Source organism: Brevundimonas sp. P7753 (assembly GCF_013386595.1).
GTDB lineage: Bacteria > Pseudomonadota > Alphaproteobacteria > Caulobacterales > Caulobacteraceae > Brevundimonas > Brevundimonas bullata.
Genome location: NZ_JACARP010000006.1, coordinates 1 through 55,425 on the forward strand (window position 1 = coordinate 1; position 55,425 = coordinate 55,425).

The following is a 55,425-nucleotide window of genomic DNA, read 5'->3' on the forward strand; positions in this document are numbered from 1 at the left end:
ATAGGCGCCGTCGACGGCGCGCGTGCCCTCAAGCTGGATGCGAGGCGTCGCACCCAGAAGGGCGCCGATGATGCCAGCATTGGAGCCGCCAGCAGCGCGAATGTCGGCGACGACGTCGAACCGGCCCTTGTTGGCGGCCACGCTCACAGGACCCGAGATCCGGGTGGCGCGATAGCTGGCGATATCGGCCGCGAGCAGGCTGGCCGAGCCCTGAAGCGTCCAGGTTTCGGCGTCGCCCTTGAACACGCCGGTATAGGCCGAGGCGCCCGCCAGGGGGCTGCCGATCAGGCGGCTGAGCGAGGGGGTCGTGACCTCCAGGCTGACGCCGTCAGGGGCCGTGCGGTCGCTGAGCCGGATAAGGCCCTGGGCGCTGGACTGGATGTTGTCAGCGGTCAGGGTCCAGGCCACGCCCTGGAAGCCGTCGCGGGTCTTGTCCGGCGTGGTGGCGAAGCCGAAGCGGGCGGTGCGGCCGATCCGCTCGACGAAGGGCGCCAGCAGGTCCGAGCCTGAGAAGTCGGCATTGCCGCCGATGCGCGCCCCGTCCTTGCCGTAGCGGCCCTTGACCGACAGGGGCGTGAAGTCCCCGGTCTTGACCTCGATGTCGACCAGTTCGCCATTCACCAGGGCGACGGCGGAGAAAGGCTTGTCCGGGGAATAGCCCAGGGCCCCGGCGATCGGTCCGCCCTGGGCCTCGCCGGCGCGCAGGTTGACGCGCAGGTCCTCGGGGTTCTTGCCGATGACGGCCTTGAGCAGCAGGTGGTCGCCCTTGCGGTTCAGGCTGAAGGCGTTGACGTTGACCTTCTTGTCGCCCTTGCGCGGGATTTCGGCGTCGCCGATCAGCGACCAGCGGCCATACTCCTTGGAGAAGTCTTCCATCAGTTCGACGTTGGCGCTGAACTTGTCGATGTCGACGGAGATGGCCTGCGGGCCGCCCGGCTCGGTGCGGGGTTCCAGCAGAGGGCGGCGGATGACGCGGATCTGGTCGGCGCTGATCTCGGTCGCATGGAAGCGGCGCATCAGCAGGGGCCAATAGGACCAGTCGACGTGGACGTTGGTCGCCTCCAGCCAGACGCCGTTCGCATCCGTGACCGTGACCCGGCCCAGGGTGAAGTCGTTGAACAGGTCGCCCTTCAGGCCCTCGACATTGATGCGGCCATAGCGGCTGATCTTCTTGCCAGTGACGAAACTGGTCACAAGTTCGCGGCCCGAATCCGAGACCAGATACATCCGCCCGCCAATGGCGGCGACGATGGCCAGGGCGACCAGGGCGGCGACCACGATGCCCGAGACAAAGGCGATCAGTTGCAGGCGCGTGCGCTTGCGCTTCGCCGCTTGCGCGGGCGTGTCGGCGGGGCTTTCCGCTTCGGGTTCGTGAGGCGGAGGAGTGTCGGTCAAAACGCCTGGCCGATGCTGATGTAGAGTTGGAAGTCGGCGTCGCCCTCACGCTTGTCCAGCGGAATGGCGATGTCGGCGCGGATCGGGCCGAACGGCAGCTTGTAGCGCACGCCCACGCCCGCGCCGTAGCGCAGGTTGTTGAAGTTCGGCGTCTCCTGGAAGCCGATGGCGCCCGCGTCGATGAAGCCGACGGCTTGGAATTTCGCGCCGATGTCGCGGCGAATCTCGATTGAGGTCTCGAACAGCGACAGGCCGCCGCGCGGGGTGTTGTCGGGCAGGCGCGGGTTGATGCTCTGATAGGAATAGCCGCGCACCGAGCCGCCCCCGCCGGAATAGAAGAGGCGATCCGACGGCACGGTCAGTTCCTCGCCGCCGATGATCGAACCGATGCGGGCGCGTCCGGCCAGCACCGTCTTGGCGCCGTCCTGCAAGGGCAGATAGCCGGTCGCCTGAGCTTCGGTGCGCAGGAACAGCACCGTATCCTCGCCGGTCACGGCGGTCGGCTGGGCCGAGACATAGAGGCGGTAGCCGGTGGTCGGGTCGAGCGGATCGTTGGAGCGATCCATGAAGGCGATGGCGCGCCCGGTCAGGATGGCCAGGTCCCGATCAAAGGTGATGGGCGCCTGGGTCACGGGATCGAAGCGGTTTTCCGTATAGCGGCCCGCGTCGATCCCCAGGCCGTAGGTGAAGAAGGAGGTCTTGCCGATACGCTGCGACAGGTCGGCGTTCACGGTCAGGGCGCTGCGGTCGTAGGCGTCGGTCTGTTCGTTGACCAAGTAGGATGACAGTTTCAGCGTCCGACCGGGCTTGCGAAAGTGCGGGAAGCTGGCTTCGCCGCCTAGGCGGCTGTCGATGCTGGCGAAACGGAGCCCGTACTTCAGCGTCGCGGCGCGGCCGAAGCGGTTGTAGCGGGTGCGGAAGACGTCGACCCCCACCCCTTCGGCGGTCGAATAGGTGGCGCCGGCTTCCAGCAGGCTGCGCGGACGGTCCGACAGGCCCACGATGACCGGGCGCAGGCCCTCGGGCGTGATCCGATCCTGCGGGGCCAGGGACACGTTGACGCCGTCATAGACGCCGGTGTCCAGCAGCCGGCGCTCCAGTTCGGCCACGTCCTCGGGATCATAGCGGTCGCCGGCCCTCCACGGAGCCAGGTCGGCGACCCAGTCCGGGTTGGTCGGTCCTCGGGTGCGCACCAGGACGCCGTCCAGCCGGACCACCTCGCCCGAGGCTATGTTGAAGTTCGGCTGCACGGTGAAGGCGGCGTGATCGACGACGACGCGGCGCGGTTCGGCCTTGGCGTCCGCATAGCCTTCGCGCGTCAGACCGGCCACGATGCGGCCCTCGGCGTCGAGGATGTCGGCGGCGCGGCCCGGCTCGCCCGGCTTCAGGGGGAGGTCCTTCCTCACCACCTGTTCGGTCACGGCGTCGGGGGCGGGGGCGCTCCAGTTGATCTGGGTTTCGGCCAGCACGAAGCGACGGCCGGGCGTGACCGTGACAATGGCGACGGGTTTTTCCTCGCCTTCGACATCGTCCTCAAGCGAGGGTTGATAATAGCCCTCGGAACGCAGCAGGGCCTGGGCGGATTCCATGGCGGAACGCGCCCGGCGGCGGGCTTCGAACCGATTGGCCGGAGGCGTGTCGACCTGACCGACGGCCCGCTCCAGTTGGCGGCGCAGTTCGCTGTCGATCTCGCCGCGGATCTCCGCCTTGGGCTCGGCCGCGAGGGCCGCGTGGCCGCAACCGGCCCAGAGCGCCACGGTGGCGAGAAGCAGATGATACCTCGACGTCAAACTGGAGCCTTGGGTTCAGAAGCGCGATGAGCTGAAGCGAACGTCGTTCAGGGTGGAATCAGTAGAACAGGGTATCGCTTTCCGGCTGCACCGTCTGTTCCGAGGTGCGCTGTTCGGGCGGCAGGGTGTCGACCGGAGGCGGGGCGTCGGTCGGGATCGTCGTTTCTGCTACGGCGGGGGCGGCGGAGTCCTCAGCGGCGGGCGCGGCGGGCTCTTCCGTCTGGATTTCCACGGCCTCATAGTCGTTGTCCGAGCTCGGATCGCTACAGGCCGCCAGGGCGGCGGTGGCGGCCAGGCCGGCGGCCAACAGCAAACGTTTTACAATCAAGCGGTTCATCTGGTTTTCTTGCCCCTTTGGGGTGGCAAACGTCGTCTGCGCGGCTGGGTTCCCTCGCCTTGTTTACTGAAGGAGAATGAACCGCAACTGAACCTTTTACGTCACGCGGCGCGAGGCCGGTTCGGACCAGTCGGCGAGGGCCTGATCCAGAGATCTGGCGGGGCGGTCGGCGCTGACCGGCGCGGCCTCGGCGGCGAAGCGCGGCGCGGGCCCGGGTTGGACGACGCCGGCGTTCACAAAGGTCCCGCGCGCCTGATTATGAGGGTGATCCGTCGCCTCGCCCAGGGTCAGGACGGGGGTGACGCAGGCCTCGGTTCCAGCGAAATGCGCGGCCCAGTCGTCACGGTCGCGGGAGGCGAACAGGGCGGCGAATCGGGCTTGAAGCCTGGGCCAGTTCTCTCGGTCGAACTGCGGCGCCTCGTCCGGCGTCAGACCCAGACCGGCGATCAAGGCGGCGTAGAAGCGCGGCTCCAGGGCGCCGACGGCGACGAAGCCCCCGTCGCGACAGGCATAGCAGCGATAGAAGGGCGTGCCGCCGTCCAGCAGATTGGCCTCCCGCGCGTCGCTCCACAGGCCGCGCGCCCTCAGGGCATGGAACAGGCTTGTCAGCAGGGCCGAGCCGTCGGTCATGGCGGCGTCGACGACGCGCCCGCGTCCGGTGGTCTTCGCCTCCAGCATCGCCGCCAGCACGCCGCTGACCAGCATCATGGCCCCGCCGCCATAGTCGCCGACCAGGTTCAGAGGCGGGCAGGGGGGCTGGTCGCCCGCGCCTATCGGATAAAGGGCGCCGGACAGGGCGATGTAGTTGATGTCGTGGCCGACCTGATCCGCCATCGGCCCGGTCTGGCCCCAGCCGGTGACGCGACCATAGACCAGGCGCGGGTTGACGGCGGCGCAGGCGTCCGGTCCCAGACCCAGCCGCTCCATGACGCCGGGTCGGAAGCCTTCGATCAGGGCGTCGGCGCCTGCGATCAGGGCCAGGACCCTGTCGCGGTCTTCAGGCGACTTCAGATCGACCGGCACGGCGATGCGTCCGCGATGCAGCACCTCGCCGCCGACATCGTCGAACACGGTGGCGGGGGCGTTTCCGCCGCGCGTCAGCCGCAGGACCTCGGCCCCCATGTCGGCGAGAACCATGCCGGCGAAGGTGACAGGTCCCAGGCCGTCGATTTCGATGATGCGTAGTCCGGTGAGCGGTCCCATGGCGCAAAGCTAGACTGGAACGACGCGCGCTGAACAGGGCTGGCAAACCTGGCGTCCGTCAGAAAACAGTCGGATCGACAGCTGAGCCGCGAAGATTGCTTGCCCTGAGGGCGGCGACCCTGCACGGGGTGTGCAGGATTAACGGACGACCGGAACCATCGTGACCGAAGCTGAACGTATCGCCGCCCTGCTCGACATCGTCGACGTGGACAGAACGCAAGACCTGGGCAACAGCGCCCAGCTTGTGGTGTTGGGGCTGGCGGAGCGGTTCGGCAAGGCGGGCAAGCTGCGCCCGACCAATGCGGGCTGGAACCTGATGGGTCAGCAGGGCCGCGTGTTCCGCACCGAATACGGATAACCTTGGCGTGCGATCCGGGTCGGCACGTCCGCAGGATTTCCTCACAAAATAAGCGTCTTCTCGCCTTGTAGGCCTTGACCTGCCGCCACGAATGAACCAGAAACCGCCTCCGCAAACAGGCGCTTCGCTTGTCGGCGGGAAAGCAGTCCAAGAGGTTGTTTTCCAAGAGTGTGCGCCCCTAGCTCAGTTGGTTAGAGCATCTGACTTTTAATCAGAGGGTCCTCGGTTCGAGCCCGAGGGGGCGTACCATTTTCCCCTTATATGTCAGTCGTTTATTTAGGCCGCCGTCGGCCTGATTTTGATCGACTCCCTTTTGGGGCACATATGGGGCACAGCGAGACTTCGCTCGTGAGGCGTTTCAGGACGTTTCAGCGGGGATCGGTTTTCTGTTTTTTGAGCGTCTTTGCGTCAGGCGGCGTCAGAGAGACGACGCCCGCGCTTTCGATCTTGGCGGCAGCGCGGAAACTATGAACCGCATCTCACTCAACGCGGCGGTGGGGAAGGTCCGGATTCGGGCCTAGGCGATGGCCAGCCGCCTTTACCGCCGATAGCGGGGTCGGGAATCGTCAGGCCTGGTCAGGCGGACCTCGCCGCTGGTCTCGGTCTGCATGAGATGTGTTTGAGGCTGGGCCGCATCGCTGGCTGCGCCGAAGGCGGGCAGGGCGGTGATGGCCTGAATGACGGCGTCCGCGACGCCGGTCCATGTGGACCAATCGACTTCGGCTTCTAGCCGATCAAGCTTTACCTTAAGGCGAGGATATGGAGGCGACCGACCTCGCCTTCATAGACAGTTCGGTTCGTCTCTCGCCGAGCGGGCCGAACTGTCGCCTTGTGCCGTATGGCTGGGAGCGGCTGGTCTATGACGACCGTCGTCACCTTTCCCTTGCCTCAGTACCAGGCATGTTCGAGCGCACGCTGAAGATCGGATCCGCCGGCAAGCTGTTCGGCCTCACAGGATGGAAGGTCGGTTTCATCACGGGCGACGGGGCCTTGCTGGAGGCGGCGGCCAAGGCGCATCAGTACATCGCCTTTTCGACGCCGCCCCATCTCCAGGCGGCGGTGGCGGAAGGTCTGGCCTGGTCATCGGAACGCTTTGCAGATCAGGCGGCGGCCCTGGCGCGGTCGCGGGATTTTCTGGCTGAGGCCTTGAAGCGCGAGGGTTTCGTCGTCCTGGCGTCGGAGGCGACCTATTTCCTCTGCCTTGATCTGCCGGCTTCGGGCGTCGCCGCCGGCGCGGTCGCGTTCGCCGACCGGGCGGTCGCAGAGCATGGCGTCGCCGGAATTCCGGTCTCGGCCTTCATGTCGGGCGACGCCGGCGACGGCGTCCTGCGTCTGTGTTTCGCCAAGCCCGACGCCGTGCTGGGAGAGGCCGCGCGTCGACTGGGACGCGCGCGGCGCGCCTGGATCGAAGGCTGAGCCGCCCCCACGCCCGATGTCGGGCGCGGGAGCGGTCCCTTTTCAGCTTCAGGTGCGGCGACCGGCTTCTGCAGCGCGCAGGACACGCAGGAAGTTGCCGCTCCAGATGGCGTCGATCTGATCTTCCGTATATGGGCGGGCCTGTTCCTGCTGTTCCTCATCCTGGTGCTTCAGAAATGGGTGGCGCAGATTCCCATGGCGGCCCTGGTGGCGGTGATGATCGTGGTCTCGGTCGGCACGTTCGACTGGAAGTCGATCACCGAAATTCGGTCGATCCCGCTGCAATCATCCGTGGTCATGCTGGCGACGACCCTGACCGTGGTTTTGACCCATGACCTGTCGAAGGGGGTGGTGCTAGGCGTAGTCCTGTCGGCCGTCTTCTTCATGCGCAAGGTCGGCAAGACCATCGTCGTAACCGAGGTCGAGACGCCGCAGGAGGGCGTCCTCCGTTATCGGGTCTCGGGCCAGTTGTTCTTCGCCTCAGCCGAGCTGTTCATTGCCAGCTTCGAGCATCACGGCCATCCAATCCAGGTCGAGATCGACATGAGCGACGCCCATCTGTGGGATCTGACGGGCGTTGCGGCCGTGGACAAGGTGGTCTTCCGCTATCGGCGTCAGGGCGCCGACGTGCGCGTCATCGGCATGAACCAGGCGGCGCGCACCCTGGTCGAGCGGGTCGGTCGGTTCGAGAAGATGCATCTGCCGGCGGGGAAAGCCGCGCACTGACTTGCATCGGCGAACGCCTCAGAGGCGGTCGAGCTCGGGCTCGATGCGGGCCAGTATGTCGGCGAAGGACGGACGATCTCGATAATAGAGCGAGCGCGTGCCCTCGAAGGCTTCAGCATAGAGTTCGCGGATTTCCGCGTCGGCGAGGGTGAAGGCCGGATTGTCGCGCAGGTTGGGTTCGTCGTCTTTTCGAAAGCGCCTGGCCTTGTGCGCGAGGTAGTCCTCGGTGCCGATGAAGGCCTGGGTGGCTGGGTCGGCGAGGAGGCAATGGACGTCGTAGTAATGGCGCAGGAAATTGACGGGCAGAGCGCCGTCCGCCTGCTGTTTTCGAAACTTGGTCGAAATGGTCTGGAGTTTTTCGACGAGCGTGTAGCCCGGCTCATAGCAGGCGACGTCCCTGGCGCGGTTGTCCTCCACCTCGACGCCGCTTTCGACCGCCTTGTCGTAGGCCCAGGATGAGATGAGGCGGGGCTGGTTCGGGGAGACCTGGTCGAACCCGGCCTCGAGAAGAATGCCTTCCTTCACGCCCTCGGGAAGCGGGGCGATGGCGCGGTATCGCAACCGTACGCCGGCGCTGCGCATATAGGCGTGGTCGTCGAAGTCATGGTCCCGCTCGGCCGAAGTCACGCCGGGAATAAGCAACTGCGGCGGAAGGGCGTCGAAGAAGGCGCGGCGGGCTTCGACCTGAACCTCCTTGTTGTGGTTCTTGCCGGTCGGCGTGCCCTCGGGCGGATGAATCAGGATGTCGATGTCTTCGGAGAAGCGGTGGATCAGCTGGTAGCCCTTGGACAGGGACGTACCGCCCTTGAGCTCGAACGCCATCCCTAGCTGCTGCAGGCCCCAGAGGCAGTGCATGATCCAGTAGTCTTTTTCCACGAGGCCGGGGTCGATCGCCTGATCGCGGGCGGTGACCGCGATCAGGTCCGGGAAGTCCTTGAGGTCGTGGAGCAGGCGCGCCATCTCAGGCTGCAACGGCCTGATCGACCAGGCGTCGGGCGCGTGCCGAGGCGAAGTCATGGGCTGCCTGGCGCAGTTTGCCCGGGTCCATCGTCCTGGCGCGTCTGAGGGCCCGGGGAAGGACCTCGGCCCGATCTTCCGCCAGGCGATCCAGGTTGTGGAGGAGATCGACCATCAGAACCTCCTGGGTCAGTGCGCGCGGCACCGAGGGGCGTCGGCGGAAATCGACCATGCGACCGTCCAGCTTGAAGCGGCCATGTCGTTTCAGATTGTAGACGACCGGCTCGTTGTAGAGTTGCGTGGTCCCGACTCCCAGGCCGTTGTAGGCGCTGGGCGAGACCACCAGGAAGCGGTCGTCCTTGAGGAAGGCCTGTACGAGGGTCTCCAGCGCAGCGGGCGCCAGGCCGAATCGGGTCTCTCGCGGAACCATGTAGACGCCGCCGGCGGCCTTCTCGAGCGCGCCTTCCTTCACCAACTGCTGCAGGTGCCGATCGACCGAGTTCGACCAGCGCTGGAGATCCTGGCGACGGTAGGCGCAGCCGGGCTGCAGGTGTTTTTTCAGATCGTTCAGAGCGGTCATGGTTCGTCCTCGCGGACTAGGTGGGGCGGCAGGCGGTATTGTGCAAGTTTTTTTGTTCATAAATCATGCAGTAGGTGATCGCCGTAGCGTTGAGAGTGATCGCTCCTGGAGACAGGGGGCGCTTCACGTTTTCCCCGCTGCGATAGGCGATGACAGGATGTCGCCGAGCAGACGATCCCAGGACGTCAGGGCCGAACGTTTCTCCGGCATGAAGTCGTAGAGGGCGTAGGTCGAAAGGGTGACGGCTGCGGCGCCGCCTTTCTCGCTCGTGTGGTTGAGAATCCTGCCGATGACGAAAGGTGAGATCCGAAGGCGTTCGCTCGCCATGCTTGTCGCCGCTGTCCGTCTGAGGTCATGCGGGGTCAGGGACGGCAAGGAGAGGGCGGCGCGTACATCGCGCAGGGCGCGGGTCAGCGAGGCGGGGGTTAGCGACTTGTCGCGGTCCCAGCGCGCGGGGAAGACGAACGGCGTCGGTTCGTTGACGAGCGCCATAGCCTCCCGAATGAGCGCCACCGCGCCCGGCGACAGCGGCACCAGCGTGGCTCGGCCGTTCTTGGTTCTCGATCCGGGTATCGTCCAGACCGCCTGTTCGAGGTCAACCTCCGCTCGTGTCATGCAGGCGACCTCGTGGCGGCGCTGCAGGGTGAGCAGCAGCAGTTTGATCGCAATGCCGACGGGACGGCTGACGTAGACGCGCTGGTTCTTGCGTCGTGGGCTCTTGGCGCACGTCAGTACGGTGGGATCATCCAGGGCTCGCCAGATCGCGCCGATCTCTGCATCGCGCAGCACACGGTCACGGGGGGACTCGTCGCCCAGCGCGGGAACCCTGGCGACGGGGTTCGCCGTGACCGCTTCGGTCTCCAGGATCGCGTAGTTGAACATCTGACGAATCTGGGCGCGGACGCGATTGGAACTCGTGTCCTGGCCCTTCGCGACCAAGGTTCGCAGGAGCGCCTTGATGGCGGCTGGGGTGACGTCCTCGATCCGAAGCGCCCCCAGGGCCGGTTCGATGTGTTTCGTCCATAGCCATTTCTCGCCGGTGATCGTGGACGCCCGCTTGCGCTTTCCGCGTGGTTTCCATTCCCCGCGCTCGGTGGCGTCGAAATAGGCGACGCTGAGATCCTGGAATGTCTTGATGGTCTGCGAGCGGCGCTCGACCTTCTTGCGACGCTTTTCGCCAGCGGGATCGACGCCGTCCGTAGCCTGGAGTCGGGCTTGAGCACATCGCCTGCGAGCGTCGGCGAGCGAAACATCGGGATAGAGGCCGAGGCCGAAGCGGCGCATCTCTCCGTCTTCGGTTCGATAACGGATCGTCCAGGACTTTCGTCCGGTCTCGCTGACACGCAGCAAGAGGCCCGCGCCGAGGGGGTTCTCGTCATAGATATCAAGGCGCTTTCCGGACGGAGCGGAAATCGACGCGACGTATTTGTCTGTCAGTCGAACCTTGGCATGACGCGAGTATGCCAGATTTGGCTGTGCCCCAAAGCATTTTGGGGCACACATGGGGCACAAAAAGCTGAAACTACCTGAACAAGGTTGAAGTGTGTTGACTAAATAAGTGCTGTAAAAACAGGATATTATGAATTATCGTGAAAAGTCCTGAAACCCAATGAAACCAATATTCCGTCTGACTTTTAATCAGAGGGTCCTCGGTTCGAGCCCGAGGGGGCGTACCATCTCCCCTTTTTTCTGAAACGCTATGCACGGCTGCGGACGACCGCTGGCCGCCGCTAGGTTCTGTTCAGGCAGTTTCAGGGAGACCGGCCATGGCGCAATCTCCACACCCGCCCGAACCGCACCGAGGTCCAGAGGGGCGTGAGACTTCACCGTGGGCGCGGGGCGTGGTCTAAGGCGGGATGCGCCATATCGCCCTCTCCGTTTCCGCCGTCTCCCTTTCGCTTGTCCTCGCTGGATGCAACGCCGGCGCCTCGGCGCGCGGCGGGGTGGAGCAGGTTGGCGCGGGACTGGGTGACGCCGTCACGGCGCCGCTGGATGATCTGAACCTGCGGCGTCAGGAAATCCCGACGGTTCTGCTCCAGGCGGAAAGCAATCCCTATGATCTGCGCAATCTGAACCACTGCCGCACTATCGCCGCCGAGATCGCGCGGCTGGACGAGGCCCTGGGGCCGGATACGGATGCGCCGCCGTCGCAGGACGGTTCCTATATGAGCGAGCGGGCGGCGGACGCCGCCGCCGCGGCTGCGCTCGACGCGGTGCGGGATACGGTGACGGACTTCATCCCGGCGCGCAGCTGGGTGCGGCGCCTGACCGGCGCGGACTCCCACAGCAAGCATGTGCAGTCGGCCATTCAGGCGGGGCTGCGCCGCCGTTCCTTCCTCAAGGGCGTGGGGATGCAGCGCAACTGCGCCCCGCCGGCGGCGCCGGCAGGGTTCGTGCCGCGCAGGGGCCGCAACTAGGCCTTGATGTGACGGGCGCGGAAGTCGCGCCGGAACTGTTCAAACCGGCCCTCGCTGATGGCCTCGCGCATGGCCGCCGTCAGGGCCTGGAAGAAGGCGATGTTGTGCCAGCTCAGCAGGATCTTGCCCAGGATTTCGTCGGCGCGGATCAGGTGGTGCAGGTAGGCCTTTGAATAGTCGTTGGAGGCGGGGCAGGGCACGCCCATGTCCAGCGGGTCCTGATCCTCGGCGAAGCGGGCGTTCTTGATGTTGATCGGCCCGTCCCAGGTCCAGGCTTGGCCGTGACGCCCGGCCCGCGTCGGCAGGACGCAGTCGAACATGTCGACGCCGCGATACACCGCCTCGACCAGGTCGATCGGCTTGCCGACGCCCATCAGATAGCGGGGGCGGTCCTTGGGCAGGAACTCGGGGGCGTAGTCCAGGACTTCGCACATGGCCGCATGGCCTTCGCCGACGGCGAGACCGCCGATGGCGTAGCCGTCGAAGCCGATCTCTTGCAGCCGTTCCGAGGATTCCCGGCGCAGGTTCTCATAGGTCGAGCCCTGCTGGATGCCGAACAGGGCCTGCGCATCGCGCGTGCCGAAGGCGTTCTTGGAGCGTTGCGCCCAGCGGGCCGACAGCTCCATGCCCTGACGGGCGCGCTTTTCCTCGGCGGGCCAGGCGACGCATTCGTCCAACTGCATGACGATGTCGGAGCCGAGGCGGTCGGCCTGAATCTGGATCGAGCGTTCCGGCGTCAGGACATGCTTGGACCCGTCGATGTGGCTGGAGAAGGTCACGGCCTCCTCGGTCAGCTTGGAAATGCCCGACAGGCTCATGACCTGGAAGCCGCCCGAGTCGGTCAGAATCGGCTTGTCCCAGCGCATGAAGTTGTGCAGGCCGCCGAGGCGTTCCATCCGCTCCGGGCCGGGGCGCAGCATCAGGTGATAGGTGTTGCCCAGCAGGATGTCGGCGCCGGTCTGCTTGACCTGATCCACCGTCATCGCCTTGACCGTGGCGGCGGTGCCGACCGGCATGAAGGCGGGGGTGCGAATGTCGCCGCGCGGGGTCTTCAGAACGCCGGTGCGGGCGCGGCCTTCGGTGGCGTTGATCTGGAAGGGAAAGGGCAACAGTGAACTCCGCTCATCCCCGCGGAGGCGGGGACCCAGGCTTCAGCCACGCGCATGTGGCTGGCTTGTGGCTCTCAAGCATATGGGGCTCCGCTCTGTCACCCAAAGAACTGGGTCCCCGCCTCCGCGGGGATGAGCGGCGGGTTTGGTCTAGCGCAGGCCTTCCAGCATTTCGGCGCGCAGCAGGTCCTTGGGGCGGCCGAACAGGCGGCAGGTCTCGATCTGTTCGTTGATCGAGGGGGTGAAGACGGTGAAGTCCTCCAGTGCGATCGGCACGCGCGTCGAGAAGGTCACGGGAACCCAGTCGCCGCCGGCGCGCACGTCCATGTTGGCCATGACGTCGAGCGGCACCGGCGTGGTCAGGATCTGGCCGAAGACCTGCGAACGGAACAGGCCCTCGCCGGGGTCCGGGGTGACTTCGCCGTGCAGGGCCTCGATCAGGCGACGCGCGTCGCGCGGGCTGCACAGGACGTCGATGTCGGGCGCACGCCAGTCGCGCAGGCCCCATAGCACCATGGCCGCGCCGCCGAAGATCCACCACGGGTCCTGCATCTCGCCCGCGGCCGAGGCGAGGATGTCGAGCGAGGCGGCGAAATCATCGGGCAGATCGTCGGTCATGCGTCCTTCCTGAACAGCAGGCTCCCGTCGCCATAGGAATAGAAACGATAGCCGCTGTCGATGGCGTGAGCATAGGCGGCGCGCATGGTCTCCAGCCCGGCGAAGGCGCTGACCAGCATGAACAGGGTCGACTTCGGCAGGTGGAAGTTGGTCATCAGCACGTCGCAGGCGCGGAAGCGGTAGCCGGGCGTGATGAAGATGGCGGTGTCGCCGTGGAAGGGCTGGACCATGCCGTCCTCGGTCGTGGCGCTTTCCAGCAGGCGTAGGCTGGTGGTGCCGACGCAGACGATGCGGCCGCCGGCGGCGCGCACGGCGTTCAGGGCGGCGGCGGTCTCGGGCGAGACCTCGCCCCACTCTGAGTGCATCTTGTGGTCGGCGGTGTCATCCGCCTTGACTGGCAGGAAGGTGCCGGCGCCGACGTGCAGGGTCACGGCGTGGGTGGCGACGCCGCGCGCGCGAATGGCCTCCAGCAGGGCGGGGGTGAAGTGCAGACCCGCCGTCGGCGCGGCGACCGAGCCGTCGTAGGTCGCGAAGACGGTCTGATAGTCTGATCGGTCCCGGTCGTCCTCGGGCCGCTTGGCCGCGATATAGGGGGGCAGGGGCATGACCCCGACGTCGCGGATGGCGTCGTCCAGCGCAGGGCCGGCGAGGTCGAAGCGCAGGGTGATCAGGCCGTCCTCGTCCTTGGCCTCGACCGTGGCGTCTAGACGCCCCAGTTCGCAAGCCGCGTCGTTGGTACGGCCAAAACGGATGCGGTCGCCCGGCTTGATGCGCTTGCCCGGCTTCATGAAGGCGGACCAGACGTCGGGGGCGTCACGGTGGTGCAGGGTGGCCTCGACCTCGACGGTCAGGATTTCGCCTTCCGGCCCGCCGACCACGGGATTGGGCCGTTGACGCACGCCCGACAGGCGCGCCGGGATGACTCGTGTGTCGTTGAACACCAGGGCGTCGCCCGGTTGCAGGAAGTCCGGCAGGTCGCGGATGATCCGGTCGTCCAGCGCGCCGTCCCTGACCACCAGCAGGCGCGCGGAATCGCGCGGCTCGGCGGGGCGCAGCGCGATGCAGTCATCGGGCAGGTCGAAGTCGAAATCTGAGGTCAGCATGAGGTGGGGCAAAGGCCATGCCCGCGCCGCCGGGTCAAGGCGCACGGCGGTTGGCCACGCGGCATGAAGCGTCTATCTGAGCCGCAGTTCGCATGAGGAAGACGACATGGCCGATCGCTATCTGGACGACCTGACGGTCGGCGAAAGCTGGGAAGGCGCGCCCTTCACCATCACCGAGGCCGAGATCATCGCCTTCGCCGAGCAGTTCGACCCCCAGCCCATGCACATTGATCGCGCCGCCGCCGCCGAGGGCCGGTTCGGCGGCCTGATCGCCAGCGGCTGGCACGTCGCCTCGCGGGTGATGCGGGAATATGTCGACGCCGCCTATTTCGGCGCCACGCCGATGCTGGGCCTCAGCATCGACGATCTGCGCTGGCTACGCCCGGTGCGTCCCGGCGACACGCTGACGGCGCGACGCGAGATCCTGGCCGTCACCCCGTCGCAGAGCCGCCCCGACCGAGGTACGGTCAAGACCAAGACCTGGGTCCGCAACCAGGACGGCGACCTGGTCATGACCTTCGAGAACCTGATGCAACTCCCGAAGGACGCCTCGGCGCGGCTCTAGGCGGCGTCTGGGCGCAGGAACAGCGCCATGCCGATGGAGGCGGGCGCCGTGGGCTGGAAGCCGTACTGAGCATAGAGGCGGTGGGCCTCGCCGTCCGCGATCAGGCTGATGTAGGCTTCGGCCGGGACCGTGGCGCGCAGGTGCTCGACCAGCGCCGCCATGACGGCCTTGCCAAGACCCCGGCCCTGATGGGCGGGATCGACGGCGATATCGACGATCTGGAAGAACAGGCCCCCGTCACCGATCACCCGGCCCATGCCCACCGCTTCGCCCGCCAGATTTTCGATCACCACGGCGAAAACGGTGTTGGGCAGGCCGACCGCAGCGGCTTCGGCGCTGCGCGGGGTCAGGCCCGAGATCGCCCTCAGGCGACGATAGTCCTCGATAGCTGGCGTGCGGGCGATGATGCGGTAGTCAGGGTTCATGTCGCCTTGGTAGCCAATGGTCGGGCGGGCTGCCAGGGGCTGTAATCCGGGGATCAAAAGTTGACGTGATGCTGCGGAGCCTTCAAAGCCCGTGGATGCTTCAGAACCTTGAAACCCTGTCCCGTGAGGCCCGTTCGTGGCCGTTTGAGCAAGCGCGCAACCTGCTGGCCCACGTGCTCAAGAAACGGCTGTCGGACGCGGAGCGCGATGCGGCGAAACTGCTGATCGACGCGGGCAAGACGGATGAGGCTCTGGCGACCTTTGAAGCGCTGAACAAGCCGGTGATCCTGGAGACGGGTTACGGCCCGTCCGGCCTGCCGCACATGGGCACCTTTGGCGAGGTCGCGCGCACGACCATGGTGCGCAATGCGTTTCGCGCCCTGACCGGGGATCATTGGCGCACGCGCCTGATCGCCTTCAGTGATGACATGGACGGTCTGCGCAAGGTGCCCGAGGGCGTGCCGAACCCGGAGATGCTGCGTGAAGACCTGCATCTGCCGCTGACCAAGGTGCGCGACCCGTTCGGCACGCACGACAGCTTCGGCGCGCACAACAACGCCCGTCTGCGCGCCTTCCTGGACGGCTTCGGCTTCGACTACGAGTTCATGTCCTCGACCGAGACCTATCGTTCGGGGCGGTTCGACGCGACCCTGCTGACCCTGCTGGAACGCTTCGACAAGGTCATGGGCATCATGCTGCCGACTTTGGGCGAGGAGCGTCGCGCCACCTATTCGCCCTTCCTGCCGATCAGCCCGATCACCGGCCATGTGCTGCAGGTGCCGACGCTGGAACGCAACGTCGAGCGTGGGACCATCGTCTTTGACGACCCGGCGGGCGGCCGCACCGAGGTCCCCGTCACCGGCGGCCATGTGAAGCTGCAGTGGAAGCCCGACTGGGCCATGCGCTGGACCGCGCTGGACGTCGATTACGAGATGTCGGGCAAGGACCTGATCGAGAGCGTGCGCGAGTCGTCCAAGCTGTGCCGCGCCATCGGCGGCACGCCGCCGGAAGGCTTCAACTACGAGCTCTTCCTCGACGTTGAGGGCAAGAAGATCTCCAAGTCCAAGGGCAACGGCCTGACGATGGACGAGTGGCTGCGATACGGCACGCCCGAGAGCCTGAGCTGGTACATGTTCCAGTCGCCGAAGTCGGCCAAGAGCCTGCACTTCAACGTCATTCCGCGCGCGACGGACGACTATCTGTCCTTCATCGAGCAGTACAAGACGCAGGAACCGGCCAAGCAGATCGACAACGCCGTCTGGCACATCCATTCGGGCCAGCCGCCCGAGAGCGCTTCGCCGGTGTCCTTCGCCCTGCTGCTGAACCTTGTGGGCGTGGCGAACGCCTCGACCAAGAACCAGCTGTGGGCCTATTTCGCCAAGTATCTGCCCGACGCCACGCCCGAGAACGAGCCGGTGCTGGACCGTCTGATGGGCTATGCGCTGAACTACTACGAGGACTTCGTGAAGCCCTCGAAGACCTATCGTCTGCCTGACGACAAGGAGAAGGCGGCGCTGCTGGACCTCGCGGAACGTCTGAAGGCCCTTCCGGCCGACACGACCGACGGCGAGATCATCCAGGGCGAGGTCTATGCGGTAGGCAAGGCGCATGAGTTCGAGCCGCTGCGGGCCTGGTTCCAGGCGCTGTACGAGGTGCTGCTGGGCGCCTCGCAAGGGCCGCGCTTCGGGTCGTTTGCGGCCATCTATGGTCTGCCTCAGACCATCGCCCTGATCGAAGCGGGCGCGAACGGCGACTTGGTCGCCTAAGCAGCGTCGTTGAGGGCGGTGCTTCCTGCGGTCCCGGATAACGGCTTCGCCGTTTCCGGGATGACGGGGTTAGCGGGCCTCAAGTAGCCCGAAGGGCGGTAGGCCCAGCATCATGGCCTCAAGTAGCCCGAAGGGCGGTAGGCTCCAAGAAAGATGAACCGAATATAACGGCGAGGCTCCGGGAGCCTTCACCTTGGGCCAGGCATTGTCCTCCTCACGATAGTCGATGACAGGAGAGAGACATGTCGAAGTTCTTCAAAACGGGCCTTGCCGCCACCGCAATGTTCGCCGCTCTGGGTTCGGCCGCTGTGCCGATGACCGCCAGCGCCATGCCTCAAGCCAACGGCGTCACCAACTGCGATGCCCCCGGCGGGCGCCAGCAAGCGGGCGCCGCGATCGGCGCCCTGCTGGGCGGTCTGGCCGGCAGCCAGGTGTCCAAGAATGAGCGTGCCCTCGGCGCCGTGGTCGGCGCCGGCGCCGGCGCCGCCGCCGGCTCCTATATCGGCTGCAACCAGCAGCGCGCGCGTTCGGCCAACCAGGCCGCCGCTAACTCGTATCGCGCCACGTCGAACCTGCGCATCCGCACGGGTCCGGGCGCCAACTATCGCCAGACCGGCAGCCTGTCGGCCGGTCAGCCCTTCACCGCTGTGGGCTCGCAGGGCGAGTGGGTTCAGATCGCCGGCGGCGGCTGGGTGAACGCCCGCTACGTCGCGCAGAACTAAGGGCCTTCAAGCTTGAATCTGATGAGGGTCGCCCCGGTGGGGCGGCCCTTTTCGATGAGCGCCTTACTGGCTGACCCACAGGATTCGGGCCATCCACAGGATGTCGCGGCGGGGCAGGGCGCGTGGCGGATAGGCGGGATTGATCGAAGCCAGGGTCACTTCGCGGGCGTTCATGGCCGCGATCTCCTTGGCCAAGGTCTCGCCTCCGGTGGTGCGGACCACGACGCGGTCGCCCTTGCGCACATCGGTCGCCTCGCGGTCGACGATGACCTTGTCGCCTTCGCGATAGAGGGGCGTCATCGAATCGCCGGCGATCTGCAGACTCAACAGGCTGTCCTTCACGCGCGGCAGGTCGGTCTGCTCCCAGCCCTCGGCCAGCGGCAATCCGGCGTCGTCGAAGAAGCCGTCAGCCCCGGCCTGGGCCATGCCCAGCAGGGGAATGGCTCTGGGTTCGGGCGGCGCATCGTCAGCCAAGGCCGCAAAGGCGCCGAGGGAAACCCCGGTCGCCGCAAGAACCTGCATCAGGCTTTCGGTCGAGGGCCAGCGCGGGCGAGGCGTCTCGCCGGGGCCAAAGCGCTTTGACCGATTGAAGCTGGTCGCGTCCAGGCCCGCGCGGCGCGCCAGACCGGAGGGCGACGTGCCTTCACGCTGCGCCAGGGCGTCGAGGGCCTTCCAGAGCTTGGCGTGGGAAAGGGGCACAGGCGTTCTCGAAACGGCGACGCCGGCAGTCTAGCGCGAGGCAGTAGGAATATCTACCTAGTCTATATCGGCGCCTATGGCGCGGCGCTCCTGCCAGGCCCAGAAGGTGCCGACGGCGATGGCCAACATGATGCCGTAACCCGCCATGTTGACCACGGTGTAGAAGGCCGAGATCGGCGGGCTGAGTTTCATCATGACCATGATGTGGCTGGTCACGGTCAGAAGTTGCAGGGCGCAGGCCCAGACCGGCCAGGAACGGGGGGCTTTCCAGACCATGGCGCTGAAGATGATCAGCATCACGACGTCGAGGACGAAAACGCCCCACTGCACGCCGAAGGGGCTGCCCGAGGTCTGAAGCAACAGGGATGCGAACCAGCCTATTATATAGGCTCCGGCGCCTATGCGTTCCGGTTCGCCGCCCTTGAGCAGGGCAAAAAGGCCGACAATGACCATAAAGCCAGCGCCGACATAGGCAGGAATAGTCTCGAACAAGAAGCGCCCCCACTGTCATTTATGACAATGGGGGCGATGATAACCCAGTGTAATCCAGAACCGGATAGCCGATCCTAAAGGTTACGGGAATTTCACGCTACGCGCAGGTGGTCGCCCTTGTGCGTCATCGGGCGGTTGTCCCATTCGTTGGGCTTGTTCAGCGGGCCCACGGCATAGGTGCCGTAGCCGAGGCGGCGATGATCTTTTTGCAGTTCGGCGTGGCAGGCGACGACGGCGTCGCGGGCGGTGCTGAGCGCCATGATGGCTTCGATGGCCTTGGCCTGCGAGGCCGCGCCCGACACCGGCGAGATCGACAGGGCGGCGCGGGCGCCGATCATCGACTGAACCAGGGTGGTGGCGTGGGTGATGGCGTCATCCACCGCTTTTTCGGTGGCGTAAAGATCGCCAGCGACGCCGGCGATGACTTCTGTGCGGTCCATGACTTTACCCCTCAATAAAGAAACACGTTCATTTCTTAACGCGTATTAAGGGTGTTTGGTAGGGTTTTGTTTACCAAAAGTTATATTTCAACTTTTGGCTGTGTAGCTCGCTACCCTAGGTCTCGTCGCTTTCGTCGCCGCTGAGCAGGAAGTGGGCGGTCAATGCGGCGATGGGCTGGTCGCGTCCCTGCTGCCAGGCTTCGGCGGTCACGTGGGCGACGCGCCGACCCGCCTTGTTGATGCGGGCCTGGGCGAAGACGTCGCTTGGCCGACCCGAGCGCAGATAGGCCACGGTGACATTGATCGGTCGGGGCAGACGCAGGCGTGGATAGCTCAGCGACACCTGGGCCACCGCCGTCATCTCCAGCAGGGCGGCGGTCGATCCACCGTGCAGCGCGGGCAGCATGGGATTGCCGATCAGATGGTCGGCGAAAGGCATGACGACTGTGAGGTCGTCGCCGTTCAACTGAGTCCGCAAGCCCAGGAAGCGGGCGTAGGGCAGGCTGTCCAGCAGGGGGGCGGTCATGCGGCGTCTCCGGCATGGGTCTTGGCGCGCAGGTTGGCCCCGGCGCGGTGATCGCCCTCTGCGCTGATGACATAGGCGGACTGGGCGGCGGCGACGGGATCGGCGGGATCGTCCTCGAAGGCCCATGCGCGGACGAAGCCGATGCTGCGCGTCAGCCGATAGCAGCGCGCCTCGGCGATCAGGTCCCGGCCTGGGATGGCCGCGCGCATATAGTCGACGCGCAGGTCGAGGGTGGCGATCGGTTGGTAGGCCTTCAGACCGACCCAGACCGCAAGGCCGCCGACGTGGTCCAGAAGGGTGGTGACCAGCCCGCCCGCCAGGACGCCGGTTTCGGGGTCGCCGACCAGATCCTGGCGATAGGGAAGGCGGAGGCGGACACGGTCGCCGTCGAGGCCCTCATATTGGAAGCCCAGGGCATGGGTATGTGCCGCCCCGGAGGCGAGCTGAGGGAGTAGGGTGGTCAGGAACTGGTCCGTCATCGAGACGCCTTTGGCTGGGGCTGTCTATGGTCGTGCGGATCGCGACAGCATCTGCCTTGGTGGCCTGTGGCTCGGGGTCTTGTCCAGTGGCGCGGGGCCGATCAGGCCTTACGGTGACGGATCAGGCGGCGGGGCGCTTGCGTGCGGCAGGGGTGTCCGCGCCTTTGGACGCCTCGGACGCGAGGGCGGCGTTCATGGCCATGCGCAGGCGCTCCGGCTTGATCGGCTTTTCGACGACGGCGGCCATGCCGACAGCCAGATAGTGTCTGGCGTCTTCGGGATCGGCGTTGGCGGTCAGGGCCACGATGGGGATATTGCGGCTGTCGCCGGGCAGGGCGCGAATGGCCTGCGTCGCCTGAACCCCGTCCAGGCGCGGCATCTTGATGTCCATCAGGATCAGATCGAACGAGCGGACCTGAACAGCCTCCAGCGCTTCCTGACCGTCCTCGACGGTTTCGGAGGTGCAGCCGAACATTTCGCACAGAGCCTGGGCCACGACGCGGTTGGTGGCGTTGTCGTCCGCGATCAGGACGTGCGGGCGGGCCTGCAGGTCCAGTTCGTTCAGGGTGGAGACATTGGACGGCGCCTCCTGTTCGAGGATGGCGCGCGGCGCGGACAGATCGAAGGCGAAGGTGGCGCCGCGACCGATGTTGTTCTCGACCCAGATCCGGCCGTCCATCTGCTCGACCAGGTGGCGGCTGATCGACAGGCCCAGGCCAGCGCCGTCGGGGCCAGCCCCATGGTCGAAGACCTGGTCGATGCGGGCGGGATCGACGCCGGGGCCGTCGTCGCGAACGCGGGCCTCCAGACGGACCTGGTCGCCGATGACGACGGCCTTAAGGCTGGCTTCCACCATGCCGTTGCGGGCGAATTTCAAGGCGTGGCCGATCAGGTTGTTGAACACCTGGCTCAGTCGCGCGCTGTCCAGAACGCCGGCCAGTTCCGTGTCGCCTTCATAGCCGACCATCAGGGTGACGCCGTCCTGGGCGGCGCGCGGCGCCCACAGGGTCTGGACCTCGTCCATCACGGCGCGCAGCGGGGTCGGGGCCGGTTTCAGCTCCAGTTCGCCGGCCTGGGCGCGGGCCAGGTCGAGGGCGTCCTGCAGGGTTTCGAGCAAGGTTTCGGATGAGTCGATGATCGTCTGGACATGGGCCAGCGCGGCCTCGTTCAGTGGTTGGCGGCGCAGCAGCTCGGCCACCGCGAGCACCCCGTTCATCGGCGTGCGCAGTTCGCGGCTCATCAAGCCCATGAACTGGCTCTTGGCGTGGGCGGCGGCGGCGGCCTGGACTTCGGCGTCGCTGAGCGCGCGCACCTGTTCGGTCAGATCGCGGTTCTGCTGACGCTGGATGGCGTTGACGGCGCGCAGCAGCGACACCGCCGTCCCCACGCCGCGATAGGCGCCGTTCCGCGTGACGATGAAGCCGCGCATCAGGGCGCCGGGGCCGCTTTTCAGGATGATGTCGGAAAAGGCGTCGATGCGGACCCCGGCCTCGACCACGGCGGGCTCATTGTCCATCACGTGGGTGATTTCGCGCGCCCCGTACAGGCTCTGGCCCAGCGGTCCAGCCAGCTTCATCAGGAAGTCGCTGCGTTCGATCAGACCCAGAGGGCGTTCGCCGTCGACCACCGGGATAACCAGGGTGTCCGGCTCGCGCTCGAAGCGCGCAAAGACCTCGCTCGCCATAGTGGCGGCGGTCACCGGCTCTACGCGCTCAGTCAGCACTTCGATCGTCGGCATACGGCCGGCACTCCAATATGGATTTTTACACTTGATGAGAACGCTTTGCGAAAGGGTTAAGGACGAACGGAATTTGCTCAAACTGATGAAAAGGGTCTGCGGTCGTGTTTTGCGGCCCGGCGCGGACTGGCGTATAGGGGAGCTCTGATCCGATCTTTCCCTGTTCCTTTTGGATGCGCGCGGCCCTTGGCCGACCGCAGGTTCGTCATGAGCGTTACGTCGCAAGCCTCTGAAACCTCTGCTCTTGTTCTGTTCTCGGGCGGGCAGGACAGCGCCACCTGTCTGGCCTGGGCGCTGGAGCGGTATGACCGGGTCGAGACCATCGGCTTCGACTACGGCCAGCGTCACGCGGTGGAGATGCAGGCGCGCCAGACCGTGCGGTCGGAGATGGTGAACGTCCTGCCCCAGTGGGCCGACCGGCTGGGGCCGGATCACGTGGTCGATCTGACCGGCTTCGGGGCCATCGGCGAGACGGCCATGACCACGGATCGCGCCATCGAGGCCGACGCGCGCGGCCTGCCCAACACCTTCGTGCCGGGACGCAACCTGATCTTTCTGGTCGCGGCGGCGGCGCTGGCGGATCGCCGGGGGCTGGAGGTTCTGGTCGGCGGCATGTGCGAGACCGACTTCTCGGGCTATCCCGACTGCCGCAACGACACCATCCAGGCCATGAGCCATGCCCTGACCCTGGGCCTGGCCAAACCGTCGCCGATCGAGACGCCGCTGATGTTCCTGACCAAGGCCGAGACCTGGGGCCTGGCCGAGCGGATTGGCGGGGCGGCGCTGGTGGAGATGATCGTGGAAGCCAGCCACACCTGCTACCTCGGCGACCGGACGCATCGTCACGACTGGGGTTATGGCTGCGGCACCTGTCCGGCCTGTGAACTGCGGGCGGCGGGCTACGGCGAATGGGCGGCGCGCGCGTGACTTACTCCGCCAAGGAAGTCTTCCTGACGGTGCAGGGCGAGGGCGGTCAGGCCGGGCGGCCCGCCGTCTTCCTGCGCTTTGCCGGCTGCAACCTGTGGAGCGGGCTTGAGCGGGACCGCGCTGCCGCCGTCTGCACCTTCTGCGACACGGACTTTGTCGGCGTGAACGGCGACGGCGGCGGCAAGTTCAAGACCGCCGACCTGATGGCCGACCATGTCGCCGGCATGTGGCGGGGCCGCGAGGGCGATCCCAGGCTGGTGGTCTGCACCGGCGGTGAGCCCCTGATGCAACTGGACGCGCCCCTGATCAAGGCCCTGCACGCGCGCGGGTTCGAGGTGGCCATCGAGAGCAACGGCACCCTGGCTGCGCCCGAAGGGATCGACTGGATCTGCATCAGTCCCAAGGCCGACGCCCCCGTGGTCCAGACCTCGGGTCAGGAGCTGAAGCTGGTCTATCCGCAAGCCCTGGCCATGCCCGAGCGGTTCGAGGGCCTCGATTTCGAGCGTTTCTGGCTGCAACCCATGGACGGCCCCGACCAGGCCGCCAACACCGCCGCCGCGATAGAATACTGCCTGACCCACCCGCAATGGCGGCTGAGCGTCCAGACGCACAAGTATATCGGGGTGCGGTAGGGCGAGAAGCGGATCGCTGACCGTCCGCTAGGGTTGAAAAGGGGACCTTGGACCTGGGCGCCGTTGGCGTGGGCGCAGGCGGCGAGCCCAGACCCTGTCGCATTTCTTCAAGACGCCGCTGCTGCATGGACCGTATGCATTTCGCAGTAGGCGAGGAAATGCATGATGAAATTGCGGTACACTATATTCTATGTCGATGATGTCGCGGCCAGTGTCGACTTCTACAAAGCGGCATTCGGCCTGGACGTTCGCATGGTCCATGGGGAGGGTGACTACGCGGAACTGGACACTGGAACAACGAGCCTTTCCTTCTGTTCCAGAAAGCTCATGGATCAGCTGGGCAAGCGGACCGCAAACCCGGAGGTGGACGCGCCTGTATTCGAGATCGCCTTCGAGACCGATGACGTGGAGGGCGCTTTTCAGAGAGCGGTGACAAATGGAGCCTGTCCGGTCAGCGCACCTGAACAGATGCCTTGGGGTCAAACCGTCAGCTATGTCGCGGACATCAATGGCTACCTGGTCGAGATCTGCAGCCCTGTCAGTCCGCCCTAGGCGTAGCCGCTCTGCGACAGGGCCGCATTCAGTTGTGCATCCTGCCTGATGGTCGATGGCGAACATCCGAACCATCGACGCATCTCACGGCTCAAGTGCGCCTGATCCGAGAAGCCGTTCTCGTAGGCGACCGCCGCCATGTCTCGCGTACTGAAAAGAGCTTTTGCGGCACGTCGCGCACGCGCCAATTGTCGCCAGAAGACCGGGCTTCTGCCGGTGCTCCCCACCACAAGCCGCTGGAAAGAACGCTCCGACACGCCCGCCTGCCGCGCGCAATATCCCAGGCCTATCTCTGGCTGGGCGAGCAGGGCTAGAGCTTCCTCGACATGGCTGTCGACCCGGACGAACGCCTCCAGGCGCTTGAGAACGTCGTCGGGTGGCGATGTGCTCTGCCGCGCAAGACCAAGGAAATTCTCGGCGTCCAGGATCGCGCCAGGCCTGAGTCTGGCCCCCAACAGGGTCGTATCTGACGCGACAACCTTGCGCTCGGTGGTGTCGGCCAGAGCAAATAGAGTCCATGAGTGGGGGCCGCTCGATGGCAGACTTACGATGATGTCGCGGCAACCGTCCGGGGGTATGTCCACCCTGCAGGCCGAAACCTGATAGTGTTCCCAAAGATCGAGAACGCCTTCCACTGCCGCCACCCCTGTTGCTCCACCCGCTCTGAAGGGCGGTCGCTCAGGCCCCCTCACAATTCATAGTGGACGTTCCTTTTGACGCCTATGGGGCGAGAGCAGCCCTAAGCCGCCAGCGTATTCGCATCCGTCAGAAACGGCGTCACCGCCGACATGGCGCGCGCGACGTATTCGGCCTTTTCGCCGACGGGGGCGACATAGTGGATGGCGTCTTCGGCGTCCTGAACCGTCGCCAGGCGGGCGATCATCCAGGCGGCGAGGTATTGGGAGGCGAGGCAGCCGCCCGCCGTGGCGACATTGCCATGCGCGACGAAGGGGGCGTCCACGACATTGACGCCGGCCTCGATGACCCAGGGCTTGGTAGTCAGGTCGGTGCAGGCGGGCAGGTCGTCGATCAGGCCCAGCTTGGCCAGCAGCAGGGTGCCCGAACACTGGGCGCCGATCAGCTGGCGCGACGGGTCCAGCGTCAGGCGCGACAGGAAGGCGGGGTCGGCGGCATAGTCGCGGGTCTTGATGCCGCTGCCGATCAGGACGGCGTCGGCCTCGGCCAGGAAGTCCAGCGGCTTCTGGCGCTGGATCGTCACCCCGGCCATCGAGGTGACTTCCGGCGTGGGGCAGGTGATGTGGGCCGCCCAGCCCTGCGGCTTCATCCGGTTCAGGATGCCCGCCGCGATGAAGCTGTCCAGCTCGTTGAAGCCGTCGAGGGTCAGGATGGCGATTTGCATGGTGGGCTCGTCAGGGGAGGGGGTCGCTACCCTAAGCCGACAACGGCGCGGCGCGACAGGGCCAGTTGGCGTGTGAGCGGCCTTAGCAGTCCTTGCCTTGGCGCTGGCGTTGTTCGCAGCGGCGCTGTTCGCGTTCGTATTCGCGCTGCTCGCGCTCGCGCTTGGCCTTGGTTTCCTCGTCCGAGGTGGTGACGGCGTCGAAGCCCGCGCCGACCACGGCTCCGGTCGCCTTGACCGTGCCGCCGACAACGGCCGCGCCGGCTCCGGCGACGGCGCCGACGACGCAGGCTTGCAGCAGCAGCGAACCGCCGACGACGGCCAGAAGGGCGGTCGCCCGCGCGAAGGGTTTGGTCATGTGAAGCTCCCGAGGCGCCCATTTTGCGCGAGGGAAGTGAACAGAGGCTGACGGCGGGATCATGGCTCGCATCCTTCTGCCGTCATCCCGGGGCCGTGAAGCGGAACCCGGACCCAGGCGGTGGAGGCTTGAAGGGGCGGAAAAGCGACAGGAGCCGCCGCCTGGGTCCCGGATAACGGCTTGCGCCGTTTCCGGGATGACAGAGGGGGGGGTTACAAACTGTCGACCATGACCAGTTCGGCGTCTTCGCTGGCCGTGATGGTGATCGTCGGCTCATCGATGATGCCTGCCCCGTCGCGGGCGTTCAGCGTCGTGCCGTTGACGTCCACCCGGCCCACGGCGGGGACCAGATAGGCGCGGCGACCGGCGGCCAGGTCGTAGGTCAGGCTCTCGCCCGCCTTCAGCGTCGCGGCCAGAATCCTGGCGTCGGCGTTGATCGACAGAGCCTCGTCCGCCGGATCGCCGGAGGCGACGACGGTGAAGCGGCCGGAACGGTCGTTCTTGGGGAAGTCGCGCTGGCCCCAGGACGGCTGGGCGCCCGGCTTGTCCGTCTCGATCCAGATCTGGAACAGGGTGGTCGTCTCGTTCTCGAGGTTGAACTCGGAGTGACGCACGCCGGTCCCCGCGCTCATCACCTGAACGTCGCCCGCGCCCGTGCGGCCCTTGTTGCCCATCGAGTCCTCGTGGGTGATGGCGCCGGTGCGGACATAGGTGATGATCTCCATGTCGGCGTGGGGGTGGGGCGGAAAGCCCGACTTGGCGGCGATCTCGTCGTCGTTCCAGACGCGCAGACGGCCCCAGCCCATGCGCTTGGGATCATAGTAGTTGGCGAACGAGAAGTGGTGCCGGGCGTTCAGCCAGCCGTGGTTGGCGCCGCCGAGGGTGGTGAAAGGTCTGACGTCGATCATGGTGCGGTCTCCCTGTGGCGCAGCCTATGCCGCGCTGTTCGGGAGCTATATAGGTAACAATAACTGTTGCGAAAAGGGGTGTTGTTTCACGCCGTCATTCCGGGGCGCTCGAAGAGCGAACCCGGAACCCAGGCGGTCAGTATGGACAGCATCGAGGCCGGCTTTGGCGTCTGGGTCCCGGATCGGCCTGTCGGCCGTCCGGGATGACGGCTTTGGGGCGTTACCCCACCTGCGCCCGGTGGCGCAGCATAGCGTCGGCGAGGACGATGGCGGCCATGGCCTCGACGACGGGGACGCCACGCAGGGCGACGCAGGGGTCGTGGCGGCCCTTGGTGCGCAGGTCGACTTCGGCGCAGTCGCGGTTGATGGTCTGGCGCAGGGTCAGGATGGAGGAGGTGGGCTTGAACGCCACGCGCGCCGTGATGGGCTGGCCGGTGGAGATGCCGCCCAGAACCCCGCCCGCCTTGTTGGACAGGAAGACCGGCTGGCCGTTGTCGCCGATGCGCATCTCGTCGGCGTTGTCCTCGCCGGACAGTTCGGCTGAGCCGAAGCCCGCACCGATCTCGACGCCCTTGACGGCGTTGATGGACATGAGGCCAGCGGCCAGCTCGGCGTCCAGCTTGGCGTAGAGGGGCGCGCCCCAGCCGGCGGGAACGCCCGTGACCTCCAGCGCCACGACGGCGCCGATGGAGGAGCCGGCCTTGCGCACGCCGTCCAGATAGGCTTCCCAGGCCGGGACCACGTCCGCCGAGGCGGCGAACAGGGCGTTGTCATAGACGGCGTCGAAGTCGAGGGCCTCATCAGCGATGCGGTGTGGGCCGAGCTGGACCACCCCGGCGCGGATGCGGATGGCGTCGCCCAAAACACTGGAAAGCACCTTGCGCGCCACGGCGCCCGCCGCGACGCGGCTGGCGGTCTCGCGAGCCGAGGAGCGACCGCCGCCGCGGTGGTCGCGCACGCCGTACTTGGCCTGATAGGCGTAGTCGGCGTGGCCGGGGCGGAAGGCGCGGGCGATCTCGCCATAGTCCTTGGAGCGCTGGTCGGTGTTCTCGATCATCAGACTGATCGGCGTGCCGGTGGTGACGGGGCCGTGCCCGTCGTCGAAGACGCCGGACAGGATGCGGACCTGATCAGCCTCCTGCCGCTGGGTGACGAAGCGGCTGCCGCCAGGCTTCCTCAGGTCGAGCAGGGGCTGGATGTCGCCCTCGGTCAGGGGGATCAGCGGCGGGCAGCCGTCGACGACGCAGCCGATGGCCGGGCCGTGGCTTTCGCCCCAGGTGGTGACGCGGAAAAGATGACCGAAGGTATTGTGCGACATGAACTAAGGCTTAGGCCGCGATGCGCTGTGGCGTCCAGACCCGCGTGAAGCGAAGCAGCAGGTCTTCGGCCGCCGAGGGCAGGTCGGCCGAGGCCTCCAGCTTGACGAACAGGTCGCCGGCGGGGCGCTGGCCGCGCGCGGGCAGGCCCAGGCCTTTAAGCCGCAGTCGCACCGGCTCGACCATGTCGGGGACCAGCCAGGACGAGCGCAGACCAGCGTGGGTCATGATCTCGATGCGGCCGCCGTCGTCCATCATCCGCTGCGGCACGGCCCAGGTCATGAACAGGTCGCCGCCGAGAACCGACAGGCCGTCGGCGGGGCGGATCAGCACGGGCAGCAGGGCGTCAGCGCCGTTCGGGCCGCCGCCCTTCAGCCGGATCTTGTCGCCGGTCCGCACGCCCGGCGGGCCGTGAACCAGCAGGGTGCGGGCGCCGACGACCATGCGGACGCAGCCGCCGCTTATCGCCTGCATCGGCGTCAGGACCAGCAGGGGCGCAGGCGGGGGCGGCGGCGTGAAAGGCTTCGGTCGCGCGTGACCGGCGGGTGCGGGCAGGGCCAGGGTCTGGGCCTGCAACAGGCGATAGGCGACGATGACGCGGCGGAAGGTCTCGGCGTCGCCGCCGGGCGCATCGGGGCGGGCGGCCTTGACCGCCGCGCGAAACGCCAGCGTCAGGCCCTCGGCGCCCACCGGGCCGGTCAGGCCCAGGAGCGACCTGGCGTTTTCGAGGGTGAGAGCGTCCGCGTACATGGTCGCCAGCCTCGGACCAATATGGTCAAGACGGGGTTAACCCTGTCGATTGAAGCGGCAACTTCAGTTTATGGTGAAGCTTGGTGTCGCACCCTAGTCCACGGCTGATGACGTAGGGGAAATGCGGGTGTAGAGAATCGTCCATGACCCAGTCCGTGATCCCGCCCAGCCCGTCTGCTCAAGACTATGCCGCGCAACTGGCGGCCAATGCAGACGAGACCATGTTTGAGCGCGCCGAGCCCTTTGGCCTGTTTGTCGAGTGGCTGGAAGCGGCCAAGGCGTCCGAGCCGAACGACGCCAACGCCATGACCCTGGCGACGCTGGACGCCGAGGGGATGCCGGATGCGCGGATCGTCCTGCTGAAGGACGTGGATGCGCGCGGCTTCACCTTCTTCTCCAACCAGGAGAGCGCCAAGGGAGAGCAACTGTGGGCCCATCCGTCGGCGGCCCTGGTGTTCCATTGGAAGAGCCTGCGCCGTCAGGTGCGGGTGCGCGGCGTCGTGGAGCAGGTCAGCGCCGCCGAGGCCGACGCCTATTTCGCCAGCCGGGCGCGAGAGAGCCGCATCGGGGCCTGGGCGTCGGACCAGTCGCGCCCGCTGGACAGCCGGGCCATGCTGGAAGCGCGCGTGGCCGAGAAGACGGCGAGCTTTGAAGGGCAGGACGTACCGCGTCCCGACCGCTGGACGGGCTGGCGGGTCGTGCCGCAGCAGATCGAGTTCTGGCGTGATCGGGCCTTCCGTCTGCACGACCGGCTTCGGTTCGAGCGCGACGGCGACGCCTGGAAGCGCACCCGTCTCTGGCCGTAGTCGGCGCTAGACGGCGTAGCGGGCCAGGAAGGTCTCGACCGCGTCCTCGGCGATGGCGCGCGGCGTCCGTTCGGCCAGGACGTCGTCGCCCGTCACCAGGGGCACGAAGAAGACCGGGTGCTCAATCATGCCCATCAGCTGTCCGGCGGCCCAGGACGGCTTTTCGACCTTCAACTGCCCTGCCTCGGTCATCTCGGCCAGCATGCCCATCAGGATGGCGCCGAAGTCATTACGTCCGCGCTCAAAGAAGCGCATGGCGATGGCCTCGAAGCGCGGGCGTTCAGCCAGAACCAGCCGGAACACCGAGCGGACGAAGCTGTTGCTCATGAACTCGGCGTAGCCGCCGATGAACTCTGTCAGGCGCTCTCGCGGCGAGCCTGAGGTCGTGTGCACCGCCGCCATGTGCCGGGCGAAGTCTTCCGAGGCGTTGTCGATGACCGCTTCGAACAGGACCGCCTTGCTGTCGAAGAAGGCGTAGAGGGTGGCCGTCGATACCCCTGACTCTCGGGCGATAGGCTCCATACGGGTGCCAGCGTAGCCCTCTGAGATGAAATGCAGTCTCGCTTGTCGCACGATGGCGGCGCGTCGAGGGTCGTCGAAGTCGTGGACCGGCGTGGTCATCGGTGCATACCCGGAAAGAGTATGGCTAACGTGCCTTTATATTGCCTTGATTGCAACAAGTAACGATGGTCTGCAAATGCAAATCATCAACGATGCCAAGATTCTAGCAGGGGGTGAGCCAGAACCGGCGCGGCCAGACGAATGACCGCCTGCGGATCTTCCAGCCGCACGGCCGCCGTAGCGTCGGCGACGATGAAGTCGGCATGGGTGCGCGAGGGTTCTGTCAGCCGCTCGTGGCCAGGGCGGACCGTCAGCAGATACTGGTGAATGACGGATTCGGCGGAGCGGCCGCGCTCGGTCTGGTCGCGCAGCAGGCGGCGGATGAAGCGAATGTCGGCCGGGGTGTCGACGAAGACCTTGATGTCGAACAGGGCCGTCAGCGCCGGGGTGCACAGGACGTGGGTGCCTTCCAGGATCACCACCTCGGCGGCAGGGATCGGCTCGCCGCCCGGATCACGCCCGTGGTGAAGGAAGGAATAGAGAGGGGCGACGACGGGGCGTCCGGCCTTTAGTTCTTTCAGGTGCTCGACCAGAAGATCGTGGTCGCGCGCGGCGACGTCGTCGAAATCGTGGGTTTCGGCGTCAAAGCCCGGCACGCTGGCCGCGTCCAGATAATAGGAGTCCTCGCGCATCAGCACCGCGACCCCGGCGGGCAGGGAGGAGACCAGGGCCTCGGCCAGGGTGCTCTTGCCGGAGCCAGAACCTCCGGTGATGGCGATGAGGATGGTCATGAGGAGGTCTCCGTGCGCTTCGGTGGGCTTTTATGCCGGGCGCGGGCGAATGACTATGTGCATGGTAAGGCGTCTGTGATGACTTGCGGCCTCTGTTCAGAAGGCTTGAGGCAAAGGGTTTCGTTCGACGAGGCTTCTATGGGGGGCATGTGCGCGACAGGGTGTCGCAACGGAGGTTGGCGGCGGATTTGTTTCCCTAACGGCGCCGTTGCTTATCGTCGATCACATAGATAGCGTCCCATGAAAGCGCCACGCACAGAGGGCGCAAGACGAGGGAATGCGATGCTGGGATTGATGCAGGACTGGCCGCTGACGGTCGACAAGATTCTCGATCACGCCAAGAACTGGCACCCGAACCGCGAGGTCGTGACGCGATCCGTCGAGGGACCGATCGAGCGCACCACCTATGGCGCCATTCATGGGCGGGCCAAGCGGGTGTCGAATGCGCTGAAGGCCTGGAACGTGCAGCCCGGCGACCGCATCGCCACCCTGGCCTGGAACACCGCCGACCACATCGAGGCCTGGTACGGCATCATGGGCATCGGCGCGGTGTGCCACACCCTGAACCCGCGCCTGTTCCCGGAACAGCTGGTCTATATCATCAACCACGCCGCCGACCGGATCATCTTCGTCGACCTGACCTTCGTGCCGCTGCTGGACGCCATCCTGCCGCATTGTCCGTCGGTCGAGCGCGTCGTCATCATGACCGACGCCGACCACATGCCGCAGACCAAGCTGCCGGTGGTCGAATGCTATGAAACCGTGCTGGAGCAGTCGTCGGAAGACGTGGAGTGGGGAGGGTTCGAGGAGAACACCGCCTGCGGCCTCTGCTACACGTCTGGCACGACGGGGAACCCCAAGGGCGTCCTCTATTCCCACCGTTCGAACTTCATCCATACCCTGCTGGGCCTGCAATCGACCGTCCTGGGCGCCACGCCCAAGGAAGTGATCCTGCCGGTGGTGCCCATGTTCCACGCCAACGCCTGGGGCATCGCCTTCGGCGGGCCGGCGGCGGGGTCCAAGCTGGTCATGCCCGGCGCGCGCATGGACGGCCCGGCCATCTATGAACTGCTGGAGACCGAGGGCGTCACCTTCTCGGCCGCCGTGCCGACGGTCTGGCAGGGGCTGTTGAACCACCTGCGCGAGAACAATCTGAAGCTCTCGACGGTCAAGCGCGTGCTGATCGGGGGCGCCGCCGTACCGGAGAGCATGATCCGCGCCTTCCACGACGAGTTCGGCGTCGAGGTGCTGCAAGGCTGGGGCATGACCGAGACCTCGCCCATCGGCACCCTGTCGAACATGACGCCGGAACTGGCCGCCCTGCCGTTCGAGGAGCAGCTGAAGTGGCGCGTCAAGCAGGGCACGCCGCCGCTGGGCGTCGAGCTCAAGCTCAAGAACTACGCGGGTCAGGACATGCCGCACGACGGCTCGACCTATGGCCGTCTGATGATCAAGGGGCCGACCATCGCCCGCGCCTATTTCCGCGATGAAGGCGGCGAGATCCTGGACAACGAAGGCTTCTTCGACACCGGCGATGTCTCGACCATCGACGACCATGGCTTCATGCAGATCACCGACCGCGCCAAGGACGTCATCAAGTCCGGCGGCGAATGGATCAGCTCCATCGAGATCGAGAACCTGGCGGTCGGCCATCCCAAGGTCGCCCTGGCCGCCGTTATCGGCTCGGCCCATCCGAAATGGGACGAGCGCCCGGTCCTGCTGATCAAGCTCAAGGAAGGCGAGACCGAGGACAAGCAGGAGCATCTCGACTTCCTGGTCGGCAAGATCGCCAAGTGGTGGATGCCGGACGACGTGGTCTTCCTGGCTGATATTCCGCTGGGCGCCACGGGCAAGATCGACAAGAAGCTGCTGCGCGAGCAGATGAAGGACTATCGTCTGCCGACCGCAGGCTGATCTTTCAGGAGGGCCGCATGGCTGAACCATCTCGGGCGCGAACGGTCGAAATCCGTTTGCGCTGGCTGACGCTGGCGGCGTTTGCGGCGCCCATTCTGGTGCTGATCGCCGTCTTCGGCACCCGGTTTGGTCTGTGGAGCGCCGAGTTCGGCCTGGGCGTCCTGACGCTTAAGATCGGCCGCATCCTGGCCTTCGCCGGACTGGCTGCGGCGCTGGTCGCGGTCATCATCGCGCTGAAGGACATGCGGCGGGGGGGACTTTACGCCGCCGCATCGCTGGTCGTGGCTGGGGCGACCGTGGCTCTGTTTCTGGTTCAGGAGCGACGCTTTGCGGTTCCGGCCGACAACGACGTGACCAGCGACGTCGCCGAGGCGCCGGCCTTCTCGCGGGCTGTTCTGGCGATGCGTGGCGGCCAGGGCGTCGCAGGGAGCGGCGGCGCATCCGTCGCCTGTCCCGGTCTGGTTTCAGTTCCCCGTCAGGTTGCGCCGGAAACGGCGGCGGCGGCGCTGTCCGCAGCGGGCTTCACCGTGCGCGGCGCGGCGCCCTTCCGCGCAGACGGGGCCCAGGAAGGCTTTTGGTTCGGCCTTACCTATGACGCCGCCATCCGCATTCGCCCGGGCCGTACCGATGTGCGCGTGGCCCAGCGCGAGGGCGTCAAGGTCGGCGACGAGGCCTGCCGCCTGGCGCGGACCGTCGTTATGGGGCTGACGCCGCAATCCTGAGATTGCATTGTTCGTCCGCGCTCCGGTAAGATCAGGAAAACCGGGGGGTTAGATGACAGACGCAACGCTGGATGGCGGGCCGATCAATGACGGTCTGGGGCCGCTGCATGGGGTCTATCCCCAGGATTCCGAGGCGGGGGAGGTCCTGCGCTTCCAGTCGACCTTGCAGCCGAAGCGCTTCCTGGGTCTGAGCCTGCGCAACGGCCTGCTGAACATCGTCACCCTGACCCTCTACCGCTTCTGGGGAAAGACCGAGGTGCGACGCCGGGTCTGGCAGGGCGTGCGGCTGAACGGCGACGCCTTTGAATATACCGGGCGCGGCAAGGAGCTGTTCATCGGCTTCCTGCTGGCCCTGGTGGCTCTGGGGCTGCCGATGCTGCTGACGGTGTTCGCGATCCAGTTCGGCGGACCAGCGATGATCGCGGTCCTTTATCCGATCCTCTATTTTGGCCTCTTCTGGCTGTGGGGCTTCGGTCTTTTCACCGCCTTTCGCTACATGGCCAGCCGTACGACCTGGCGCGGGGTGCGTTTTCGCCTGGGCGGTTCGGCGCGAAGCTATGGCTTCAGATACCTGGGCGCTCTGTTCCTCAGCGGGCTGACGATGGGCTGGTTCTGGCCCGTGGCGCAGCGCGGCCTGGCGGAAAAACTGTGGGACGAGCTTCGCTTTGGCGACCGCCGTATCCGTTTCCGCATGGCGCGGGCGGAAAAGGTCAGCGTCTACGGCTGGTATGCCCTGGGTTGGGTCGGCACCTTGGTCGGCTACCTGGTCTTCGTTATCGGGATGGTCGGCCTGTTCGCCGCCCTGGGGATGATGGACGCGCCGGAAGGGCAGCCGCCCGGCCTGGGCTTCACCCTGGGCCTCTATGGAATGATGCTGGTCCTGGCGCCGGTCTTCCTGCTGATCTGGTCGCCCTTCCACGCCGCCATGTTGCGCTCGATCAGCGCGGGCGTGACGCTGGACGGCGCGGGCTTCCATCTGGACGTCAAGGCCATGCCGCTGTGGTGGTTGACGGTGTCGAACATGGCGGCTCTGCTGCTGTCGCTCGGCTTCCTGACGCCCTGGGTGCAGGCGCGCACGGCGCACTTCATGGTGTCGCGGCTGACCTCGGCGGGTCTGGCGCATCTGGATCTGGCGCGGCAGGCGGGCAGGGGGCCGGGGTCGGGTGAAGGCCTGGCCGACGCCTTCGGCTTCTCGGCCATCTGACCATGCAGGGGCGGTTCCACGACGGGCTGAGCGCCCGACCCTCGACCGTCGAGGTCGCGTGGATCGACGACGGCCTGCGCTTTGCCGCAGAGGGCGGCCAGGCTCGGTTCTGGCCGCAAGCCGGGCTGAAGGTGCTGCGCGAGGGCGATCAGGCCCGGCTGTCGCATACGTCCGATCCTGACGCGCGTCTGGTGCTGACCGAGGCCGACTGGCTCGCCCTAGGCGGATCGGCGGCGGTCGCCGTGGAGAAGCGCGGTCGGGTCAGAGAGTTTCGTCTGGTGGCGGGTCTGGCGGCGGCCGGCCTGTCGGTCACGGCCTTTGTCTTCTGGGGCGTGCCGCTCTTCGCCGGGCCGCTGGCGCGAGCGACCCCTATCCAGATGGAAAAGGACATGGGCCGCAGCTTCGATGCCCAGATGGGCGCCATGTTCCGCCGCTGCGAGGGCGAGGCGGGGCAGGGCGTGCTGGACGAGTTAGGCACGCGGCTGTCGATGCAGTCCGACACGCCGTTCGACGTGCGCGTGCGCGCGGTTCAGGCGCCCTTCGTCAACGCCTTCGCCCTGCCGGGCGGGGCCGTCCTTGTCACGGACGACCTGATCCGTGAAGCCGAGACGCCGGACGAACTGGCTGCGGTCGTGGCCCACGAAGTCGCCCATATCGAGAAGCGCCACGTCATGCAGGCGGTCTGGCGCAGCCTGGGCGTCGGCCTCTTGCTGGACGCCGTGGTCGGCGGCGGCACGGGGGCAGGGCAGCAGGCGGTGCTTCTGGCCGGGCAGGCGACCGACCTGCGCTATGGCCGCGAGGCCGAGTTGGAGGCGGATGAGCGAGGCCAGGCGCTGCTGACCGCCGCGGGGATGTCGTCGCAGGGCATGGCGCCCTTCTTCGCGCGGATGCACGGCGAGGGCGAGGACAAGCGCCTGGCGACCGCCGCTGAGTTCGTCTCGACCCACCCTGACTCCGCCCGGCGAGCCCAACGGGCGCGCGCTTATGAAAAGGCTGGGGCTCCGGCCCTGACGTCCTCCGAGTGGGCCGCGGTCCGCGCCAGCTGCGGCGCGGGGTCAAAGGATGCGGTAACGCGCCTCAAGGACCGGCTGCGGCGTCGCGGCGACAAGACCCCTGTCGACCAGGGCGATCAGGTGGGCCAGGACTGACAGGCTGGCCGCCGGCCACAGTCGTGGATCGACGGCGGCGTAGAGGGCCGGGACCATCTCGGCGATGGTTTCGTCGCCCGCCGCCAGCCGCGCCATGATCTGGGCCTCGCGCTCCAGCCGGTGGTGGCGATAGGCCTTCAGGAAGGGCGCGACCTGGGTGATGGCCGGGCCGTGCGTCGGCCAGAGGGTCGAGAAGCCGCGCGCCAGCACCCGTTCCAGGCTGGCCATATAGGCGGTCATGTCGCCGTCAGGCGGGGCGACGACCGTGGTGGACCAGCCCATGACGTGGTCGCCGCTGAACAGGGCGTTCTCCTCGCGCAGGGCGAAGGCCATGTGGTTGGAGGCGTGACCGGGCGTGGCCATGGCCTCCAGGGTCCAGCCGCCGCCTTCGATCCTGTCGCCGTCGCTGAGGATGACGTCGGCCTTGAAGTCGGCGTCGTCGTCCTCGTCCATCGCGGCCTGGTCAATGGCGTCCGAGGCGTGGACCGTCGGCCCGTGCGGTTGCGCCGCCAGGATGGGGGCGCCGCCGACCGCCTCGGCCAGGGCGCGCGACAACGGCGCGTGGTCGCGGTGGGTGTGCGTCACCAGGATATGACTGACCGTCCGTCCCTTCACCGCCCGCAGCAGAGCGTGCAGATGCGCCTCGTCCTCGGGGCCGGGATCAATGACCGCCACGCGGGCGCCCGGCATGTCGCGCCCGACGATGTAGGTCCCCGTCCCCGTAAAGGTGAAAGGCCCCGGATTGTCGGCGATGACCCGCTGGATCAGCGGCGAGACCTGATCGCGGCGGCCATAGGTGAAGTCGAACTGGCGGACATAGGGGATCACGGGCGAACGTCCTCGGCGAGCGGCAACGGTCGGGCCGGCCCCGACCTAGCTTTCAACGCTTGTAACGCATCAGACGCCGTCGCCGTGATCCAAACTGCGGCCTTTACAGCTTAGAGCGGCAGGCGGCTGAGGTCATAGCCGGCGGCCAGAGCCTGCGCGCGCAGATCATCGGCGTCGGCGCCGCGAAGACGTTCCGCCATGGCCCAGGCAGCAGTTGAACGCATCCCCGACCGACAGAACATCAAAATCCGTTCACCGGGCTCAAGGCTGTCCATGGCCTCCAGGGTACGAACCGCAGCCTCGTGGCTGGGGATGCCGGCCACAGGGATTTCGAGGTACCGCATGCCCGCGTCCGCAGCCATCGCCGCCATGTTCTCCGACGACGGCTGGCCGAGCTCTTCGCCGGGCGTCCGGTGATTCACCAGGACCTTCACATTGGCCTCGGCGGCGGCGCTCAGATCGTCGTGGGCGATCTGTCCGGCGACAAATGTGGCATGATTGAGGGATTTCATAATTCTATATCCAAAATATGTCAGCAATTGCAGCAGTTTAGTTATAACTGTGGCGATCATGCGACAATACGAAGCCGAAAATGTTGTGACCAAGTAATTTCAGTGCGATCTGGCGATGGCGCCGCTACGATATCCTTGTCGTGAGCATGGGGGCTTTCGATAGCTGTGGCTGTTAACCCGCATTGGCGAAGCTCCAGCATGGTTCGCAGCTACTAGGAGGATTGATTTTGAACATTAGGACTATTCGCCAGCGCTTATTGCAGTCGACGATGATCGGCGGCACTGCGCTCATGGCGCTCACGGCTGTTTCAGCCACCATGCTCGCTGCGCCCACCGTCGCCGTTGCTCAGGACTTTACGAGCGGCGCTCTGACGGGCACCGTCACCGACACTGCGGGCAATCCTGTTAGCGGCGCTACTGTGGTTGTGTCTCAGAACGGCGCACCTTTCACCCGGACGGTTACAACAAACGAAAGCGGCGCGTTTCGCGTTTCGGGCGCCCCGATCGGCCGGTATTCGGTAACGATTTCGGGCGCAGGTATCGAAACCTACACTGACGCCTCGGTGCCTGTTAGCATCGGCAGTGCGTCAACTTATGAATTTACCGTTGCATCTTCGGGCGGTTCGACTGCTGGAGCTACCGACCTTGGCGACGTTATCGTCGTGGGTACGCGAGCGGCTGCGGTTGATTTTGATCGGACCACGACCGGTATTACCGTTGATGTTCAGGAAACGTTTGATCGTCTGCCGATCGCACGTAACTTGACGAGCATTCAGCTTCTGGCTCCAGGCACCACGCCTGGCGATACCGCTTTTGGTAACGAAGTATCGATTTCCGGCTCCTCTGTTGCTGAAAACGTTTACTATATCAACGGCATGAACGTAACGAACTTCCGTACGTTCGTCGGCGGCAACACCGTTCCATTCGACTTCTATCAGCAGGTAGACGTCAAAACCGGTGGCTATCAAGCTGAGTTCGGCCGTTCGACCGGTGGTGCTGTTGTCTCCGTGACGCGCTCTGGCTCGGATGAGTTCCATGGTGGGGCCAACATTTATTGGAATCCCAATGGTCTTCGTGAAACATCCAAGAATGTATCGCGGATCAACCCGGATGGCACAACGACACTCACTGCAAATAATGATCTAGATGAGCGCGATTCCCTTGAGGGCAACGTGTGGCTGTCGGGTCCGGTGATTAAAGACCATGTTTATTTCTTCGGTCTATATAATCCTCGGGATATTTCCCAGAGCGATACAAATGGTATCGGCACGCGCACCGATGTTACAGCCGACGATCCGTTCTACGGCGGCAAGCTGGACTTCTATCTGAACCCAGACCATCGCTTGGAAGTCACGTACTTTAGCGACGACCAGACGCAGACCACTGATGTTTGGCGTGCTGGAGCGACGCAACCTGAAACAACTGAAGCTTTGTTCGGTGGTGAAACGACGATTTACCGCTACACCGGCAACTTCACAGACTGGTTCACGCTGTCTGCCACCTATGGCACAAACTCGTTCAACCAGACTGTTCAGGGCACTGCCGATGGCGATGCGAGCGTCGTCGGTTTCTCTGGCCAAGGGACGCTTCGCGGCAACCCTGCCCAGCTGATTGAGACGGGTATTGATGAGCGGGAGCTCTTCCGTATTGATGCCGACATGTACTTGGACAACTTCTTCGGCAATCACCACTTCCGCTTCGGCTTTGATCAGGAAAACCTGAGCTCGACGAATGAGCAATCTTTCTCGGGCGGCATTCAGTACGTCTATCGTGGTCCAAGCGCCAATCCTCAGTTTAACGGAGCTGTCCCGGCGGGGTCGCCATACGTTCGCGTTCGCGTGCTCAATAGCGGAGGTAGCTTCGAAACCAAGCAGTCCGCATTCTATATTCAGGATGCCTGGGATGTGACGGAACGGCTGTCTATGCAGCTTGGCCTTCGGGCTGAAAAGTTCCAGAACATGAATGCCGCCGGCGATGTCTTCGTCGAAACGGATTATGATCTGTCTCCGCGTATCGGCGTAGTTTACGACCTTATGGGCGACCAGAAGACTCGTGTTTCTGGTTTCTACGGGCGATATTATCTGCCGATCGCCGCAAATACCAACATTCGTATGGCGGGTTCTGAGCTCTTCACAGACTTCTACCACCTGTATCAGAATGTTGGCGGTTTTGCGCTTGACCCGTCTAATCCCAACCTCAACACACATGCTAAGGTTGTTCTGGCCTGTGCGGCTGATGTAGGTAATAGCTGCGCACCTGGCGGTCTGAGCACTCCATTCATCGAGCAAGTCAACTCTGACGGTTCAACTGCGGCGCCCAGTTCGTTGGCGTCAGCCAACTTGGAAGCGCAGTATCAAGACGAGTTCATTCTTGGTATTCAGCACACGATGGATAATGGCTGGCGCGTTGGCGCTAACCTCACCTATCGCGATCTGAAGTCGGTGATGGAAGACTTCGATACCGGATATATCATCGATGCATACTGCGCTTCTGCCGGTATCTCCGCGGCGAACTGTGGTCAAATCAACGGATCGGGCTACGTCCTGCTCAATCCGGGTAAAGATCTGATCATCACGCCAGACGCGGCCACCTTCCCGTTCCTGGCAGGCAAGGAAATCACTATTCCTGCCGATATCCTGGATATCCCGCAGGCTGAGCGTACGTATCAGGCGCTGGAACTGACGATCGAACGTCCTTGGGATGGTAAGTGGTCGCTCCAAGGATCGGCGGTCTTCGCCAAATCTGAAGGCAACATTGAAGGCGGCGTGAAGTCAGATAACGGTCAGGATGATACTGGCCTGACTCAGGACTTTGATGAGCCGGGTTGGACTGACGGTGCTTTTGGTCTGCTGCCCAACCATCGCGGTCAGACCTTTAAGCTCTTCGGATCTTACGCGTTGACCGATAGCGTTACGCTCGGGGCCAACGTCTTTATCCAGTCGCCTCGCCACTACGGTTGTATCGGCCCCTACCCATTTGCTGATGGTCGGGCAAACAACACGACAGCAACTGCTTGGTACTGCGACGGTAAACTGACGCCTCGTGGTTCTCAGTTCACTGGAGAGTGGTCTAAGCGCGTTGACTTGTCGCTTTCGTGGGATCTTGATCTGCCCCTGCCTGGGCGGATGCAGTTCCGTGCTGATGCGTTCAACATCTTCAACATCCAAGGCGTGGCCAACTACCAAGAAGTTGGTATGCTAACTGCGACGAACCCGGATCCCAACTATCGGGCAATCACGGGTTATCAAACGCCGCGGAACATCCGCGTTGGCTTGTCGTACCAGTTCTAAGCACTAGGTATGTAAAGTATGGGGCGGCGAGCTTATGCTCGCCGCCCTTTCTATTTGGTGATTATTGTTGTTAACGGAGAGCAGTAGCTTGAAGAATTAGGCCGCGGTATCTCGCCTAAGTGCGCCCGGATCATAGTTCAGGATAGGAGCCAGCCAGCGTTCGGCGGTTTCGATGTCCCAGCCTTTGCGGCGGGCGTAGTCCTCGATCTGATCGCGGTCGATCTTGCCAACGCCGAAATAGTGGCTGCCGGGATGGCCGAAGTAGAGGCCGCTGACGGACGCCGGGGGCGTCATGGCGTAGCTTTCGGTTAGGGCCATGCCGGCGTTGTTCCCTGCGTCCAGCAGGCGGAACAGGGTGGCTTTTTCCGTGTGGTCGGGCTGGGCCGGATAGCCGGGGGCGGGGCGGATGCCCTGGTACTTCTCTTCGATCAGGTCCTGCGTGGTCGTGGCTTCGTCGGCGGCATAGCCCCAAAGCTCGGTCCGCACCTTCTTGTGCAGGGCCTCGGCGAAGGCTTCGGCCAGGCGGTCGGCCAGGGCCGTGGCCATGATCGAGGAGTAGTCGTCGCCCGCGTCCTTGAAGCGTTTGGCGATTTCCAGCTCGCCATGGCCCGCCGTGACGGCGAAGGCGCCGACATAATCCTGGCCGTCTTCCGCGATGAAGTCCGACAGGGCCAGGTTGGGCTTGCCGTTCGACTTCTTGATTTGCTGGCGCAGGGTGTGGAAACGAGCGATCTCCTCGGCGCGGCTCTCGTCAGCATAGACGGCGATGTCGTCGCCTACGGCCTGAGCGGGCCAGAAGCCGACCACGCCCTTGGCTGTGAACCACTTCTCGTCGATGATCCGCTTCAGCATTCCTTGAGCGTCTTTGAACAGATCCTTGGCCGCCTCGCCGACGATCTCGTCTTCGAGGATCAGCGGATAGCGGCCGATCAGCTCCCAGCTGGCGAAGAAGGGCGTCCAGTCGATGTGGTCGGCCAGATCGGCCAGGTCCCAGGCGTCAAACGCCCGCACGCCGATGAAGGACGGCTTGCCCGGCATGGTCTCGGCCGGGTCGACGTTGAAGCGGTTTTCGCGCGCCTGCTGCAGCGTGGCGCGGGCCTTCACCTCTTGTCCGCGCGCGTACTGTTCGCGGATGCGGATGTATTCGTCGCGCGTGGCGGCCTCGTTCTTGGCCTTTTCGGTAGGCGACAACAGGCCCGAGACCACGCCGACGGCGCGGCTGGCGTCGATGACATAGGTGGTCGAACCCTTGCGATAGCCGGGCTCAATCTTGACCGCCGTGTGGGTGCGGCTGGTCGTGGCCCCGCCGATCAGCAGGGGGATGTCAAAGCCGCGCCGCTCCATCTCGCGCGCGACGAAGACCATCTCGTCCAGCGACGGGGTGATCAGGCCGCTGAGGCCGACGATGTCCACCTTGTGTTCGATGGCGGCGTCGAGGATGCGGTCGGCCGGGACCATGACGCCCAGGTCGATGACCTCGTAGTTGTTACACTGAAGCACGACGCCGACGATGTTCTTGCCGATGTCGTGGACGTCGCCCTTGACCGTGGCCATCAGGATGCGGCCCGCCTGTTCGCGCGGCTTGCCGGCCTTTTCCGCCTCCATGAAGGGCTCCAGCCAGGCCACGGCCTGCTTCATCACGCGGGCCGACTTGACCACCTGCGGCAGGAACATCTTGCCCGAGCCGAACAGGTCGCCGACCACGTTCATCCCGTCCATCAGCGGACCTTCGATGACGTGCAGGGGGCGCTCGACCGACAGGCGGGCCTCCTCGGTGTCGGCCTCGATGAACTCGGTGATGCCGTGGACCAGGGCGTGGGCGATGCGGGCCGCGACGGGCTGCTCGCGCCACTTCAGATCGACGACGCGCGCCGCGCCCTTTTCGCCCTTGTAACGGGGCGCCATGTCCACCAGCCGCTCGGTGTTGGACACATTGGTCCGCTGCGGCCGGTTCAGGATCACGTCCTCGACCGCCTCGCGTAGTTCGGCGTCGATGTCGTCATAGACCGGCAGGTCGCCGGCGTTGACGATGCCCATATCCATGCCGGCGTTGATGGCGTGGTACAGGAAGACGCTGTGGATCGCTCGCCGCACCGGCTCATTGCCGCGGAACGAGAACGAGACGTTCGACACCCCGCCCGAGATGCGGGCGTAGGGCAGGGTGGCCTTGATGACCTTGACCGCCTCGATGAAGTCGACGGCGTAGTTGTCGTGTTCCTCGATCCCCGTCGCCACGGCGAAGATATTGGGGTCGAAGATGATGTCCTCGGGCGGGAAGCCGACCTCGTTGACCAGGATGTTGTAGGCGCGGGTGCAGATCTCGATCTTGCGCGCGGCGGTGTCGGCCTGACCTACTTCGTCAAAGGCCATGACCACGACGGCGGCGCCGTAGCGCATGCATTTGATCGCGTGTTCGCGGAAGGCGGCCTCGCCCTCCTTCATCGAGATCGAGTTGACGATCGGCTTGCCCTGAACGCACTTCAGACCCGCCTCTATGACCTCCCACTTGGAACTGTCGATCATGACCGGGACGCGGGCGATGTCGGGCTCGGCGGCGATCAGGTTGAGGAAGGTGCGCATGGCGACGGCGCCGTCCAGCAGCCCCTCGTCCATGTTGATGTCGATGATCTGGGCGCCCGCCTCGACCTGTTGACGCGCGACGTCGAGGGCGGCGGCGTAGTCGCCGTCCACCACGAGTTTGCGGAACTTGGCCGAGCCCGTGACGTTGGTCCGCTCGCCGACGTTGATGAAGACAGGACGCATTACTTTAGGCCTGTTCGGATCGAATTTAAGGAGGCCAGCCAAGGCGAAGCGTCGTCTTCGGCCCACAGTTCGGCCAACTCTGAATCGTTTTGGACGCGAGAAAGTGCTGCCTTGGCTTCTCGTAGAAGGGCTGCGGGGGGCTTTCCGAGCCCTGCCGCAGCGGATCGTCCTTCCGGTGGGAGCGCTTCAAGCTGCCCCAGTTGCGCGGCTGAAACGACAGCGGCAGCGGCGACAGCTATCGAAGCCTCGTCCGCCTCTAGATAGGCGGGACGTGTAGTGGCTTCGAAGGCGCGATGAATTTCTTGCCACGAAGGGGCTTCGGCAAACTGGGCGTACCAGTCTGCTGCGGCATCGTTGTCAAAAGGACCCACACCCCAAGTCCCGAGGAGTACTGCGGATGCGGAGACCGAACTGGCAGTCGCCAACGAGAAGTTAGGGGCCGCCACAGGGGCCGTCAGTAGGCAAAGCGCGAGGCCGATCATCACGCCACCAGCTCGAAGGGTTCCAGCCCGGCCAGCCGCATGGCCACGGGGCGTTCCGGGATTTGGCGCGGCTTCAGCGGGGCGACTTCTTCGGCGACGTGGCGGATGTGGTCGGGGGTGGTGCCGCAGCAGCCGCCGACGATGTTGACCAGGCCCGAGGCGGCCCATTCCTCGATGAAGTGGGCGGTTTCGTGCGGCTGCTCGTCGTACTGGCCCATGGCGTTGGGCAGGCCGGCGTTGGGATAGGCGGCGACCAGGGTGTCGGCGACGCGGCTAAGTTCGGCGATGAAGGGGCGCATCAGATCGGCGCCGAGGGCGCAGTTGAAGCCCACGGCGAAGGGCTTGGCGTGGCGCACAGAGTTCCAGAAGGCCTCGGCGGTCTGGCCCGACAGGGTGCGGCCCGAACGGTCTGTGATGGTGCCGGAAATCCAAATGGGCAGGGCGGGCAGGCCCTCGTCCTCAAGATCCTTGATCGCCTTGATGCAGGCCTTGCAGTTCAGCGTGTCGGTGATGGTTTCGATCAGATAGAGGTCCACGCCGCCCTCGTTCAGGGCCTTCACCTGATGACGATAGGCCTCATAGACCTGATCGAAGGTCACGCTGCGCGCGCCGGGGTCGTTCACATCCGACGACATGGACAGCATCTTGGTCAGCGGCCCGATGGAGCCGGCGGCGAAGCGCGGCTTGTGCGGCTCTTTCTCGGTCCAGCGGTCGGCGGCGGCGCGGGCCAGCCGGGCGCCTTCCAGATTGATGTCCCAGACGGCCTGGGCGTCCAGATGATAGTCGTCCTGGGCCAGCACCGTGCCGGAGAAGGTGTTGGTCTCGCTGATGTCCGCGCCCGCGCCGTAATACTGGTCATGCAGGTCGGAAATGATGTCGGGGCGGGTGATGCAGAGGATGTCGTTGTTCCCCTTCATCTGGTGCTTGTCGTCATAGCCCTTGGCCGCGACGAAGCGGTCGCCGCGGAAGTCGGCTTCTTCTAGTCCGCGCCGCTGGATCATGACGCCCCAGGACCCGTCGAGCACCAGGATGCGTTCCTTGGCCGCCGCGTGCAGGGCGGCGATCCGCTTAGAACGAGAAAGGGGGGGAGTCATTTACGCAACAGCCTTGGTTTCACGCACGCCCAGCACCCGGCAGATGGCATAGACCAGCTCGGCGCGATTCAGGGTGTAGAAGTGGAAGTCCGAGAAGCCCTCTTCCTGCAGGCGCGCGCAGGTCTCGGCGGCGATGGAGGTGGCCAGTAGCTTGCGGGTCTCGGGGTCCTCGTCCAGCCCGTCGAAGTGAGCCGCGAGCCAGTCGGGGATGGCGGCGCCGCAGGCCGCGCTCATCCGGCTCAGGCCCTTGAAGTTGGACACCGGCATGATGCCGGGAATCAGGGGGAGGGTCACGCCCGCCGCCCGCACCCGGTCGCGGAAGCGCAGGAAGGCCTCGATGTCGAAGAAGAACTGGCTGACCGCGCGGGTGGCGCCGGCGTCCACCTTGGCCTTCAGCACGTCGATGTCGTGGTCGATCGACGGGCTTTCGGGGTGCTTTTCGGGATAGGCGCCGACGGTGATATCGAAGCCGCCGACGCTGTTGATGGCGCGGGACAGTTCAGTGGCGTTGGCGTAGCCGTCGGTACGCGGGACGTAGGCGCCGCCGATGCCGTCTCCGCCCGGCGGGTCGCCGCGCAGGGCGACGATGTGGTCGACGCCGATGGCCTTGTAGCCCGCGATGACTTCATCGACCTCGGCGCGGCTGGCCTCGACGCAGGTCAGGTGGGCGGCGGGCCGCAGGGTCGTTTCGCTGATGATCCGCTGCACGGTGCGGTGGGTGCGTTCGCGCGTCGAGCCGCCCGCGCCATAGGTGACGGAGACGAAGGCCGGGTTCAGCGGCTCCAGCCGACGGATGGCGGACCACAGATTGGCCTCGGCCTCATCCGACTTGGGCGGAAAGAACTCGAAGGAGACGTTCACGGCGTTGTGGTTCGAACCGGCGCGCGCGACAGGGCCCAAGGGCGACAACAGCAGGGCGCGGGCTTCGGCCAAATTCAGCGAGGAAGCGGAGGAGGGGGCCATCAGGCGGTCTTTCGAGCAGAGGCGGAGGCGCGTTCGGCGGCCCAGATGTGGACGGTCAGGCCTTCGGTGTCGGGCGGCAGGGCGACCGGGGCGTCGGCGGTCAGGCCCGCCTTTGTCAGCCATTCCTGGATTTCATCGTCGGCGAAGCCCAGGCGGCGGTGTTGATGCTCTTCGCGCAGATGCTCCAGCTGGTGCGGGGCGAAGTCGACGATCAGCAGCTTGCCGCCCGGCATGACCAGACGCGCGGCCTCGGCCACGGCGGCGGCGGGGTCGGCCAGGTAGTGCAGGACCTGATGCACGATCACCAGATCGGCGCTGGCGTGGGGCAGGCGGGTCGAGAAGATGTCGCCGTGGCGCAACTCGACCTTGTCCAGCCCAGCCTTGGAGACATTGGCGCGGGCGATGTTCAGCATGTTCTGCGACAGGTCGAGCCCGACCGACATCTTCGCCTTCTTGCCGAACAGGGTCAGCATCCGGCCAGAGCCGGTGCCCAGATCGACGACCCGCTCGAACGGGCCGGGGCCTGCCGCCTGTTCAACGGCGGTTTCGACCGCCGTTTCGCAGACATAGAGGCTGCGCATCTGGTCCCACTGGGGCGCGACCTGTTCGAAATAGCGGGCGGCGTCGATAGCGCGCTCCTTGCGCACCTCGTCCAGGCGGCGGTGGTCGGCCTCGCCCTCGGCGTCGTCCAGCAGGTCCAGCACCGTGTCGATCAGGCGGCGCGACAGGGCGTCGTGCGACAGGCGGTAGAAGACTCGCGCCCCGTCGGGGAATCGTTCGATCAGCCCCGCGTCGGCCATCAGCTTCAGATGACGCGAGACGCGCGGCTGGCTCTGGTCCAGAACCCGCGACAGCTCCATGACCGACAGCTCCTCGGCCGCCAGCAGGGAAAGCACCCGCAAACGGGTCGGTTCGCCCGCGGCGCGCAGGGTTTCAACGGTCTGGTCAGCAGTCAGTGTCATGAGGTCGTATAAAGATATCCTTATACGATTATGCAAGCAAAATCTGACCGCGAGCGGGCCTAATGCGACGGTTAAGCCGCATAGATCATTCAGCTGCCCGTTAAATCGTGCAGATCAGATCGTGACGGGCGTTTTCAGCGGTTCGCCCGCGAAATGGGCCGACAGGTTCTGCAACAGCAGCATGAGCATCCCCTGCACCGCCTCGGTCGTGGCCCCGGCGGTGTGGGGCGTCAGCACGGTGTTCGGCACGGTGGCCCAGCGCGCGGCGTCGGTCGGCTCGGTCTCGAACACGTCCAGCGCAGCCCCGCCCAGCCGCCCGTCGCGCAGGGCGGCGATCACGGCGTCCTCGTCCACCAGCTGACCACGCGCGACATTGACCAGCAGGCCCGACGGCCCCAGCGCCTCGATCACTTCCGCCGAGATCAGGCCCCGATTGCTCTCGTCCGCGCGACAGGCGACGACCAGGACGTCCGCGGTGCGGGCCAGATCGAGCAGGCTGTCCGCGCGGGGCCAGGCGGCCTCTTTCGCGCGCGGCGCCCACCACTGGACGGTCATGCGCATGACCTCGGCGCGCCGGGCGATGGATTCGCCGATAGCGCCCAGGCCGACAATTCCCAGCGTCTGCCCGCCCATCGACGGGGTGATGGTCTTGGAGGCAGGGGTCCAGCCGCCGGCGCGAACCTGGCGGTCGCCCTCGGCGATCTGACGCCGCGCGGCCAGGATCAGCCCTAGGGCATGGTCGGCCACATCTTCGTGGTTGATGGCGGGGGCGTGGGTGACGGGCAGGCCGCGCGCGCGGCACCACTCGACGTCGATGCCGTCATAGCCCGAGGTGAAACAGGCGATCAGCGACAGGTTGGGCAGGCGCTCGATCAGGGCCTTGTCCAGTTCGAACTCGCCCGCCACGATCAGGACGCGCACGTCGTGCGCCGCTTCGATCGGCGGCCCCTCCCAGAAGCGATAGACGTCGTAGGCGCTTTCGAGAAAGACGCTGAGCGGCGCGAGGTGCCGCTGCATGATCAGGATGGCGGGGCGCTGGGTCATGGAGGGCAGACTAACCCTGTCTCGCGACTACGCCAGCCCCTCTCATTCACCCCATTTGCCGCTCATCCCGGCGGGAGGGGGGAGGGCGCAAGAAAAACGGCCCCCCGATGGTGTCGGAGGGCCGCTCGTCATTCTGGAAGTTCTATCAGCGACCGAACTTCTGGTGCTGGATACGCTTGGGAATGATGCTGTCCGCACCCAGGCGGCGCATCTTGTCCTGTTCGTAGGCTTCGAAGTTGCCCTCGAACCATTCCACGTGGCCGTCGCCTTCGAAGGCGAGGATGTGGGTGGCCAGACGGTCAAGGAACCAGCGGTCGTGGGAGATGACTACGGCGCAGCCGGCGAACTCCTCCAGAGCCTCTTCGAGGTTCTGCAAGGTTTCGATGTCCAGGTCGTTGGTCGGTTCATCGAGCAGGATCAGGTTGCCGCCCGAGGCCAGGGTCTTGGCGAGGTGGACGCGGTTACGCTCACCGCCGGACAGTTGGCCGACCTTTTTCTGCTGGTCGCCGCCCTTGAAGTTGAAGCTGCCGACATAGGCGCGGGTGTTGATCTCGCGCTTGCCGACCATCATCACGTCGGTGCCGCCCGAGATGGCCTGCCAGATGGTTTCGTCCGGCTTCAGGTCGTCGCGCGATTGGTCGACATAGGCCAGCTTGACCGTCTCGCCGACCTTGATGGTGCCGCCGTCGGGCGTTTCCTGGCCGGTGATCAGCTTGAACATGGTCGACTTGCCGGCGCCGTTGGGGCCGATGACGCCGACGATGCCGTTGGGCGGCAGCTTGAAGGTCAGGTTGTCGAACAGGACCTTGTCGCCATAGGACTTCTTCAGGCCCTCGACTTCCAGAACGACGTTGCCAAGGCGCGGGCCAGGCGGGATCTGGATGTGGGCGTGCGTCTGGGCGCCGCGCATCGATTCCTGCTCGTCCACCATCCGCTCATAGGCGGCCAGACGGGCCTTGGACTTGGCCTGACGGGCCTTGGCGCCCGAACGGACCCATTCCAGTTCGCGGGTAAGGGCGCGCTGGCGGGCTTCGGACTCCGAGTTCTCTTGAACGACGCGCTTCTGCTTGGCTTCCAGCCACGAAGAGTAGTTGCCCTCGTGCGGGTGGCCCTTGCCGCGGTCCAGTTCCAGCGTCCACTTGGTCACCAGGTCCAGGAAGTAGCGGTCGTGGGTCACCAGGATGACGCAGCCGGGGAAGTTCTCTAGGTGGTGCTGCAGCCAGGCGACGGATTCGGCGTCCAGGTGGTTGGTCGGTTCGTCGAGCAGCAGCATGTCGGGCTTGGACAGCAGCAGACGGGCCAGAGCCACGCGGCGCTTTTCACCCCCCGACAGGTTGGTGACTTCCCAGTCGTCCGGCGGGCAGCGCAGGGCGCCCATGGCCATCTCGATGCGGCTGTCGATGTCCCAGACGTCGCCGGCGTCGATCTTCTCCTGGAGGGCGGTCATCTCCTCCATCAGCTCGTCGGTGTAGTTTTCGCCCAGTTCGTTGGCGACTTCGTTGAAGCGGTTGACCCACTGCTTCTCTTCGCACCACGACTCGACGTTCTGGCGGACGTTCAGGCTGTCGTCGAGCTTGGGTTCCTGTTCCAGGTAGCCGCGCTTGATGCCGTCGGCGGCGCGGGCTTCACCCGTGAACTCGGTGTCCAGGCCGGCCATGATCTTCAGCAGGGTGGACTTACCCGAGCCGTTGACCCCGACGACGCCGATCTTGGCGTCGTTGTAGAAGCTCAGCCAGATGTTCTCGAAGATCTTCTTGCCGCCGGGGAAGGTCTTGGTCAGACCCTGCATCTGGAAAATATATTGCTGCGCCATGAGGTGCGGTTTCGCCCTGTCGTCTGATCTGATGGGGAGGTTGGCGCGGGATGTAGCCGTCGCGGACCCTTTGAGCAAATCTCTAGACGTAACGCGGGGCGGTTTGAAGGCGCTGCATCCGTTCGCGCCCGCCACGGCCTCTACTCCTCAGCCCGCTGGGGGCAGGGGAGCGAGGTTCATGAAATCACGGTCGATGGGGGCGCTGCTGGCGGCGGCGCTGGTCTGCGCCGCTGGCGAGGCGAGCGCGCAGGACCGCGCGGCCTTCGGCGCGGCGCTGGACGCCTTTGCGAGCCGGGCGATGCAGCGGGTCGAGGCGGCGCCCGGTCTGGCCGTCGCCGTGGTGGACGAGCGCGGGCTGGTTCACGCGGCCGGCTTCGGCGTGGCGGACGTGGCGACGGGCGCCGCCGTGACGACGGAGACGCGATTCTACATCGCCTCGGCCACCAAGAGCTTCACCGCCCTGTCGCTGGCCGCCATGGCGCGACGGGGCGAGGTGGATCTGGACGCGCCCCTGGCCGACTGGGCGCCGCCGTCCGGCGTGCCGGCGGACATCGCCGCCCGGATCACCCTGACCGACTTGCTCAGCCACCGCTCGGGCGTGGACAATGACCCCATCGCGTTTCGTGTCGCCTATTCCGGCGACTGGACGCCCGAGGTCCTGTGGCGGCTGACGGCGGAGACGCGACCGCGCGCCACCCCCTACGGCCAGTTCGTCTATGCCAACGCCGGCTACAACCTCGCGACCGTCCTGAGCGAGCGTCGCTGGGGCCGCGATTGGCGCGACATGGTGGAGGACGAGGTGCTGACGCCGTTGGGCATGACCGCCACGACGGCGCGCATCGACACGGCGCGGGCGTCGGGCGCCGTGGTCGCCGCCGGTCATTTCGGGCGCATCCCCGGCCAGCCCGAGCGGTCGCCGCTGCAAAAGACCGATGCGACGATGCAGTCGGCGGGCGGCCTGATCTCCACGGCGAACGACATGGCGCTCTGGCTGGAGGCGCAGATCAACGACGGTCGGGTCGGCGGGCGACAGGTGTTTCCGGCGGGGCTGGTCGCCTCGACCCACGTCTCGCAGGTGGCGCAGGAAGCGACCTTCGGCCCCTATGTCCGCACCGGCTATGGTCTGGGCTGGCAGGTCGGGCGCTATGGCGACGACGCGTTGATCCACCACTTCGGCAACTTCTCGGGTTCGCGCGCCCATGTCTCCTTCATGCCCGAACGGCGTCTGGGCGTGGCGGTGATGGTCAACGAAGACGCCTTCTCCGGCGATCTGGCCGATGTGGTCGCCAACTACGCCTATGACTGGTTCGCCGGCCTGCCCGACATCGATACGGTTTACGACGCCAGGCTCGACGCCCTGATCGCTGAGCGCGACCGTCGCCGCACCGGCATTGCAGGCGCCGTGGAGGCGCGGGCGAACCGGGCGCGCACCCTGTCGCTGCCGAACGCCGCCTATGTCGGCGACTACGTCAATCCGGCCTATGGAAGCCTGACGATCCGCGAGACTGGCGACCGGCTGTCGGTCGCCATAGGCGTGCAGCAGGCTGTGGCCGACTACCTGACCGAGCCAGAGGGGCTGCGCGTCGAACTGACCCCGTTCCGAGGCGAAGGCGTCGTGTTCAAACTGGACGCGGACGGTCGCCCCGCCTCGCTGGTCTATCAGGATGCGGTGTTCGTGCGGAACTAGGGCTTGGCGGGCAGGACCGCCTTCAGCGCCCGTGTGAAGCCGCGTGGCGCGACCGTCAGGTGGTCCTCGTCGTTCAACACTTCGCTGGTCAAGGTCAGGCTCGGATAGGCGCGCGACCGGAGGCGCTCCTCGAAACGAGCGTTGTCTCCGACCATGTCATAGCGGGTGTTGAGGCGACCTGACCCCGGAAACTCGTACTGGCCGATATACATATGGACCCGCGCCGGAAGGTCGGTGTGGGCGCGGGCATAGTCAGCTTCAGTCTGCATCATGGCGTGATCGCCGAACCAGAAGGACGGACTGCCCAGAATATAGCCATCGAACAGCTCCGGTTCGCTGAACAGGATCTGGGCGCCCAGCAGCCCGCCATAGGAATGGCCCAGCAGGATGCGGCGCGCTGGGTCCGCCCGGAAGCGGTCCTCAATGAAGGGGAGGGCCTGAGTCTTCAAATAGGCCTGATAGGCGACGCCGCCGCCCGTGCGGTCATTGATACGGACGGGGGTGTAGTCGCGTGTGCGGCTGCTCATGCCGCCTTCCCCCACCGCGTAGGACAGGCCGACCAGGATGAACTCCTCGATCACCGGACCATCCAGATTCACCCGCCGGGCGATCTGGCGAATGATGGGAAAGGCGTAGTCGGCGTCGGTGACATAAAGGACCGGATAGCGGCGGTTGGGCTCGGCCTCATAGCTGGCGGGCAGGCTGACGAAGACCTCGTAGTTCCGGCCCGAGACGGGGTCGGGCACCGACCAGACCTGGGTTCCTTTCAGCACATAGGGCGCGCCGTCGGCGGCGGATTCGGCGGTGGTTTGAGCGTCCGCCCGTTCGCCGCAGCCCGCAGCGAGGCTCGCCGTCAGCAGAATCGTCGCCAGTCCCAATGCCCGCATGGAGGCCCCCTCAAGCTTCACCAGAAGGGCAGACTTCAGGGCGAATGCGGCGTTGAAAGGGCGATCAGGCGTAGTTGAAGCTGATCGAGATGCGCTGTTCCTCGGCGCGGTTGGCCGGGACCTCGTGGCGCAGCCAGCTTTCCCACATCAGGATCGTGCCCGAGGCGGGCTTCAGATAGACGAAGGGCTTCTCGGCCTCGGTCGCCTCGGCGGTCAGGCCGGGGCGGGCCATCATCATGACCAGGCGCGGGTCCTCGATCTTCAGCGACGAAGCGCCGTCGGGCACATGGACGTAGATGGTGCCGGAAATGATGGCGTGCGGGTGGATGTGCCCGGTGTGGCCGCCGCCTGGCATCAGGACATTGACCCACAGATTGTCCAGCTTGGGCTTGCGCGCCAGATCGAAGTGCAGGGCCTTGGCGTAGGCGGCGGCGTGCTTGTCCAGCAGCCGCTTCAGCTCGGCGAACTCGGGGAAGCGGTTCGGCAAGTCGTTGATCGAGCCGTAGGAGGTGTAGCCCGGATAATGGTTGGTCTTGCACCACGCGATCCCGGCCTCGTCCTCCTCGGCCATGACCAGGCAGAGGTCGAGGATTTCCTCGTGCAACTCGGCCCAGCCGGGCGCGGCGGCCAGCGAGGCTTCGTACACTTGGGTCGGGAAGAGAGGGCGCAGGGACATGGGGCGGTCATAGCCCTTCTCCCCTTGTGGGAGAAGGTGGCAGGCGGAGCCTGACGGATGAGGGGTCTTGCAACCGTCGGAGAGACCCCTCATCCGACCTCGCTTTGCTCGGCCACCTTCTCCCACAAGGGGAGAAGGGAAGGTTTAAAAAACCACCCCCGCTTCGCCGCGCAAGATCGCCTCGGCCTCGGGGCTGTGCTTGGCGTCGGTGCGGTCGTGCAGGATCAGGGGCGGCAGCAGACGCAGCGGCGCCTTGCCGGTCTTGATGGCCTGGACCAGGACCCGCTTGGCGGGCTGGTCGGCGTAGGGATGGATCGGGCGGATGGCGAAGGAGCCGGCTTTCTCGCCCAGCAAGGCCAGCAGGTCGGCCAGACGGTCGGCGCGGTGGATGACCACGATCTTGCCGCCCTCGCGCACGGCTTTCAGCAGGAAGCCGGTCCAGGCCTTCAGTCCATCGTCGGCCATCCAGGCGCCCATCTTGCCGGGACCGGGCGGCCGCAGCGCGCCGGGGTCGTCGAAGAAGGGCGGATTGCTGACGGCCCAGTCGAAGGTCGGCAGGTCCAGCGCGCGAAAGCCCTGCGCCACGTCGCCGCTGACGATAGTCGTGCGGTCATCGACGCCGTTCAGGACGGCGTTCTGGCGCGCCAGTCCGGCGGCGGTCAGGTCGCGCTCCAGCCCGGTCAGGGCGACGCCGGGACGTCGGGCGGCGACCTGCATCAGCACCGCGCCCGCGCCGCAGCCCGCCTCGATCAGCCGTTCGCCCGGTTTGGCGTCCACAGCGGCGGCCAGCAGGGCGGCGTCCATGCCGGCGCGATAACCCTTCACAGGTTGGCGCAGACGCACGCGACCGCCCAGAAGGGCGGATTCCGCTACATCCGCTGCGGCGGTAAGGGTTGACCCGGCTTGACCCATCATGACGCCGCCACCATTGTGCGCCGCATCGCGTTCGAGCAAGCGGATGCGTGTGATTTCCGGGCGAATCTCCCCCTTCGCCCCCTGAGTTGAAAGAGATTTTCGTGGACGCAGCTCTCGTCGCCGCTCCCCGCCCCAAGGGCGATGTGGACGCTCTTGTTCGTCTGGCGAAGGACGACATGGCGGCGGTTGACGCCCTGATCATCGCCCGGATGCAGTCCGACGTGCCGGTGATCCCCATGCTGGCCGAGCATCTGATCTCGGCGGGCGGCAAGCGCCTGCGCCCCCTGCTGACCGTCGCCGCCGCCCGCGCTGTCGGGACACGGGGCGACATCGCCGCCGCCACGAAGCTGGCCGCCTCGGTCGAGTTCATCCACACCGCCACCCTGCTGCACGACGACATCGTCGACGGCTCGGAAATGCGGCGCGGCAAGGTGGCGGCGCATCTGATCTGGGGCGCGGCCTCGTCGGTGCTGGTCGGCGACTTCCTGTTCGCGCGCGCCTTTGAACTGATGGTCGAGACGGATTCCCTGCGCGCCCTTGGCATCCTGGCCACGGCGTCCAGCGTCATCGCCGAGGGCGAGGTGCTGCAACTGACCCGCGCCCACGACCTGAACCTGGATCAGGCCACCTATCTGCAGATCATCCGCGCCAAGACCGCGGAACTGTTCGCCGCCGCCGCCGAGTCGGGCGCGGTGGGCGCGGGCGCGACCGAGGAACAGGTCAAGGCGCTGCGCGACTACGGTATGGCTTTGGGCATAGCCTTCCAGCTGGCCGACGACGCGCTTGATTACGGCAGCGACACGGCGACGCTCGGCAAGAACGCGGGCGACGACTTCAATGAGGGCAAGGCCACCCTGCCGCTGCTGCTGGCCGTCCAGCGCACCAAGGGCAAGGAAGACCTGTTCTGGGACCGCGTCATCACCAAGGGCGAACGCACGCCCGAGGATTTCGTCCGGGCGCGTGAACTGATCCTGGGGACGGGCGCGGTCGAAGCCACGCTGGACGCCGCCGGCGACTATGCCGACCGGGCCAAGGCGGCGCTGTCGGTCCTGCCGGCCAGCGACTGGCGCTCGGCGCTGGAAGATCTGGCGGACTTCGCGGTCAGCCGCGCGGCCTGATGTTGCTTGGGCTCGTCATCGCGGGGATGCTGACGGCGGCCCCGCAAGACCTGCCGCGATTCACCATGACGCCTGAACCCGGCGACGCGCTGAAGGCCGAGCTCTTTCGCCTGACGCCGGGCGATCCCGAGGCCCAGGCCCGTCTCCTGCTGGGCGCAGATGAGGGCGAGGTCGAGGCTTTCAGCGTTCACGCTTCCGGCCCCCTGATGATGATGTATCGCGAGGCCGTCGGTCCGGCGGGCGGGCTGGTGCTCTACGCCGGGCCCGAAGCCGAACATAAGCCTGACGCCGCCTGCCTTCTGACGCGCAACCCTGACGGTGAACACAACAACGCGCAGCGTGCGACGGAGTGGTGCCTGTCCTTCATCCTGAAGACGGCGCCGACGTTGAACATTCCGCCGGCGCCGCTCTAGGCGGTTCTTACTTCAGCGACGCGCAGAACTTCTGGATGCGGCGGCAGCCTTCTTCCAGCACAGCTTCCGAGGTGGCGTAGCTGATGCGGAAATAGGGGCTGAGACCGAAGGCGGCGCCCTGAACCACGGCCACGCCTTCCTGATCCAGCAGTTCTGCGGTGAAGACCTCGT

Annotated in this window: 56 protein-coding genes, 1 tRNA gene and 1 pseudogene (1 of these 58 only partly in view); 20 read left to right on the top strand and 38 right to left on the bottom strand. The window is 65.8% G+C overall.

Annotated elements, in window-relative coordinates; genetic code table 11:
* The 4 genes and pseudogenes from HX774_RS01355 to HX774_RS01370 form a co-directional block, all read right to left on the bottom strand.
* Positions 1-1,395 (bottom strand): annotated as a pseudogene (locus HX774_RS01355) (hypothetical protein); the annotation flags it as partial.
* On the bottom strand, positions 1,392-3,185 hold the full coding sequence (locus HX774_RS01360) for an autotransporter assembly complex family protein (RefSeq protein ID WP_178823580.1): 1,794 nt from the start codon (positions 3,183-3,185) through the stop codon (positions 1,392-1,394). The pseudogene HX774_RS01355 and the gene HX774_RS01360, both read right to left, overlap by 4 nt.
* A 58-nt stretch (positions 3,186-3,243) precedes the next feature.
* Entirely contained in the window at positions 3,244-3,522 is a 279-nt protein-coding gene (locus tag HX774_RS01365; protein ID WP_114818656.1) for a hypothetical protein, read from the bottom strand.
* A 96-nt stretch (positions 3,523-3,618) separates the two neighbouring features.
* Positions 3,619-4,725 (bottom strand): CaiB/BaiF CoA-transferase family protein, encoded by a 1,107-nt coding sequence (locus tag HX774_RS01370; protein WP_178823582.1) that lies wholly within the window; start codon positions 4,723-4,725, stop codon positions 3,619-3,621.
* 160 nt (positions 4,726-4,885) lie between these two features.
* Here HX774_RS01370 and HX774_RS01375 point away from each other — a divergent pair, with 160 nt between their 5' ends.
* The 4 genes from HX774_RS01375 (at position 4,886) to HX774_RS20315 (ending at position 7,225) form a co-directional block, all read left to right on the top strand.
* Complete coding sequence (locus HX774_RS01375) at positions 4,886-5,083, top strand: hypothetical protein (RefSeq protein WP_178823584.1); 198 nt, start codon at positions 4,886-4,888, stop codon at positions 5,081-5,083.
* A gap of 172 nt (positions 5,084-5,255) precedes the next feature.
* Positions 5,256-5,332 (top strand) — tRNA-Lys (locus HX774_RS01380).
* A 651-nt stretch (positions 5,333-5,983) separates the two neighbouring features.
* Positions 5,984-6,499, top strand: a complete 516-nt coding sequence (locus tag HX774_RS01385; RefSeq protein WP_178823586.1) for an aminotransferase class I/II-fold pyridoxal phosphate-dependent enzyme — start codon at positions 5,984-5,986, stop codon at positions 6,497-6,499.
* A 180-nt stretch (positions 6,500-6,679) separates the two neighbouring features.
* Positions 6,680-7,225, top strand: coding sequence for an STAS domain-containing protein (locus tag HX774_RS20315; RefSeq protein WP_370523230.1), 546 nt, complete (start codon positions 6,680-6,682; stop codon positions 7,223-7,225).
* 18 nt (positions 7,226-7,243) lie between these two features.
* On the opposite strand, the gene HX774_RS01395 is transcribed toward HX774_RS20315, so the two are convergent.
* The 3 genes from HX774_RS01395 to HX774_RS01405 all read right to left on the bottom strand — a co-directional run bounded on the left by HX774_RS01395 (position 7,244) and on the right by HX774_RS01405 (position 10,265).
* Positions 7,244-8,185 carry a nucleotidyl transferase AbiEii/AbiGii toxin family protein gene (locus HX774_RS01395; protein WP_178823588.1) on the bottom strand — a complete coding sequence of 314 codons (942 nt, stop codon included), beginning with the start codon at positions 8,183-8,185 and terminating at the stop codon, positions 7,244-7,246.
* Position 8,186: 1 nt separating this feature from the next.
* Entirely contained in the window at positions 8,187-8,762 is a 576-nt protein-coding gene (locus tag HX774_RS01400) for a hypothetical protein (protein WP_178823590.1), read from the bottom strand.
* A 123-nt stretch (positions 8,763-8,885) separates the two neighbouring features.
* A complete protein-coding gene (locus HX774_RS01405) occupies positions 8,886-10,265 on the bottom strand; it encodes a site-specific integrase (RefSeq protein WP_178823592.1) in 1,380 nt (459 codons plus the stop codon).
* Positions 10,266-10,618: 353 nt separating this feature from the next.
* Between HX774_RS01405 and HX774_RS01410 the strand changes: the two genes are divergently transcribed.
* Positions 10,619-11,179 (top strand): hypothetical protein, encoded by a 561-nt coding sequence (locus HX774_RS01410; RefSeq protein ID WP_178823594.1) that lies wholly within the window; start codon positions 10,619-10,621, stop codon positions 11,177-11,179.
* Here HX774_RS01410 and tgt read toward each other — a convergent pair.
* The 3 genes from tgt to queA form a co-directional block, all read right to left on the bottom strand.
* Positions 11,176-12,291, bottom strand: a complete 1,116-nt coding sequence (gene tgt / locus HX774_RS01415) for a tRNA guanosine(34) transglycosylase Tgt (protein ID WP_178823690.1) — start codon at positions 12,289-12,291, stop codon at positions 11,176-11,178. The genes HX774_RS01410 and tgt overlap by 4 nt on opposite strands.
* 147 nt (positions 12,292-12,438) lie before the next feature.
* The gene (locus HX774_RS01420) at positions 12,439-12,906 is read right to left on the bottom strand and encodes a hypothetical protein (protein WP_178823596.1); all 468 of its coding nucleotides are present in this window, start codon (positions 12,904-12,906) and stop codon (positions 12,439-12,441) included.
* Positions 12,903-14,009 (bottom strand): tRNA preQ1(34) S-adenosylmethionine ribosyltransferase-isomerase QueA, encoded by a 1,107-nt coding sequence (gene queA / locus HX774_RS01425; protein ID WP_178823598.1) that lies wholly within the window; start codon positions 14,007-14,009, stop codon positions 12,903-12,905. Before queA ends, HX774_RS01420 begins: the two co-directional genes overlap by 4 nt.
* A 106-nt stretch (positions 14,010-14,115) precedes the next feature.
* On the opposite strand from queA, the gene HX774_RS01430 reads away from it, so the two are divergent.
* Positions 14,116-14,574: a MaoC family dehydratase gene (locus HX774_RS01430; protein WP_178823599.1), complete on the top strand. Its 459-nt coding sequence runs from the start codon at positions 14,116-14,118 to the stop codon at positions 14,572-14,574.
* On the opposite strand, the gene HX774_RS01435 is transcribed toward HX774_RS01430, so the two are convergent.
* Entirely contained in the window at positions 14,571-14,999 is a 429-nt protein-coding gene (locus tag HX774_RS01435) for a GNAT family N-acetyltransferase (RefSeq protein WP_178823601.1), read from the bottom strand. The genes HX774_RS01430 and HX774_RS01435 overlap by 4 nt on opposite strands.
* 95 nt (positions 15,000-15,094) lie before the next feature.
* Here HX774_RS01435 and HX774_RS01440 point away from each other — a divergent pair, with 95 nt between their 5' ends.
* Together HX774_RS01440 and HX774_RS01445 are read left to right on the top strand one after the other, a co-directional pair.
* Entirely contained in the window at positions 15,095-16,765 is a 1,671-nt protein-coding gene (locus HX774_RS01440) for a lysine--tRNA ligase (protein WP_178823603.1), read from the top strand.
* 242 nt (positions 16,766-17,007) lie between these two features.
* Positions 17,008-17,487, top strand: a complete 480-nt coding sequence (locus tag HX774_RS01445) for an SH3 domain-containing protein (protein ID WP_114818124.1) — start codon at positions 17,008-17,010, stop codon at positions 17,485-17,487.
* 63 nt (positions 17,488-17,550) lie between these two features.
* Here the strand turns inward: HX774_RS01445 and HX774_RS01450 are convergent, their stop codons facing one another.
* From HX774_RS01450 to HX774_RS01475, 6 genes are all read right to left on the bottom strand, one after another.
* A complete protein-coding gene (locus HX774_RS01450; RefSeq protein WP_178823605.1) occupies positions 17,551-18,186 on the bottom strand; it encodes a helix-turn-helix transcriptional regulator in 636 nt (211 codons plus the stop codon).
* A 57-nt stretch (positions 18,187-18,243) separates the two neighbouring features.
* The gene (locus HX774_RS01455; protein ID WP_255499867.1) at positions 18,244-18,678 is read right to left on the bottom strand and encodes a hypothetical protein; all 435 of its coding nucleotides are present in this window, start codon (positions 18,676-18,678) and stop codon (positions 18,244-18,246) included.
* A gap of 92 nt (positions 18,679-18,770) precedes the next feature.
* The gene (locus tag HX774_RS01460) at positions 18,771-19,118 is read right to left on the bottom strand and encodes a hypothetical protein (RefSeq protein WP_178823607.1); all 348 of its coding nucleotides are present in this window, start codon (positions 19,116-19,118) and stop codon (positions 18,771-18,773) included.
* A 115-nt stretch (positions 19,119-19,233) separates the two neighbouring features.
* Positions 19,234-19,644 (bottom strand): PaaI family thioesterase, encoded by a 411-nt coding sequence (locus HX774_RS01465; protein ID WP_178823609.1) that lies wholly within the window; start codon positions 19,642-19,644, stop codon positions 19,234-19,236.
* Positions 19,641-20,123, bottom strand: a complete 483-nt coding sequence (locus HX774_RS01470; RefSeq protein ID WP_114818119.1) for a PaaI family thioesterase — start codon at positions 20,121-20,123, stop codon at positions 19,641-19,643. The genes HX774_RS01465 and HX774_RS01470 overlap by 4 nt, the downstream gene beginning before the upstream one ends.
* A gap of 121 nt (positions 20,124-20,244) precedes the next feature.
* Entirely contained in the window at positions 20,245-21,861 is a 1,617-nt protein-coding gene (locus HX774_RS01475) for a response regulator (RefSeq protein ID WP_178823610.1), read from the bottom strand.
* A gap of 207 nt (positions 21,862-22,068) precedes the next feature.
* Here HX774_RS01475 and queC point away from each other — a divergent pair, with 207 nt between their 5' ends.
* The 3 genes from queC (at position 22,069) to HX774_RS01490 (ending at position 23,972) form a co-directional block, all read left to right on the top strand.
* On the top strand, positions 22,069-22,788 hold the full coding sequence (gene queC / locus HX774_RS01480) for a 7-cyano-7-deazaguanine synthase QueC (RefSeq protein ID WP_178823694.1): 720 nt from the start codon (positions 22,069-22,071) through the stop codon (positions 22,786-22,788).
* A complete protein-coding gene (queE, locus tag HX774_RS01485; RefSeq protein ID WP_178823612.1) occupies positions 22,785-23,420 on the top strand; it encodes a 7-carboxy-7-deazaguanine synthase in 636 nt (211 codons plus the stop codon). The genes queC and queE overlap by 4 nt, the downstream gene beginning before the upstream one ends.
* A gap of 165 nt (positions 23,421-23,585) precedes the next feature.
* Positions 23,586-23,972, top strand: a complete 387-nt coding sequence (locus HX774_RS01490; protein WP_178823614.1) for a VOC family protein — start codon at positions 23,586-23,588, stop codon at positions 23,970-23,972.
* Here the strand turns inward: HX774_RS01490 and HX774_RS01495 are convergent.
* The 6 genes from HX774_RS01495 to HX774_RS01520 all read right to left on the bottom strand — a co-directional run bounded on the left by HX774_RS01495 (position 23,969) and on the right by HX774_RS01520 (position 28,661).
* Positions 23,969-24,616, bottom strand: a complete 648-nt coding sequence (locus HX774_RS01495) for a helix-turn-helix domain-containing protein (protein WP_178823616.1) — start codon at positions 24,614-24,616, stop codon at positions 23,969-23,971. The two genes, HX774_RS01490 and HX774_RS01495, sit on opposite strands and share 4 nt — an antisense overlap.
* Before the next feature lie 95 nt (positions 24,617-24,711).
* Positions 24,712-25,332, bottom strand: a complete 621-nt coding sequence (locus tag HX774_RS01500) for a DJ-1/PfpI family protein (protein ID WP_178823618.1) — start codon at positions 25,330-25,332, stop codon at positions 24,712-24,714.
* An 82-nt stretch (positions 25,333-25,414) separates the two neighbouring features.
* Positions 25,415-25,687 (bottom strand): hypothetical protein, encoded by a 273-nt coding sequence (locus tag HX774_RS01505; RefSeq protein WP_114818134.1) that lies wholly within the window; start codon positions 25,685-25,687, stop codon positions 25,415-25,417.
* A 212-nt stretch (positions 25,688-25,899) separates the two neighbouring features.
* Entirely contained in the window at positions 25,900-26,595 is a 696-nt protein-coding gene (locus tag HX774_RS01510; protein ID WP_178823620.1) for a pirin family protein, read from the bottom strand.
* 220 nt (positions 26,596-26,815) lie between these two features.
* Positions 26,816-27,913, bottom strand: coding sequence for a chorismate synthase (gene aroC / locus HX774_RS01515; protein ID WP_178823622.1), 1,098 nt, complete (start codon positions 27,911-27,913; stop codon positions 26,816-26,818).
* 10 nt (positions 27,914-27,923) lie between these two features.
* Positions 27,924-28,661: a DnaJ C-terminal domain-containing protein gene (locus tag HX774_RS01520; RefSeq protein ID WP_178823624.1), complete on the bottom strand. Its 738-nt coding sequence runs from the start codon at positions 28,659-28,661 to the stop codon at positions 27,924-27,926.
* A 143-nt stretch (positions 28,662-28,804) separates the two neighbouring features.
* Here HX774_RS01520 and pdxH point away from each other — a divergent pair, with 143 nt between their 5' ends.
* Positions 28,805-29,467: a pyridoxamine 5'-phosphate oxidase gene (pdxH, locus tag HX774_RS01525; RefSeq protein ID WP_178823626.1), complete on the top strand. Its 663-nt coding sequence runs from the start codon at positions 28,805-28,807 to the stop codon at positions 29,465-29,467.
* 6 nt (positions 29,468-29,473) lie between these two features.
* Here pdxH and HX774_RS01530 read toward each other — a convergent pair whose 3' ends face one another.
* Both HX774_RS01530 and udk read right to left on the bottom strand, forming a co-directional pair.
* Positions 29,474-30,088, bottom strand: a complete 615-nt coding sequence (locus HX774_RS01530) for a TetR/AcrR family transcriptional regulator (RefSeq protein ID WP_178823628.1) — start codon at positions 30,086-30,088, stop codon at positions 29,474-29,476.
* Between the two features lie 86 nt (positions 30,089-30,174).
* Positions 30,175-30,819, bottom strand: coding sequence for a uridine kinase (udk, locus tag HX774_RS01535; RefSeq protein ID WP_178823630.1), 645 nt, complete (start codon positions 30,817-30,819; stop codon positions 30,175-30,177).
* Between the two features lie 282 nt (positions 30,820-31,101).
* Between udk and HX774_RS01540 the strand changes: the two genes are divergently transcribed.
* From HX774_RS01540 to HX774_RS01555, 4 genes are read left to right on the top strand one after another with little or no spacing between them, the layout of a single operon-like run.
* A complete protein-coding gene (locus HX774_RS01540) occupies positions 31,102-32,733 on the top strand; it encodes a long-chain-fatty-acid--CoA ligase (protein WP_178823632.1) in 1,632 nt (543 codons plus the stop codon).
* 17 nt (positions 32,734-32,750) lie between these two features.
* On the top strand, positions 32,751-33,455 hold the full coding sequence (locus tag HX774_RS01545; protein WP_178823634.1) for a DUF1499 domain-containing protein: 705 nt from the start codon (positions 32,751-32,753) through the stop codon (positions 33,453-33,455).
* Between the two features lie 52 nt (positions 33,456-33,507).
* Positions 33,508-34,659: a YjgN family protein gene (locus tag HX774_RS01550; RefSeq protein ID WP_178823636.1), complete on the top strand. Its 1,152-nt coding sequence runs from the start codon at positions 33,508-33,510 to the stop codon at positions 34,657-34,659.
* Between the two features lie 2 nt (positions 34,660-34,661).
* The gene (locus HX774_RS01555; RefSeq protein ID WP_178823638.1) at positions 34,662-35,807 is read left to right on the top strand and encodes a M48 family metallopeptidase; all 1,146 of its coding nucleotides are present in this window, start codon (positions 34,662-34,664) and stop codon (positions 35,805-35,807) included.
* On the opposite strand, the gene HX774_RS01560 is transcribed toward HX774_RS01555, so the two are convergent.
* The gene (locus tag HX774_RS01560) at positions 35,715-36,635 is read right to left on the bottom strand and encodes an MBL fold metallo-hydrolase (RefSeq protein ID WP_178823640.1); all 921 of its coding nucleotides are present in this window, start codon (positions 36,633-36,635) and stop codon (positions 35,715-35,717) included. The genes HX774_RS01555 and HX774_RS01560 overlap by 93 nt on opposite strands.
* Positions 36,636-36,745: 110 nt before the next feature.
* Positions 36,746-37,147 (bottom strand): TIGR01244 family sulfur transferase, encoded by a 402-nt coding sequence (locus HX774_RS01565; RefSeq protein WP_178823642.1) that lies wholly within the window; start codon positions 37,145-37,147, stop codon positions 36,746-36,748.
* Positions 37,148-37,368: 221 nt separating this feature from the next.
* Here HX774_RS01565 and HX774_RS01570 point away from each other — a divergent pair, with 221 nt between their 5' ends.
* Positions 37,369-40,437, top strand: coding sequence for a TonB-dependent receptor domain-containing protein (locus HX774_RS01570; RefSeq protein WP_178823644.1), 3,069 nt, complete (start codon positions 37,369-37,371; stop codon positions 40,435-40,437).
* A gap of 96 nt (positions 40,438-40,533) precedes the next feature.
* Here HX774_RS01570 and metH read toward each other — a convergent pair whose 3' ends face one another.
* The 7 genes from metH to ettA all read right to left on the bottom strand — a co-directional run bounded on the left by metH (position 40,534) and on the right by ettA (position 49,558).
* Entirely contained in the window at positions 40,534-43,200 is a 2,667-nt protein-coding gene (metH, locus tag HX774_RS01575) for a methionine synthase (RefSeq protein WP_178823646.1), read from the bottom strand.
* Positions 43,200-43,682 (bottom strand): DUF4259 domain-containing protein, encoded by a 483-nt coding sequence (locus tag HX774_RS20320; protein ID WP_370523254.1) that lies wholly within the window; start codon positions 43,680-43,682, stop codon positions 43,200-43,202. The genes metH and HX774_RS20320 overlap by 1 nt, the downstream gene beginning before the upstream one ends.
* Entirely contained in the window at positions 43,682-44,776 is a 1,095-nt protein-coding gene (locus tag HX774_RS01585; protein ID WP_178823650.1) for a homocysteine S-methyltransferase family protein, read from the bottom strand. The genes HX774_RS20320 and HX774_RS01585 overlap by 1 nt, the downstream gene beginning before the upstream one ends.
* Entirely contained in the window at positions 44,777-45,739 is a 963-nt protein-coding gene (metF, locus tag HX774_RS01590) for a methylenetetrahydrofolate reductase [NAD(P)H] (protein WP_178823653.1), read from the bottom strand. It abuts the gene before it with no gap.
* On the bottom strand, positions 45,739-46,701 hold the full coding sequence (locus tag HX774_RS01595) for a metalloregulator ArsR/SmtB family transcription factor (RefSeq protein WP_178823655.1): 963 nt from the start codon (positions 46,699-46,701) through the stop codon (positions 45,739-45,741). The genes metF and HX774_RS01595 overlap by 1 nt, the downstream gene beginning before the upstream one ends.
* 114 nt (positions 46,702-46,815) lie before the next feature.
* Positions 46,816-47,745 (bottom strand): 2-hydroxyacid dehydrogenase, encoded by a 930-nt coding sequence (locus HX774_RS01600; RefSeq protein ID WP_178823657.1) that lies wholly within the window; start codon positions 47,743-47,745, stop codon positions 46,816-46,818.
* 145 nt (positions 47,746-47,890) lie between these two features.
* A complete protein-coding gene (ettA, locus tag HX774_RS01605) occupies positions 47,891-49,558 on the bottom strand; it encodes an energy-dependent translational throttle protein EttA (RefSeq protein WP_178823659.1) in 1,668 nt (555 codons plus the stop codon).
* Between the two features lie 178 nt (positions 49,559-49,736).
* Between ettA and HX774_RS01610 the strand changes: the two genes are divergently transcribed.
* Positions 49,737-51,245: a serine hydrolase gene (locus HX774_RS01610; RefSeq protein ID WP_178823661.1), complete on the top strand. Its 1,509-nt coding sequence runs from the start codon at positions 49,737-49,739 to the stop codon at positions 51,243-51,245.
* Here HX774_RS01610 and HX774_RS01615 read toward each other — a convergent pair.
* The 3 genes from HX774_RS01615 to HX774_RS01625 form a co-directional block, all read right to left on the bottom strand.
* Positions 51,242-52,132, bottom strand: coding sequence for an alpha/beta hydrolase (locus HX774_RS01615; protein WP_178823663.1), 891 nt, complete (start codon positions 52,130-52,132; stop codon positions 51,242-51,244). The two genes, HX774_RS01610 and HX774_RS01615, sit on opposite strands and share 4 nt — an antisense overlap.
* Positions 52,133-52,196: 64 nt before the next feature.
* Complete coding sequence (locus HX774_RS01620) at positions 52,197-52,808, bottom strand: TIGR02466 family protein (protein ID WP_178823666.1); 612 nt, start codon at positions 52,806-52,808, stop codon at positions 52,197-52,199.
* A gap of 144 nt (positions 52,809-52,952) precedes the next feature.
* Positions 52,953-53,723 (bottom strand): tRNA1(Val) (adenine(37)-N6)-methyltransferase, encoded by a 771-nt coding sequence (locus HX774_RS01625; RefSeq protein ID WP_178823668.1) that lies wholly within the window; start codon positions 53,721-53,723, stop codon positions 52,953-52,955.
* A gap of 143 nt (positions 53,724-53,866) precedes the next feature.
* Here HX774_RS01625 and HX774_RS01630 point away from each other — a divergent pair, with 143 nt between their 5' ends.
* Positions 53,867-54,841: a polyprenyl synthetase family protein gene (locus tag HX774_RS01630; RefSeq protein WP_178823696.1), complete on the top strand. Its 975-nt coding sequence runs from the start codon at positions 53,867-53,869 to the stop codon at positions 54,839-54,841.
* Positions 54,841-55,254 (top strand): hypothetical protein, encoded by a 414-nt coding sequence (locus HX774_RS01635; protein WP_178823670.1) that lies wholly within the window; start codon positions 54,841-54,843, stop codon positions 55,252-55,254. Before HX774_RS01630 ends, HX774_RS01635 begins: the two co-directional genes overlap by 1 nt.
* A gap of 7 nt (positions 55,255-55,261) precedes the next feature.
* On the opposite strand, the gene HX774_RS01640 is transcribed toward HX774_RS01635, so the two are convergent.
* Positions 55,262-55,425, bottom strand: the 3' portion of a protein-coding gene (locus HX774_RS01640) for a pyridoxal phosphate-dependent aminotransferase (RefSeq protein WP_178823672.1). Its footprint extends 1,042 nt past the window's final position; only the last 164 of its 1,206 coding nucleotides appear in the window; its start codon lies off the right edge, out of view — the gene reads right to left on this strand; it ends in the stop codon at positions 55,262-55,264.

Excerpts from the sequence above, each read along its gene's own strand:
- HX774_RS01365 (WP_114818656.1), bottom strand. The coding sequence starts at position 3,522 with ATGAACCGCTTGATTGTAAAACGTTTGCTGTTGGCCGCCGGCCTGGCC.
- HX774_RS01370 (WP_178823582.1), bottom strand. The coding sequence starts at position 4,725 with ATGGGACCGCTCACCGGACTACGCATCATCGAAATCGACGGCCTGGGA.
- HX774_RS01385 (WP_178823586.1), top strand. The coding sequence starts at position 5,984 with ATGTTCGAGCGCACGCTGAAGATCGGATCCGCCGGCAAGCTGTTCGGC.
- HX774_RS01395 (WP_178823588.1), bottom strand. The coding sequence starts at position 8,185 with ATGGCGCGCCTGCTCCACGACCTCAAGGACTTCCCGGACCTGATCGCG.
- HX774_RS01400 (WP_178823590.1), bottom strand. The coding sequence starts at position 8,762 with ATGACCGCTCTGAACGATCTGAAAAAACACCTGCAGCCCGGCTGCGCC.
- HX774_RS01405 (WP_178823592.1), bottom strand. The coding sequence starts at position 10,265 with ATGTGTGCCCCAAAATGCTTTGGGGCACAGCCAAATCTGGCATACTCG.
- HX774_RS01410 (WP_178823594.1), top strand. The coding sequence starts at position 10,619 with ATGCGCCATATCGCCCTCTCCGTTTCCGCCGTCTCCCTTTCGCTTGTC.
- HX774_RS01420 (WP_178823596.1), bottom strand. The coding sequence starts at position 12,906 with ATGACCGACGATCTGCCCGATGATTTCGCCGCCTCGCTCGACATCCTC.
- queA (WP_178823598.1), bottom strand. The coding sequence starts at position 14,009 with ATGCTGACCTCAGATTTCGACTTCGACCTGCCCGATGACTGCATCGCG.
- HX774_RS01430 (WP_178823599.1), top strand. The coding sequence starts at position 14,116 with ATGGCCGATCGCTATCTGGACGACCTGACGGTCGGCGAAAGCTGGGAA.
- HX774_RS01435 (WP_178823601.1), bottom strand. The coding sequence starts at position 14,999 with ATGAACCCTGACTACCGCATCATCGCCCGCACGCCAGCTATCGAGGAC.
- HX774_RS01440 (WP_178823603.1), top strand. The coding sequence starts at position 15,095 with ATGCTTCAGAACCTTGAAACCCTGTCCCGTGAGGCCCGTTCGTGGCCG.
- HX774_RS01445 (WP_114818124.1), top strand. The coding sequence starts at position 17,008 with ATGTCGAAGTTCTTCAAAACGGGCCTTGCCGCCACCGCAATGTTCGCC.
- HX774_RS01460 (WP_178823607.1), bottom strand. The coding sequence starts at position 19,118 with ATGGACCGCACAGAAGTCATCGCCGGCGTCGCTGGCGATCTTTACGCC.
- HX774_RS01465 (WP_178823609.1), bottom strand. The coding sequence starts at position 19,644 with ATGACCGCCCCCCTGCTGGACAGCCTGCCCTACGCCCGCTTCCTGGGC.
- HX774_RS01470 (WP_114818119.1), bottom strand. The coding sequence starts at position 20,123 with ATGACGGACCAGTTCCTGACCACCCTACTCCCTCAGCTCGCCTCCGGG.
- HX774_RS01475 (WP_178823610.1), bottom strand. The coding sequence starts at position 21,861 with ATGCCGACGATCGAAGTGCTGACTGAGCGCGTAGAGCCGGTGACCGCC.
- queC (WP_178823694.1), top strand. The coding sequence starts at position 22,069 with ATGAGCGTTACGTCGCAAGCCTCTGAAACCTCTGCTCTTGTTCTGTTC.
- HX774_RS01490 (WP_178823614.1), top strand. The coding sequence starts at position 23,586 with ATGAAATTGCGGTACACTATATTCTATGTCGATGATGTCGCGGCCAGT.
- HX774_RS01500 (WP_178823618.1), bottom strand. The coding sequence starts at position 25,332 with ATGCAAATCGCCATCCTGACCCTCGACGGCTTCAACGAGCTGGACAGC.
- HX774_RS01505 (WP_114818134.1), bottom strand. The coding sequence starts at position 25,687 with ATGACCAAACCCTTCGCGCGGGCGACCGCCCTTCTGGCCGTCGTCGGC.
- HX774_RS01510 (WP_178823620.1), bottom strand. The coding sequence starts at position 26,595 with ATGATCGACGTCAGACCTTTCACCACCCTCGGCGGCGCCAACCACGGC.
- aroC (WP_178823622.1), bottom strand. The coding sequence starts at position 27,913 with ATGTCGCACAATACCTTCGGTCATCTTTTCCGCGTCACCACCTGGGGC.
- HX774_RS01520 (WP_178823624.1), bottom strand. The coding sequence starts at position 28,661 with ATGTACGCGGACGCTCTCACCCTCGAAAACGCCAGGTCGCTCCTGGGC.
- pdxH (WP_178823626.1), top strand. The coding sequence starts at position 28,805 with ATGACCCAGTCCGTGATCCCGCCCAGCCCGTCTGCTCAAGACTATGCC.
- HX774_RS01530 (WP_178823628.1), bottom strand. The coding sequence starts at position 30,088 with ATGACCACGCCGGTCCACGACTTCGACGACCCTCGACGCGCCGCCATC.
- udk (WP_178823630.1), bottom strand. The coding sequence starts at position 30,819 with ATGACCATCCTCATCGCCATCACCGGAGGTTCTGGCTCCGGCAAGAGC.
- HX774_RS01540 (WP_178823632.1), top strand. The coding sequence starts at position 31,102 with ATGCTGGGATTGATGCAGGACTGGCCGCTGACGGTCGACAAGATTCTC.
- HX774_RS01545 (WP_178823634.1), top strand. The coding sequence starts at position 32,751 with ATGGCTGAACCATCTCGGGCGCGAACGGTCGAAATCCGTTTGCGCTGG.
- HX774_RS01550 (WP_178823636.1), top strand. The coding sequence starts at position 33,508 with ATGACAGACGCAACGCTGGATGGCGGGCCGATCAATGACGGTCTGGGG.
- HX774_RS01555 (WP_178823638.1), top strand. The coding sequence starts at position 34,662 with ATGCAGGGGCGGTTCCACGACGGGCTGAGCGCCCGACCCTCGACCGTC.
- HX774_RS01565 (WP_178823642.1), bottom strand. The coding sequence starts at position 37,147 with ATGAAATCCCTCAATCATGCCACATTTGTCGCCGGACAGATCGCCCAC.
- metH (WP_178823646.1), bottom strand. The coding sequence starts at position 43,200 with ATGCGTCCTGTCTTCATCAACGTCGGCGAGCGGACCAACGTCACGGGC.
- HX774_RS20320 (WP_370523254.1), bottom strand. The coding sequence starts at position 43,682 with ATGATCGGCCTCGCGCTTTGCCTACTGACGGCCCCTGTGGCGGCCCCT.
- HX774_RS01585 (WP_178823650.1), bottom strand. The coding sequence starts at position 44,776 with ATGACTCCCCCCCTTTCTCGTTCTAAGCGGATCGCCGCCCTGCACGCG.
- metF (WP_178823653.1), bottom strand. The coding sequence starts at position 45,739 with ATGGCCCCCTCCTCCGCTTCCTCGCTGAATTTGGCCGAAGCCCGCGCC.
- HX774_RS01595 (WP_178823655.1), bottom strand. The coding sequence starts at position 46,701 with ATGACACTGACTGCTGACCAGACCGTTGAAACCCTGCGCGCCGCGGGC.
- HX774_RS01600 (WP_178823657.1), bottom strand. The coding sequence starts at position 47,745 with ATGACCCAGCGCCCCGCCATCCTGATCATGCAGCGGCACCTCGCGCCG.
- ettA (WP_178823659.1), bottom strand. The coding sequence starts at position 49,558 with ATGGCGCAGCAATATATTTTCCAGATGCAGGGTCTGACCAAGACCTTC.
- HX774_RS01610 (WP_178823661.1), top strand. The coding sequence starts at position 49,737 with ATGAAATCACGGTCGATGGGGGCGCTGCTGGCGGCGGCGCTGGTCTGC.
- HX774_RS01615 (WP_178823663.1), bottom strand. The coding sequence starts at position 52,132 with ATGCGGGCATTGGGACTGGCGACGATTCTGCTGACGGCGAGCCTCGCT.
- HX774_RS01620 (WP_178823666.1), bottom strand. The coding sequence starts at position 52,808 with ATGTCCCTGCGCCCTCTCTTCCCGACCCAAGTGTACGAAGCCTCGCTG.
- HX774_RS01625 (WP_178823668.1), bottom strand. The coding sequence starts at position 53,723 with ATGATGGGTCAAGCCGGGTCAACCCTTACCGCCGCAGCGGATGTAGCG.
- HX774_RS01635 (WP_178823670.1), top strand. The coding sequence starts at position 54,841 with ATGTTGCTTGGGCTCGTCATCGCGGGGATGCTGACGGCGGCCCCGCAA.